Source organism: Gordonia aquimaris (assembly GCF_026262595.1).
GTDB classification, from domain to species: Bacteria; Actinomycetota; Actinomycetes; order Mycobacteriales; family Mycobacteriaceae; genus Gordonia; species Gordonia tangerina.
On record NZ_JAPKFM010000029.1, the window covers coordinates 1 to 57,671 of the forward strand.

At 67.3% G+C, this 57,671-nt stretch carries 51 protein-coding genes, 1 tRNA gene, 1 other RNA gene and 1 pseudogene; 31 read left to right on the forward strand and 23 right to left on the reverse strand.

The window, feature by feature from the left end; genetic code table 11:
• Positions 1-303: 303 nt before the first annotated feature.
• The 7 genes from OSB52_RS20990 (at position 304) to OSB52_RS21020 (ending at position 10,837) form a co-directional block, all read left to right on the forward strand.
• Positions 304-1,779 carry a CitMHS family transporter gene (locus tag OSB52_RS20990; RefSeq protein ID WP_266063405.1) on the forward strand — a complete coding sequence of 492 codons (1,476 nt, stop codon included), beginning with the start codon at positions 304-306 and terminating at the stop codon, positions 1,777-1,779.
• Between the two features lie 35 nt (positions 1,780-1,814).
• On the forward strand, positions 1,815-3,476 hold the full coding sequence (locus OSB52_RS20995) for an ATP-binding protein (protein WP_235721674.1): 1,662 nt from the start codon (positions 1,815-1,817) through the stop codon (positions 3,474-3,476).
• Positions 3,473-4,141: a response regulator gene (locus tag OSB52_RS21000; protein WP_235721675.1), complete on the forward strand. Its 669-nt coding sequence runs from the start codon at positions 3,473-3,475 to the stop codon at positions 4,139-4,141. The genes OSB52_RS20995 and OSB52_RS21000 overlap by 4 nt, the downstream gene beginning before the upstream one ends.
• A 94-nt stretch (positions 4,142-4,235) precedes the next feature.
• Entirely contained in the window at positions 4,236-6,626 is a 2,391-nt protein-coding gene (locus OSB52_RS21005; RefSeq protein ID WP_235721676.1) for a phosphoketolase family protein, read from the forward strand.
• A gap of 93 nt (positions 6,627-6,719) precedes the next feature.
• Entirely contained in the window at positions 6,720-8,552 is a 1,833-nt protein-coding gene (gene nhaA, locus OSB52_RS21010) for a Na+/H+ antiporter NhaA (protein ID WP_266063406.1), read from the forward strand.
• A gap of 228 nt (positions 8,553-8,780) precedes the next feature.
• Positions 8,781-10,082 carry a TrpB-like pyridoxal phosphate-dependent enzyme gene (locus tag OSB52_RS21015; protein ID WP_266063407.1) on the forward strand — a complete coding sequence of 434 codons (1,302 nt, stop codon included), beginning with the start codon at positions 8,781-8,783 and terminating at the stop codon, positions 10,080-10,082.
• Positions 10,083-10,108: 26 nt separating this feature from the next.
• Positions 10,109-10,837, forward strand: a complete 729-nt coding sequence (locus OSB52_RS21020; protein ID WP_266063408.1) for a DUF429 domain-containing protein — start codon at positions 10,109-10,111, stop codon at positions 10,835-10,837.
• 173 nt (positions 10,838-11,010) lie between these two features.
• Here the strand turns inward: OSB52_RS21020 and OSB52_RS21025 are convergent, their stop codons facing one another.
• The 4 genes from OSB52_RS21025 to OSB52_RS21040 form a co-directional block, all read right to left on the reverse strand.
• Entirely contained in the window at positions 11,011-11,583 is a 573-nt protein-coding gene (locus OSB52_RS21025) for a GNAT family N-acetyltransferase (protein WP_235721680.1), read from the reverse strand.
• 63 nt (positions 11,584-11,646) lie between these two features.
• Positions 11,647-12,606, reverse strand: a complete 960-nt coding sequence (locus OSB52_RS21030) for an NAD(P)-dependent alcohol dehydrogenase (protein ID WP_308203682.1) — start codon at positions 12,604-12,606, stop codon at positions 11,647-11,649.
• A 123-nt stretch (positions 12,607-12,729) separates the two neighbouring features.
• On the reverse strand, positions 12,730-13,554 hold the full coding sequence (locus OSB52_RS21035) for an alpha/beta fold hydrolase (RefSeq protein ID WP_235721682.1): 825 nt from the start codon (positions 13,552-13,554) through the stop codon (positions 12,730-12,732).
• A gap of 118 nt (positions 13,555-13,672) precedes the next feature.
• On the reverse strand, positions 13,673-14,659 hold the full coding sequence (locus tag OSB52_RS21040) for a GlxA family transcriptional regulator (protein ID WP_235721683.1): 987 nt from the start codon (positions 14,657-14,659) through the stop codon (positions 13,673-13,675).
• 62 nt (positions 14,660-14,721) lie between these two features.
• Between OSB52_RS21040 and OSB52_RS21045 the strand changes: the two genes are divergently transcribed.
• Entirely contained in the window at positions 14,722-14,943 is a 222-nt protein-coding gene (locus OSB52_RS21045; protein WP_235721684.1) for a hypothetical protein, read from the forward strand.
• 474 nt (positions 14,944-15,417) lie between these two features.
• Here OSB52_RS21045 and OSB52_RS21050 read toward each other — a convergent pair whose 3' ends face one another.
• From OSB52_RS21050 to OSB52_RS21065, 4 genes are all read right to left on the reverse strand, one after another.
• On the reverse strand, positions 15,418-16,809 hold the full coding sequence (locus tag OSB52_RS21050; RefSeq protein ID WP_235721685.1) for an acyl-CoA synthetase: 1,392 nt from the start codon (positions 16,807-16,809) through the stop codon (positions 15,418-15,420).
• 198 nt (positions 16,810-17,007) lie between these two features.
• Positions 17,008-17,847: an NmrA/HSCARG family protein gene (locus tag OSB52_RS21055; protein ID WP_235721686.1), complete on the reverse strand. Its 840-nt coding sequence runs from the start codon at positions 17,845-17,847 to the stop codon at positions 17,008-17,010.
• Between the two features lie 109 nt (positions 17,848-17,956).
• The gene (locus OSB52_RS21060; RefSeq protein WP_235721687.1) at positions 17,957-18,256 is read right to left on the reverse strand and encodes a CopG family ribbon-helix-helix protein; all 300 of its coding nucleotides are present in this window, start codon (positions 18,254-18,256) and stop codon (positions 17,957-17,959) included.
• A 13-nt stretch (positions 18,257-18,269) separates the two neighbouring features.
• Positions 18,270-18,566, reverse strand: a complete 297-nt coding sequence (locus tag OSB52_RS21065; RefSeq protein WP_235721688.1) for a hypothetical protein — start codon at positions 18,564-18,566, stop codon at positions 18,270-18,272.
• Between the two features lie 778 nt (positions 18,567-19,344).
• Between OSB52_RS21065 and OSB52_RS21070 the strand changes: the two genes are divergently transcribed.
• The gene (locus OSB52_RS21070; RefSeq protein WP_235721689.1) at positions 19,345-19,926 is read left to right on the forward strand and encodes a hypothetical protein; all 582 of its coding nucleotides are present in this window, start codon (positions 19,345-19,347) and stop codon (positions 19,924-19,926) included.
• 74 nt (positions 19,927-20,000) lie between these two features.
• On the opposite strand, the gene OSB52_RS21075 is transcribed toward OSB52_RS21070, so the two are convergent.
• Positions 20,001-20,089, reverse strand: a tRNA-Ser gene (locus tag OSB52_RS21075).
• A 106-nt stretch (positions 20,090-20,195) separates the two neighbouring features.
• Here OSB52_RS21075 and ffs point away from each other — a divergent pair.
• The 5 genes from ffs to OSB52_RS21100 all read left to right on the forward strand — a co-directional run bounded on the left by ffs (position 20,196) and on the right by OSB52_RS21100 (position 25,884).
• Positions 20,196-20,290: signal recognition particle sRNA small type (gene ffs / locus OSB52_RS21080), an RNA gene on the forward strand.
• 64 nt (positions 20,291-20,354) lie between these two features.
• Positions 20,355-21,632, forward strand: a complete 1,278-nt coding sequence (locus tag OSB52_RS21085; RefSeq protein WP_235721690.1) for an aspartate aminotransferase type Ic — start codon at positions 20,355-20,357, stop codon at positions 21,630-21,632.
• Between the two features lie 50 nt (positions 21,633-21,682).
• The gene (locus OSB52_RS21090) at positions 21,683-22,993 is read left to right on the forward strand and encodes a glycosyltransferase 87 family protein (RefSeq protein ID WP_266063410.1); all 1,311 of its coding nucleotides are present in this window, start codon (positions 21,683-21,685) and stop codon (positions 22,991-22,993) included.
• 11 nt (positions 22,994-23,004) lie between these two features.
• Positions 23,005-23,451: a hypothetical protein gene (locus tag OSB52_RS21095; RefSeq protein ID WP_235721692.1), complete on the forward strand. Its 447-nt coding sequence runs from the start codon at positions 23,005-23,007 to the stop codon at positions 23,449-23,451.
• 51 nt (positions 23,452-23,502) lie between these two features.
• Entirely contained in the window at positions 23,503-25,884 is a 2,382-nt protein-coding gene (locus OSB52_RS21100; RefSeq protein ID WP_266063411.1) for a DNA polymerase III subunit gamma and tau, read from the forward strand.
• A 58-nt stretch (positions 25,885-25,942) separates the two neighbouring features.
• Here the strand turns inward: OSB52_RS21100 and OSB52_RS21105 are convergent, their stop codons facing one another.
• Both OSB52_RS21105 and OSB52_RS21110 read right to left on the reverse strand, forming a co-directional pair.
• A complete protein-coding gene (locus OSB52_RS21105; RefSeq protein WP_235721694.1) occupies positions 25,943-27,268 on the reverse strand; it encodes a class I SAM-dependent methyltransferase in 1,326 nt (441 codons plus the stop codon).
• A complete protein-coding gene (locus tag OSB52_RS21110; RefSeq protein WP_266063435.1) occupies positions 27,265-28,656 on the reverse strand; it encodes an FAD-binding oxidoreductase in 1,392 nt (463 codons plus the stop codon). Before OSB52_RS21110 ends, OSB52_RS21105 begins: the two co-directional genes overlap by 4 nt.
• Before the next feature lie 79 nt (positions 28,657-28,735).
• Between OSB52_RS21110 and OSB52_RS21115 the strand changes: the two genes are divergently transcribed.
• The 8 genes from OSB52_RS21115 (at position 28,736) to OSB52_RS21150 (ending at position 34,662) form a co-directional block, all read left to right on the forward strand.
• On the forward strand, positions 28,736-29,173 hold the full coding sequence (locus OSB52_RS21115) for an SRPBCC family protein (protein ID WP_266063412.1): 438 nt from the start codon (positions 28,736-28,738) through the stop codon (positions 29,171-29,173).
• Between the two features lie 65 nt (positions 29,174-29,238).
• On the forward strand, positions 29,239-30,102 hold the full coding sequence (locus tag OSB52_RS21120) for a pseudouridine synthase (protein ID WP_266063413.1): 864 nt from the start codon (positions 29,239-29,241) through the stop codon (positions 30,100-30,102).
• A gap of 268 nt (positions 30,103-30,370) precedes the next feature.
• Positions 30,371-30,700 (forward strand): hypothetical protein, encoded by a 330-nt coding sequence (locus tag OSB52_RS21125; RefSeq protein ID WP_266063414.1) that lies wholly within the window; start codon positions 30,371-30,373, stop codon positions 30,698-30,700.
• 21 nt (positions 30,701-30,721) lie between these two features.
• The gene (locus OSB52_RS21130; RefSeq protein WP_235721698.1) at positions 30,722-31,093 is read left to right on the forward strand and encodes a YbaB/EbfC family nucleoid-associated protein; all 372 of its coding nucleotides are present in this window, start codon (positions 30,722-30,724) and stop codon (positions 31,091-31,093) included.
• Between the two features lie 6 nt (positions 31,094-31,099).
• Positions 31,100-31,711 carry a recombination mediator RecR gene (recR, locus tag OSB52_RS21135; protein ID WP_235721699.1) on the forward strand — a complete coding sequence of 204 codons (612 nt, stop codon included), beginning with the start codon at positions 31,100-31,102 and terminating at the stop codon, positions 31,709-31,711.
• 50 nt (positions 31,712-31,761) lie between these two features.
• Positions 31,762-33,366: an alpha/beta fold hydrolase gene (locus tag OSB52_RS21140; RefSeq protein WP_266063415.1), complete on the forward strand. Its 1,605-nt coding sequence runs from the start codon at positions 31,762-31,764 to the stop codon at positions 33,364-33,366.
• A complete protein-coding gene (locus OSB52_RS21145) occupies positions 33,366-33,908 on the forward strand; it encodes a uridine kinase family protein (RefSeq protein ID WP_235721701.1) in 543 nt (180 codons plus the stop codon). Before OSB52_RS21140 ends, OSB52_RS21145 begins: the two co-directional genes overlap by 1 nt.
• Positions 33,909-33,933: 25 nt before the next feature.
• Entirely contained in the window at positions 33,934-34,662 is a 729-nt protein-coding gene (locus tag OSB52_RS21150; RefSeq protein WP_266063416.1) for a uracil-DNA glycosylase, read from the forward strand.
• Positions 34,663-34,985: 323 nt separating this feature from the next.
• Here OSB52_RS21150 and OSB52_RS21155 read toward each other — a convergent pair whose 3' ends face one another.
• Entirely contained in the window at positions 34,986-35,708 is a 723-nt protein-coding gene (locus tag OSB52_RS21155; protein WP_266063417.1) for a type 1 glutamine amidotransferase, read from the reverse strand.
• Complete coding sequence (locus OSB52_RS21160) at positions 35,705-36,988, reverse strand: MurT ligase domain-containing protein (protein ID WP_266063418.1); 1,284 nt, start codon at positions 36,986-36,988, stop codon at positions 35,705-35,707. The genes OSB52_RS21155 and OSB52_RS21160 overlap by 4 nt, the downstream gene beginning before the upstream one ends.
• 64 nt (positions 36,989-37,052) lie before the next feature.
• Between OSB52_RS21160 and OSB52_RS21165 the strand changes: the two genes are divergently transcribed.
• The gene (locus OSB52_RS21165; RefSeq protein WP_235721705.1) at positions 37,053-38,111 is read left to right on the forward strand and encodes an alpha/beta hydrolase; all 1,059 of its coding nucleotides are present in this window, start codon (positions 37,053-37,055) and stop codon (positions 38,109-38,111) included.
• On the opposite strand, the pseudogene OSB52_RS21170 reads toward OSB52_RS21165, so the two are convergent.
• Positions 38,064-39,059 (reverse strand): annotated as a pseudogene (locus OSB52_RS21170) (EamA family transporter); the annotation flags it as partial. The gene OSB52_RS21165 and the pseudogene OSB52_RS21170 sit on opposite strands and share 48 nt — an antisense overlap.
• 87 nt (positions 39,060-39,146) lie before the next feature.
• The gene (locus tag OSB52_RS21175) at positions 39,147-40,166 is read right to left on the reverse strand and encodes an LLM class flavin-dependent oxidoreductase (RefSeq protein ID WP_266063419.1); all 1,020 of its coding nucleotides are present in this window, start codon (positions 40,164-40,166) and stop codon (positions 39,147-39,149) included.
• A gap of 162 nt (positions 40,167-40,328) precedes the next feature.
• Between OSB52_RS21175 and OSB52_RS21180 the strand changes: the two genes are divergently transcribed.
• The 3 genes from OSB52_RS21180 to OSB52_RS21190 all read left to right on the forward strand — a co-directional run bounded on the left by OSB52_RS21180 (position 40,329) and on the right by OSB52_RS21190 (position 43,250).
• Positions 40,329-41,216: a LysR family transcriptional regulator gene (locus OSB52_RS21180; RefSeq protein WP_266063420.1), complete on the forward strand. Its 888-nt coding sequence runs from the start codon at positions 40,329-40,331 to the stop codon at positions 41,214-41,216.
• A 214-nt stretch (positions 41,217-41,430) separates the two neighbouring features.
• Positions 41,431-42,486 (forward strand): 2,3-butanediol dehydrogenase, encoded by a 1,056-nt coding sequence (locus OSB52_RS21185; RefSeq protein WP_235721708.1) that lies wholly within the window; start codon positions 41,431-41,433, stop codon positions 42,484-42,486.
• Positions 42,483-43,250: an acetoin reductase gene (locus OSB52_RS21190; protein WP_266063421.1), complete on the forward strand. Its 768-nt coding sequence runs from the start codon at positions 42,483-42,485 to the stop codon at positions 43,248-43,250. Before OSB52_RS21185 ends, OSB52_RS21190 begins: the two co-directional genes overlap by 4 nt.
• Here the strand turns inward: OSB52_RS21190 and OSB52_RS21195 are convergent.
• Positions 43,211-43,837 (reverse strand): TetR/AcrR family transcriptional regulator, encoded by a 627-nt coding sequence (locus OSB52_RS21195; RefSeq protein WP_235721710.1) that lies wholly within the window; start codon positions 43,835-43,837, stop codon positions 43,211-43,213. The two genes, OSB52_RS21190 and OSB52_RS21195, sit on opposite strands and share 40 nt — an antisense overlap.
• 79 nt (positions 43,838-43,916) lie before the next feature.
• Here OSB52_RS21195 and OSB52_RS21200 point away from each other — a divergent pair, with 79 nt between their 5' ends.
• A complete protein-coding gene (locus OSB52_RS21200) occupies positions 43,917-44,774 on the forward strand; it encodes an oxygenase MpaB family protein (protein WP_266063422.1) in 858 nt (285 codons plus the stop codon).
• A gap of 66 nt (positions 44,775-44,840) precedes the next feature.
• Here OSB52_RS21200 and OSB52_RS21205 read toward each other — a convergent pair whose 3' ends face one another.
• Positions 44,841-44,996, reverse strand: a complete 156-nt coding sequence (locus OSB52_RS21205) for a DUF1059 domain-containing protein (protein WP_235721712.1) — start codon at positions 44,994-44,996, stop codon at positions 44,841-44,843.
• Positions 44,997-45,127: 131 nt separating this feature from the next.
• Positions 45,128-45,289, reverse strand: a complete 162-nt coding sequence (locus tag OSB52_RS21210; protein WP_235721713.1) for a hypothetical protein — start codon at positions 45,287-45,289, stop codon at positions 45,128-45,130.
• An 89-nt stretch (positions 45,290-45,378) separates the two neighbouring features.
• Here OSB52_RS21210 and OSB52_RS21215 point away from each other — a divergent pair, with 89 nt between their 5' ends.
• The gene (locus OSB52_RS21215) at positions 45,379-46,518 is read left to right on the forward strand and encodes an alpha/beta hydrolase family protein (protein ID WP_266063423.1); all 1,140 of its coding nucleotides are present in this window, start codon (positions 45,379-45,381) and stop codon (positions 46,516-46,518) included.
• 38 nt (positions 46,519-46,556) lie between these two features.
• Here the strand turns inward: OSB52_RS21215 and OSB52_RS21220 are convergent, their stop codons facing one another.
• The gene (locus tag OSB52_RS21220) at positions 46,557-46,937 is read right to left on the reverse strand and encodes an SHOCT domain-containing protein (RefSeq protein ID WP_235721715.1); all 381 of its coding nucleotides are present in this window, start codon (positions 46,935-46,937) and stop codon (positions 46,557-46,559) included.
• Positions 46,938-47,176: 239 nt separating this feature from the next.
• Between OSB52_RS21220 and OSB52_RS21225 the strand changes: the two genes are divergently transcribed.
• On the forward strand, positions 47,177-48,643 hold the full coding sequence (locus OSB52_RS21225) for a hypothetical protein (protein ID WP_235721716.1): 1,467 nt from the start codon (positions 47,177-47,179) through the stop codon (positions 48,641-48,643).
• Positions 48,644-49,040: 397 nt separating this feature from the next.
• A complete protein-coding gene (locus OSB52_RS25075) occupies positions 49,041-51,710 on the forward strand; it encodes a winged helix-turn-helix domain-containing protein (protein WP_266063424.1) in 2,670 nt (889 codons plus the stop codon).
• A 16-nt stretch (positions 51,711-51,726) separates the two neighbouring features.
• Here the strand turns inward: OSB52_RS25075 and OSB52_RS21235 are convergent, their stop codons facing one another.
• From OSB52_RS21235 to OSB52_RS21250, 4 genes are all read right to left on the reverse strand, one after another.
• A complete protein-coding gene (locus OSB52_RS21235) occupies positions 51,727-52,179 on the reverse strand; it encodes a DUF6325 family protein (RefSeq protein WP_266063425.1) in 453 nt (150 codons plus the stop codon).
• A 308-nt stretch (positions 52,180-52,487) separates the two neighbouring features.
• Positions 52,488-54,341: a 2-isopropylmalate synthase gene (gene leuA, locus OSB52_RS21240; RefSeq protein ID WP_266063426.1), complete on the reverse strand. Its 1,854-nt coding sequence runs from the start codon at positions 54,339-54,341 to the stop codon at positions 52,488-52,490.
• Between the two features lie 154 nt (positions 54,342-54,495).
• Positions 54,496-55,086 carry a nitroreductase family protein gene (locus OSB52_RS21245; RefSeq protein ID WP_266063427.1) on the reverse strand — a complete coding sequence of 197 codons (591 nt, stop codon included), beginning with the start codon at positions 55,084-55,086 and terminating at the stop codon, positions 54,496-54,498.
• A gap of 9 nt (positions 55,087-55,095) precedes the next feature.
• Entirely contained in the window at positions 55,096-56,673 is a 1,578-nt protein-coding gene (locus OSB52_RS21250) for an MFS transporter (protein WP_235721722.1), read from the reverse strand.
• 152 nt (positions 56,674-56,825) lie between these two features.
• On the opposite strand from OSB52_RS21250, the gene OSB52_RS21255 reads away from it, so the two are divergent.
• Positions 56,826-57,512, forward strand: coding sequence for a TetR/AcrR family transcriptional regulator (locus tag OSB52_RS21255; RefSeq protein WP_266063428.1), 687 nt, complete (start codon positions 56,826-56,828; stop codon positions 57,510-57,512).
• Positions 57,513-57,671: the final 159 nt, after the last annotated feature.

A 57,671-nucleotide genomic window follows, 5' to 3' on the forward strand; every position in this document is an offset into this window, starting at 1 on the left:
ACGCTACTCGACCAGCGGTTGGTTCGGTTGATCGAGGGTGTGGTGCGGGGGTCTCGATACGCGGCCTCGCCCGGGGGCTCGGTCGCTACTCGACCAGCGGTTGGTTCGGCTGATCGAGTAGGTGACGAGCGCAGCGAGGAGCCGTATCGAGATCACCTCGCGCCCATGCGTAAAACGCGCAAAAGACGAGTTATGCGCGCAAGCGTGACTGTGACCTGGATTACCCGCAGAGTGCTCTTGTAACGGCCGCGACCATGAGTCGCCAGACCACCCGGCCGTCCCCCACGCAGAAAGAGCTTGGCAATGTTGGTAGCACTCGGCCTCGGTATGGTGGCCACCTTCATGTTCCTGATCATCACCAAACGGGCGACCCCGGTGGTCGCGCTGATCCTGGTGCCGGTCGCGTTCGGTCTGTTCGCGGGCGCCGGCCTCGACATCAGTGACATGATCGTCGACGGCATCGAAGACCTCGCGCCCACCGCGGCGATGCTGTTCTTCGCGATCATCTTCTTCGGCATCATGATCGACGTCGGACTCTTCGACCCGATCATCCGATTCATCGTCCGCGCGGTGCGCAACGATCCGGCGCGCCTGGTGGTGGGTACCGCGGTGTTGGCGATGCTCATCTCCCTCGACGGCGACGGCTCCACCACCTTCATCGTCACCACCGCAGCACTGCTGCCGCTGTATCTGAAACTCGGTGTGAGTCCGGTGGTGTTGACGGTGGTCGCGGGCCTGGCCAACGGCACCATGAACATTCTCCCGTGGGGAGGGCCGACGGCACGGGCGGCGAGCGCGCTGGGCATCGACACCAATTCGGTGTTCCTGCCGATGGTTCCGGCACTCGCCGCCGGACTGATCGTGGTGTTGTTGTTCGCCTTCCATCTCGGTGTGCTGGAACGCCGTCGTATCGGGCAGATCGAGATCCGCGAGTCGGTGCTGGCGCCGCGCGACGAGGTGTTGGTAGCCGCCAGTGGCGGGTCGGGGACCGACGTGCCCCGCGGTGGCCGCGCCGGGCGAAGCGGTTCGGTCACCGGCGGTTCCGGCGACTACAGCGACTCCGAAGCCGTGACTCGCGACCTGCCCACCGCACCCGACGGCGCACCCGCCGACCCGGCGGCCTCCGCCTTCACCGGCATCCTCGATCCGAACCGGGACACGCTGCGCCCCAGACTCTTCTGGGTGAACGCCGGGCTCACCGTCGCACTGCTGGCGGTCCTCGGTCTGGACCTGGTGTCGATCCCGGTGTTGTTCATGATCGCCTCCGGTATCGCGCTGGCCGTCAACTTCCCCCATCTGAAGGATCAGCAGGCGGCCATCACCCGGCACTCGTCGAGCATCGTGTCGGTGGTGGCGATGGTGCTGGCCGCCGCGGTACTGACCGGCGTGTTCAGCGGAACCGGCATGGTCGAGGCCATCGCGCACTGGTTGGCCTCGGGTATCCCCGACTGGATGGGACCGCACATGGCCGTCGTCATCGGCGTGTTGTCGATCCCGTTGACCTTCCTGATGAGCAACGACGCCTTCTATTTCGGTGTGCTGCCGGTGCTGTCAGAGACCGCGACCCGCTACGGCATCGATCCCGCCGAGATGGCTCGTGCCTCGATCACCGGTCAGCCCTTCCACATGCAGAGTCCGCTCGTGCCGGCGATCCTGTTGCTGGTGGCCCTCGCCGGCGTCGGGCTGGCCGATCACCACAAGAAGGTGCTGTGGCGAGCCGCGGCGGTGTCGCTGGTGATGCTCGGCGTCGGCTGCCTGATCGGCGCGATCCCGTTCTGATCTGAGCCCACCTCACCGGCGAATAGGCTGGCCGCATGCGATTGCGAACGCAGGTACTGCTCCTGCAACTCGCCGTCATCGCGGTCAGCCTCGCCGTCGGTTTCGGGCTGGTGCTCTCCGGCGCCGACGACCGGGTCCGCGACGAGTACGCGCAACGAGCGCTCGCCATCGCCCAGTCGGTGGCCGCCGACTCGACCGTCATCGACGAGGTCGCCGTACGTCAGGGCGCCGTCCTCGACCCGGCACAGCTGGCGGCCGGTCCGCTGCAATCCGAGGCCAACGCGGTGCGGCAGCGCACCGGCGCGTTGTTCGTCGTCATCGGCAACGCCTCCGGCATCCGGCTGGCTCACCCCGACGACGACCAGCTCGCGCAACATGTCTCCACCGACCCGTCCAACGCCCTGGCCGGCAACGAGGAGGTGACCACGGACCGCGGGACCCTCGGTGGATCGGTGCGGGCCAAGGTGCCCATCGTCGACGACGGCCGAGTGGTCGGTTTTGTCAGCGTGGGCGTGTCCACCGAGCGGCTGGCCGCCGAGACCCGTCGCGACATCGCCGCCACCGCGATCATCGCGCTGGTCGCGCTCGGGGTGGGGGCGCTCGGATCGATCCTGCTCGCCCGGCGCTGGCGCCGGCTGACCCTCGGCTTGGAACCCGACGAGCTGACCGAGCTGGTGCGCGAGCAGGGCGCAGTGCTGCACTCCATCGCCGACGGCGTGCTCGCCGTCGACAGCAGCGGCGTCGTGCGCGTCGCCAACGACACCGCGCGACGACTGCTCGATCTGCCCGACCCGGTCGGAACCGATGTCGACGAGCTCTCGCTGAGTCCCCGGGTGCGGGGCGTGCTGGACCGGCCGACACCCGACCCGGTCGCCGCGACCATCGGGGACCGGGTGGTGCTGGTCAGCTCGCACACCGTCGAAGCCGACGGCCGCGACCTGGGAATGGTGCTGTCGGTGGTTGACCGCACCGACGTGGAGCACCTGACCCGCGAGGTGGATTCGATTCGTGCGATGAGCACGGTGTTGCGGGCGCATCGACACGAGACGGCGAATCGGATGCACGTCCTCGCCGGCTTGCTCCGGCACGGACACACGGCCGAAGCCATCGACTACCTCGAGGAGGTCAACGGCGTCGGCGGCCGAGGCGCGCGCCTGGCGGGCCTCGACAATGTGGGCGAGCCGCACCTCGAAGCATTCCTGGACGCCAAGGCCGCCCACGCGCGCGAACGGGCGACCACGCTCACCCTCGGTGACCAGACCTGGGTGCAGGGCAGCTTGCGCGATCCGGTTGTGGTGACCACCGTGTTGGGTAACCTCGTCGACAACGCGATCGATGCCTCCGCGCGCCCCGAGGCCGCCGGGCCGGCAGGCGATGCTCACGGCGCCGTCGAGGTGGAGGTGATCACCGACGGACACGACCTGATCATCAGTGTCGCCGATTCCGGTCCGGGTATTTCGTTCGACGACCCGGCCGAGATATTCGCCGAGGGCGTGACCACCAAGGCGGACGCGGCGGTACCCGGTGGGCGCGGCATGGGTCTCGCGCTGTCACGGCAGATCGCCCGACGCATCGGCGGCGACATCTGGGTCGCGGACCCCGGCGGCGACGATGGCGGCGCGGTGCTCGTCGCCCGCCTGCCCGCGGTGTTGGAGACCGCGCAGACGGCCGACCAGGACGGAGAGGGAGACCGATGACCGACGAGTTGGGTGTGCTCATCGTCGACGACGATTTCCGGGTCGCCGCGCTGCACGCGAGCATCGTCGAGGCGGTGCGCGGGTTCCGGGTGATCGACCGTGCGGGCAGCGTCGCCGCGGCGCGCTCCGCGTTGGCCAATCACGGCAGCGCCATCGACCTCGTGCTACTCGACGTCTACCTGCCGGACGGCTCCGGAATCGACCTCGTGGGCGAGTTGCCGTGCGACACCTTCATCGTTGGAGCCGAGACCGACGCGGGCGCGGTGCGGGCGGCGATGCGGGCCGGGGCACTGGCCTACCTGATCAAGCCGTTCGATGACACCGAACTCGCTCGTCGCCTCGCCGGATACGTCCAGTACCGGCGGGTGCTGGCCGCCGAGGTCGTCGATCAACACGCGGTCGACACCGCGTTGTCGGCGTTGCGCTTCGGCACCCGGGCCGCCGAACGCGCCGATGCCGCGTCCCCCACCGAGCATCGCATCCTGGAGTTGTTCGCCGATGCCGACGGCCCACTGTTCGCCGATCAGGTGTCCTCGGCGGTCGGGGTGTCACCGGCCACGGCGCGTCGACATCTCGCTCACCTCGTCACTGCCGGGCGGCTGAACATGGCGTTGCAGTACGGCAGCACCGGTCGGCCGCGCCAGGAATACCGGCTACCCGGGTAGCGGTGTGCGATCGGCCGTGCGCGGGGAGTCCGTCTGGCACGATGGAGACGGCAAGGGGAACGAGGCCACATCCGGTAGCACCGAAGGGGTCCTGATGACCGCTGCCCGCACCGCCGACCACACCGACGACGACGCCGACCTGTCCGCCGATCTGCGGTGGTGGGACGCGGCCAACTACCTCACCGCTGCGCAGATCTATTTGCAGGACAACGTGTTACTGCGCGAACCGCTGACCGTCGAGCACATCAAACCGCGACTGCTCGGGCACTGGGGTACCAGTCCGGGGTTGTCCGCGATCTACGTCGTGCTCAATCGGGTGATCCGCGAGACCGACACGGACTGGCTCTACATCACCGGACCGGGCCACGGCGGTCCGGCGCTGGTGGCCAACACCTACCTCGAGGGCACCTACACCGACATCTATCCGCACGTCACTCTCGACGAACGTGGCGTGCGCCGCCTGTGCCGCCAGTTCTCCACGCCCGGAGGCATTCCCAGCCATGTGAGCGTGCCGACACCCGGCAGTATCCATGAGGGTGGTGAACTCGGCTACGCCCTGGTGCACGCGGCCGGCGCCGCCTTCGACCATCCGGACCTGGTGGTGGCATGTGTCATCGGCGACGGCGAGGCCGAGACCGGTCCACTCGCGGGGTCATGGAAGCTCCCGGCCTTCCTCAACGCCGAACGCGACGGTGCGGTCCTGCCCATCCTGCATCTCAACGGCGCAAAGATCGCCGCCCCCACCGTGTTCGGCCGAAGCGACGACGCCGACATCGCCGACTTCCTCGGCGGCCAGGGCTGGGCGCCGGTATTCGTCGAGGGCGACGACCCACGCGCGGTGTTCGGCGACTTGAAAGCCGCCATAGATCACTCCCACCGTCTGATTCGCGAGATCCAGGTAGCCGCGCGGGACGACGGTCGCGCTGACGACATCCGATGGCCGGCCATCGTGTTGCGCACCCCCAAGGGGTGGACAGGACCGTCCGAAGTAGACGGACGTCGCATCGAGGGCACCCATTGGGCGCATCAGGTACCGCTGTCCGGGGTGCGCGACAACCCCGAACACCTGCGCCAACTGGAGAGCTGGCTGCGGTCTTATCGGCCCGAGGATCTCTTTGACGACACCGGTGCGGTGGTCGAGGACATCCGAGTTCTCGCGCCCGCCGGTGATCGTCGGCTCGGCGCGACGCCATACGCCAACGGCGGCCGCCTGCTGACCCCGCTGAAACTGCCGCCCATTGCGCGCTATGCCGTCGACGTCGACAAACCCGGTGCCACCATCCATCCCACCACCACCGTCCTCGGCGAATACATGCGCGACATCTACACGGAGAACACCACCCCGGACGGCGGCGGCACCTTCCGGCTGTTCTGCCCGGACGAGACCGCCAGCAACAAACTCGACGCCGTGTTCGACGTGACCGACCGCTGCTGGCAGCTGCCCACCACCGAGTTCGACGACGACCTCTCGTCGTCGGGGCGGGTGATGGAGGTGCTCAGCGAGCATCTGTGCCAGGGCTGGCTGGAGGGCTATCTGCTCACCGGCCGGCATGGGCTGTTCGCCACCTACGAGGCGTTCGCGATGATCAGTGCGTCGATGGTCATCCAGCACACCAAGTGGCTACAGCACGCGTCGCACCTGAGCTGGCGTGAACCGGTGGCGTCGCTGAACATCCTGTTGACGTCGACATGCTGGCGCAACGACCACAACGGGTTCTCCCATCAGGGGCCCGGCCTGATCGACGCGGTGATGCCACTGGCACCCGACGTGGTGCGGATCTGGTTGCCGCCGGACTCCAACTCGTTGCTGTCGATCGCCGAGCACTGTTTCCGAAGCCGCGACCACGTGAACCTGGTGGTTGTCGACAAACAGCCCCACCTGCAGTACCTGTCGATCGAGGAGGCCGGGGAGCAGGCGGCGGCCGGTGCGTCGATCTGGGACTGGGCCGGAACCGAAGGGGACAGCGGCGATGACCCCGACATCGTGCTCGCCGGCGCCGGTGACGTGCCCACCCAGGAGATCCTCGCGGCGGCGCAACTGCTGCGGGAATGGGTGCCCTACCTGCGGGTACGGGTCGTCAACGTGATGGATCTGATGGCCCTGTTGCCGCAGGCCGACCATCCCCACGGGATGACCGACGACGACTTCGCCGACCTGTTCACCGAGGACGGACACGTGGTGGTCGCCTTCCACGGTTACGCCCGCGCAGTCCATCAGCTGTTGCACGGCCGGCCCGACGCCGATCGATTCCACGTGCGTGGGTTCGCTGAGCAGGGCACCACCACCACACCGTTCGACATGGTGGTGCTCAACAAGATGAGCCGCTACCACCTCGTGCTCGAGGCGCTGCGCCGGGCGCGGCGCGTGCCCGAACGCAGCGAGGAGCTCGCCGAGCACTGCCGTGGCCAACTGGCGCGCCACCACGAATACGTCCGCGAGCACTTCGAGGACCTCCCGGAGATCCGGGACTGGACCTGGGCCTGAGCTCCCGTCGGGAATGCGCGACGTCCCGACGTTGTCGATGATGATCGGGTGTGACGCCGACTCGGCCGTCATCGGTGTGAAGGGAGTGGCGCGGTGGTGGTGGTGCGAACGCGGCGGTTGAGCGACTGGTTGCGGACCGAGACCGGCAGCGCCGCGCTGCTCGTCGCAGTCACGATCGCGGCGCTGATCTGGGCAAACCTGCCGTCGGACAGTTACGCCGAGCTGTGGCACACCGAGGTGGGCCTGAGCTTCGGGGCCCACGGCGTCGACATGTCATTGCAGCACTGGATCAACGACGGCCTGATGGTGCTGTTCTTCTTCGTCATCGGGCTCGAGGTGCGCCAGGAGTTCTCCGTCGGATCGTTGCGCGACCGCCGCCGGGCGATGGTGCCGTTGGTCGCCGGGGTGTCCGGTGTGGTGGTGCCGGCCGTGATCTACCTGCTGATCGCCGGACGCGATGCCGCCGACGGCTGGGGCGTGGTGGTCGGCACCGACACGGCGTTCCTGTTGGGTGCGCTGGCCATCCTGGGTCCGCGGCTGTCGAATCAGCTGCGAGTGTTTCTGCTGACGTTGACCGTCGTGGACGATTTCCTCGCGGTGTCGATCATCGGCGTGGTGTATTCCGACGACCTCGATGTGGTCGCGTTGTTGATCGCCGTCGCCGGTCTGGTCGGGTTGTGGTTGCTGTCGCGCACCACGGTCTGGCGTAGCGCGCCGTACGTGACGCTGGTGGTGGTGGTGTGGGCGGCGACGTTGGCCTCAGGTGTGCATCCGTCGCTGGCCGGGATGGCGGCCGGTCTGCTGGTGCCGGCGGCTGCGACGGAACGCGACCACGTCGAATCGGCGAAGGCGCTGTTCCGCGACTACTGGCAGTCACCAGAGGCCGGGGTGGCGCGTACCGCGCGCAGTGGGTTGGCCCGGTCGATCTCGGTCAACCAGCGACTGCACGACGTGCTGCGTGCCCCGGTCTCGTTGTTCGTGGTGCCGGTGTTCGCGCTGGCCAACGCGGGCATCGCGCTCGGCGGGGGAGTGCTCACCGACGCGCTGGCCTCGACCATCACCTGGGGCGTCGTCGCGGGATTGGTGCTCGGCAAGTTCCTCGGCATCTCGCTGGGCGCGTGGCTGGCGGTGCGCGCCGGACTCGGCCGGCTGCCCGAAGGCGTCGGACGGGGCAGTCTGTTGGGCGGCTCGGCGCTGGCCGGGATCGGATTCACCGTGTCCCTGCTGATCGTCGGGCTGGCGTTCACCGACACCACGCAGGCAGCGGAGGCCACCGTGGGTGTGCTGATCGCGATGGTTTGTGCGGCCGCGCTGGGCTGGCTGATCTTCACCCGGGCCCGCGTCAAATGGGGTGAGACGACCGCCGATCTGCCCATCACCCTCGAGCCGCCGGTGGATCCCGAGGTCGACCATGTCCGCGGACCGGTCGACGCCCCGCTCACCGTGGTCGAGTTCATGGATTTCGAATGTCCGTTCTGTGCGAAGACCACCGGCATGTGGAACGACGTACACGCGCACTTCGGCGACGAGGTCCGCTACATCGTGCGGCACCTGCCGATCTACGAGTATCACCCATACGCCTACCTCGCGGCACTCGCCGCAGAGGCCGCCGGCGAGCAGGGCAGGTTCTGGGAGATGCACGATCTGCTGTTCGCGAACCAAGCCGAACTGTCTTCCGAGCATCTGGTTGGCTATGCCGAGCAGCTCGACTTGGATGTGAGCCGGTTTGTGCTCGACCTCGAGAGCTCCGAACTCGCCGGGCGGATCAGCGATGATGAGCGCAGCGCAGAGGCGAGCGGTGCCCGTGGGACCCCGACCTTCTTCCTCAACGGACGGCGCCACCGCGGCCCGCACGACGCCCGCACCGTGATCGCGGCGTTGGAGGAGAATCGCGACGCACAGTCGGCGGCGCGGCGTCGGTCGTAGTCGGTGCCCCTCCTGCCTGCCCACAGGGGTGTCAGGGTCCGGGCTGGACGCCACGACCCGATCCACCGTGTCCGGCGGGATCACCGCTGAGCCTGCCCGGATGGATTATGCAGCCGAGGTCCCTGAGCGGTGATGCTCGCGGACACGCGGGCGGGTGTGCCGCGTCCGGACCGGGTTCGGGCTCGATGGCATACGACCCAGCTCACGCCGCCCGCTATGGTGACCTGCATGACGATGAACGTGGACGCCACCAACCCGGAACTGGTCACCGTTGGGGTGCCCACGCACTGGTACAACCTCGCGGCAGAACTCGGGACCCCGATCCCGCCGCATCTGCATCCGGGCACCAAGGAGCCGGTGGGCCCCGAGGACCTCGCTGCCCTGTTCCCGGCCGGGTTGATCGGGCAGGAGGTCTCGACCGAGCCCTACATCGAGATCCCCGAACCGGTGCGGGAGATCTATCGGATGTGGCGGCCGTCGCCGCTGATCCGGGCGCGGCGGTTCGAGGAGGCGCTCAACACCAAGGCGCACATCTACGTCAAGTACGAGGGCGTCAGCCCCGTAGGTAGTCACAAGACCAATTCGGCCGTCGCGCAGGCGTACTACAACAGTGTCGACGGCGTGCGGAAGCTCACCACCGAGACCGGCGCCGGGCAGTGGGGTAGTGCGCTCGCCTTCGCCGGCGCCCAGTTCGGCATCGACATCGAGGTGTGGCAGGTCCGCGCGTCCTATGACTCCAAGCCGTATCGCGGTCACCTCATCCGCACCTACGGGGGCACCTTGCATCCCTCGCCGTCGGATTTGACCGAGTCGGGTCGCGCGATGCTGGCGAAGGATCCGAACACCACCGGCAGCCTGGGCATGGCGGTCAGCGAGGCGGTCGAGGTGGCCGCCGCCGATCCGGACACCCGCTACGCGCTGGGCAGCGTGCTCAACCACGTGGTGCTACATCAGAGTGTCATCGGCGTGGAAGCAGTCGAGCAGCTCAACGCGGTCGAGGGCGGCGGCGCCGACGTCGTGTTCGGTTGTGCCGGTGGCGGTTCGAACTTGGCTGGACTCTCGTTCCCGTTCCTGCGGGAGAAGATCCACGGTCGGTCCAACCCGCGCATCGTCGCGGCTGAGCCCGCCGCGTGCCCGTCGATCACCCAAGGCGAGTACCGCTACGACCACGGCGACGTCGCCGGCCTGACCCCGCTGCTCAAGATGCACACCCTCGGTATGGATTTCGTACCGGACCCGATCCATGCCGGCGGACTGCGTTACCACGGCATGGCGCCTGCGCTCAGTCACACCGTGGAGCTCGGTCTGGTGGAGGGCGTGGCGATCAGCCAGCACGATGCGTTCAGTGCGGGTGTGCAGTTCGCGCGGTCGCAGGGCATCGTGCCTGCGCCGGAGTCGACGCATGCGATTGCCGCGTGCGCCGCCCACGTCGCCAATAGCGACAAGGAGGAGGTCGTGGTGATCGGGTTGTCGGGCCATGGTCAGCTCGACCTGCCGGCCTACGCGGAATTCCTCGACGGGAAGTTCTGACGCCCTCGTGTGACGGCCGGGAACCGATGCGCACCGTCGGAGTCGACCTCGCAGCGTCCCCGACGCGCACGGCGGTCGCGGTCATCGAGTGGGCCGACGGGACCGCGCGACTCGTAGAGCTGACGATGCCGGCCGACGATACGCGGATTCGCGAACTCGTCGCGGGCGCCGAACGCATCGGCATCGACGCGCCGTTCGGTTGGCCTGATTCGTTCGTCGATCTCGTTGTGGCACAACATCACGGCAATCTCTCCGCCGGACGTGGGCTCGACGACATCGATCGCAGGCGGCCGCTGGCCTATCGTCGGACCGACCGCGCCATCGCCGCAGCGAAGCTCGGCAACCCGCTGAGCGTCTCGGCCGACCAGATCGCTCATGTCGCCTTCCGCTGCGTCGGACTGCTGGCCGACCTGGGCATCGCCGACCGTGTCGACGGCTGGGCGGTGGAGGCGTATCCGGCTGCGGCGCTGAAACACTGGGGGTTGACGCATCGCGGATACAAAGGTGTCGCGCGTCGCGATGTACTCGCGGTGTCGTACGAGTCGCTGGTCGCGCGGGCCCCGTGGTTGGACCCGTGTGGTCACCGGGAGTTGCTCGGGGTCGATGACAACGCCTTCGATGCGGTGATCACCGCGCTGATCGCGCGGGCCGCGGCGCTGGGGCGTACTCGGCTCCCGGATGGCGCGGACCTCGAGGTGACGGCGCGGGAGGGATGGATTCACGTGCCGGAGTGCGCTTTGGGCGAGCTGGCGTGACGAGGTGGGTTCGGGTTGCCTGGTCTCGATACGCTTCCTCGGCTGGCGCCTCGGACGCTACTCGACCAGCAGTGGAGTGCGCTTCCTCGGCTGGTGCCTCGGACGCTACTCGACCAGCGATGGGTTGCGGCGAGCCGACCCGCGATGGGTTGCGGAGTTCTCGTTGGATGCGACTACCGGAGGTCGAGTCGCATCAGGACTCGCGGGAAGCGGTTGAGGACCGAATCGGTGTCTGCCGCCCACTCGAAACCGCCGTCCTCGAACAGCTTCCGCGTTCCCACATACGCCATCGTGAGATCCACCTTCGCCCCGCGGTTGTCCACCGGATAGCCCTCGACCGCCGGTGCGCCGTGGTCGCGGGCGAAGCCGACGGCCCCGGCCAACAGTGCGTGGGAGATGCCCTGTTTGCGATGGCCGGGCCGCACCCGGATGCACCACACCGACCACACGTCGAGATCGTCGACGTGGGGGATCTTGCGGTTGCCGGCGAAAGTGGTGTCGGCGCGTGGGGCGACCGCCACCCACCCGACCACGTCGTCGCCGTCATAGGCGAGCACACCCGGGGCAGGCTTTCGTCGACACAGCTTCCGCACGTACTCGCCGCGTTCCTCGCGCGCGAGCTCCTGGTTGAGCTTGTTCGGTATGCGGTAGCTCAGACACCAACACACGTTGGCGTCCGGGCGTTTGGGTCCGATGACCGCGCGGACATCGGCGAAACGGGTTGCCGGGCGGACCTCGATGGGCATGGGTCCACCATGGTCGGGTCGGGAGCGGAGCGCAAGGCCAGTTGCACAGGGTCGAAGGCGATCTCAGATCGACACCGCCAGTTTTCCGCGCACCTGCCCTTCGGTGAGGTAGTCCATCGCCTTCGCGGCCTCGGACAGCGTGAACGTCCGGTCCAGGGTGGGGCGCAGTGTGCCGGCCTCGACCATCGACCTCAGCACGGCCAGGTCGTCGGCGCTCTCCTTGGCGATGATGCCGACCAACCGGTGCTTGACGAACGGCGACAGCAGCATAGCGCCGAGCTGACGTTGGATGCCGCCCAACAGGTTTCCGCCGCCTTCGCCGCCGACGATGACGAGGGTGCCGCGCGAGGTCAGCAGGCGTCGCAGGGCCGAGACTTCTCGATTGCCCGCGATGTCGAGGATGACGTCGAATGGGCCGGCGGAAGCGTCGATGTCGTCGCGGGTGTAGTCGATCACCTGCGCAGCGCCCAACGACCGCACCCATTCGGATTTCGGACCGCTGGCCACGGCCACCACGTCGGCGCCGAACGCCGCGGCGATCTGCACGGCATACGAACCGACACCGCCGGATGCGCCGATCACCAGCACGCGATTCCCCGAGATCACCCGACCCGCGTCACGAACGGCCTGCAGCGCGGTCAGTCCCGACACCGGAAGTACCGCAGCCTCCTCGAAGGAGACGCCGGCGGGCTTGCGACCTAGGCGCTTGACCGGCACCACCGCGTACTCGGCCATCGACCCGCCCGCCGTACCGATCACCTCGTCGCCCACCGACCAGGCGTCCACGTCCGGGCCGACCTCGGCGACGACTCCGGCCAGGTCACGGCCGGGCACCGGCCACCGGGGGCGTCGCAGGCCGAGACCGAGGCGTGCGACGTAGGGCGTGCCCGTCATGAGGTGCCAGGTGCCGCGGTCGAGGCCGGCGGCATGCACCCGCACCAGGACCTCGTCCCGTTTCGGTACGGGTCGATCGACCTCACCCAGGCGCAGACAGTCGCTGGTGCCGTATTCGTGCTGGGTCATGGCCCTCATCGTCGCTCCAAGCTTACGCTGTAAGTCGATGGGTCAACGGTACGGCGTGCGCGCTGAAAGGGTCAAGGGCTGGCAACGGGACGACGCGAAGGTGGGCCCGGTCCGAGGTCTGCATCAGCTGCGGAAGAACTCCAAAAGGTCGGCGTTGATGGTGTCCGCCTCCGTCGTCGGCATTCCGTGCGGGAATCCCGGATAGGTCTTCAGTGTGGCGTTCGGCAAGAACTCCGCGGATCGCACCCCGGCGTCCTGGTAGGGCACGACCTGATCGTCCTCCCCGTGCAACACCAGCACCGGGATCTCGATCTTCTCGAGATCCGGGGTGAAATCGGTCTGCGAGAACGCCACCACCCCGTCGTAGTGCGCTTTCGCACCGCCCATCATGCCCTGGCGCCACCAGTTGGCGATGACGCCCTGTGACGGCTGCGCACCCTCGCGGTTGTATCCGTAGAACGGTCCGGCGGCGAACTCCCAGAAGAAGTCGGCACGACGCTGCGCGACCTGCTGCTGGATATCGTCGAACACTTCCTTCGGCAGTCCGTCGGGGTTGCTGTCGGTCTTGACCATGATCGGGGGCACCGCGCTGATCAGCACCGCTTTGGCGGCGCGGTCGACGCCGTGCCGGGCCAGATAACGTGCGATCTCGCCACCGCCGGTGGAATGTCCGACGTGAATCGCGTCGCGCAGGTCCAGGTGCTCGACGACGGCACGCATGTCGTCGGCGTAGTGGTCCATGTCGTGGCCGTCGGCGACCTGGGTGGAGCGACCGTGCCCTCGACGGTCATGGGCGACGACCCGATACCCGTGCTCGACGAAGAACATCATCTGTGCATCCCAGTCGTCCGACGACAACGGCCAGCCGTGACTGAACACGACGGGCTGTCCGGAACCCCAGTCCTTGTAGAAGATCTCGACGCCGTCCGAGGTGGTGACCGTGGGCATGGCAGTGCTCCTTCGCGAGAGGTAGTGGTCTTTTGACCAGCGCATTCAATGTGCGCCCGCTACGTCCTCCGCGGTCCCACTCGCTGCGCCACAAACACCCCCATTTGCGACATCCGGATCACCCGGCGACTGCCCGGGTGGATGAGAAGCGTCGCTGGTACTTGCGTGGGGACACCCCGATGCGGGCGACGAAGGCGCGTCGCATGACCTCGGCGCTGCCGTAGCCGGCGGCGTGCGCTGCTGCGCTCACGGTGAACCCGGCGTGCAGTTTGTCGCGGGCGACCGCGAAGCGGGCGTCGGCGATGTAGCCGGCCGGGGTGGTGCCCAACTCCTCGCGAAAGAGTCGGGTCAGTTGTCGCGCGCTGACATTGACGTGTCGGGCGAGACTCGCGACCGTGTGCGGGACATGCAGGTTCGCGTGGATGTGGTCGGTGGCGCGACGTACCAGACCGGTGCGCGGAGCGGGGCCGGCAAGTGACGCGGAGAACTGCGATTGTCCGCCACCTCGTTGCATGTAGACCAGTAGGCCCTGCGCAGTCCGCCGAGCGACCTCGGCACCGTGATCCGCCTCGACGAGGGCCAGACTCAGGTCGATTCCGGCGACCACACCCGCCGAACTGTAGAGGTCACCGTCGCGGACGTAGATCGCGTCGCGGTCCACCCGCACCGCGGGGAAGCGGTGTGCGAGGTCGGCGGTGAACTTCCAGTGCGTCGTCGCCGACCGGCCGTCCAGTAGCCCGGCCTGGGCGAGCACAACCGAACCGGTGCACACCGACGCGAGGCGGCGAGTGCGTCCGGCGAGGTCGGAGACCGCGGCGATCAATTCCGGCGTCACGAACAACGGCGGCGCGATCTCGCTGCCCGCGATCATCACGGTGTCGAACCTTCCCGACCCTGTCACCGCGGCAGTGCTGACGCGCACGCCGATCGACGTCGTCACGTCACCACCCGCCGGAGACATGACGACGACCTCGTAGTCACCACCGAACTGGTTGGCCTCCACGAACACCTCTGCGGGTCCGGAGAAGTCGAGCATCTTCACGCCGTCGAAGACGACGATCCCGATTCGGCGGTGGGTGCGCGTGCGGGGGAGGACACTCTCCATGAGGCGAATCTATGTCCTCGGTGACGTGAATGCCGTGATGAACGGGATCGTTAGGTGAGCCCGTGAGTGTCAGCACAGTCACGGATCGCGACGTGACGGTCGTTGAGGTGGCGCCACGCGACGGCTTGCAGAACGAGTCGTTGTCGTTGTCGACCGACGAGAAGCTCGAGCTGGTGCGTCACGCGGTCGGTTTCGGTGTGCGCAACGTCGAGGTCATGAGCTTCGCGCTCCCGAAGAAGTGCCGGCGATGGCCGACGCGGAGGATGTGGTCGGCGGATCCGTAACGCCGACGGCGTCACCTACGGCGCGCTGATCCTCAACGAACGCGGACTCGACCTAGCCCTCGTCGCCGAGGTCAATGCGGTCGTCTACTGCACCGACACCTTCAGCAGTCGCACCCGTGGGCTCGACACCGACCTGTGCGCGCGGCTGGTGACTGGCTCGAAACCAGGTTCGGTAGGCGACTGCCGTCCTAGGTCTTGCGCGCGGGCGGGTTCCCCGTGCCGTCGGCGTCGAGCCGACCAGATCCCCTCTGATCTCGCTGGAGGAGTTGGCGATACCTGGGGGACGAGTGATCCACCGCCGGCGTTCCACGCTGAAAACCGCCCATCCCGAAAAGCGCCCCAGACATGCACCCGCTCCAGGCGACTCATCGACATAATGCCGACGGCCGCCTTGGGCGAGGGTGTTTTTCTGGGGCACTTTTGTGGAACGGGCGGGATCGGCGGCGGAAGCGGTCGGGGGCGATGGCGCTTGTGTCAGTCGAGGAGTTTCTTCTGCACCTTGCCCATGGCGTTGCGCGGCAGCCCGTCGACGAACCGGATCTCGCGGGGCCGCTTGTGATTGGAGAGTTCGGTGGTGACGTGGTCGATCAGTTCGCTGTCGGGAACCCGGGAGCCGACCACATAGGCGACGATCCGCTGGCCCAGGTCGTCGTCGGGCACGCCGATCACCGCGACCTCGTCGACGGCCGGATGTCCGAGCAGGACGGTCTCGATCTCGCCGGCGCCGATCCGGTAGCCGCCCGACTTGATCAGGTCGGTGGCCCGGCGGCCGACGATGCGGTGCATCCCGTCCGGGTCGATGACGGCGACGTCGCCGGTGGCGAAAAACCCGTCATCGAGCCAGGATTCGGCACTCTTCTCCGGCTGATTGAGGTACCCCGACGACATCATCGGCCCGCGCACGTGCAGGTCGCCGACGGTTTCGCCGTCATGCGGAAGGTCGTTGTCGCCCTCTCGGATTCGGGTGTCGACCCCGGCCAGTGGCAACCCGACCCAGCCGGGGCGGCGTTCTCCGTCGGCGCGGGTACTGACGGTGATCATCGTCTCGGTCATGCCGTAGCGTTCGACGATCTCGTGGCCGGTCAACGACCGGATGCTCTCGAACACCGGCACCGGCAGCGGGGCGCTGCCCGACACGAGCAGACGGGCCGACGAAAGGTGTTGTGCCGCCGACTCGTCATTGGCCACACGGGTCCACACGGTGGGCACACCGAAGAACATCGTGGCGCCGTCGTCGATGGCCGCCGCGTACTTCTCCGGAGCCGGCTTCGCCGTGTGGATCAGCCGCCCGCCGCGACGCAGCGGCCCCAGCACGCCGAGGATCAGACCGTGCACGTGAAATAGTGGAAGCCCATGTGCCAGCGCATCATCGGAGGTCCACCGCCAGGCGTCGGCGAGTGCGTCGAGTCCGGCGGCGATGGCCCGCCGCGAGATCGGCACACCCTTGGGCAGGCCGGTGGTGCCAGAGGTGTACAGGATCAGGGCCGTCGACGACTCGGGTGGCTCGGGGTGGCGATGCCATGAACGCGCATAGCGGCGGACCGGGATCACCGGCAGCGTCGGGTCGTCGGGGGCTGCACCGAGCCAGGCCTGCGCACCGGAATCGGTGAGGATGTGGTCGAGCTCGCGTGCCCCGGAATCCGGCGGAACCGGGACCGCGGCGACCCCGGCGATGAGACAGCCGACGATCGCGAGAATCGTGTCCGGTGTCGGCCGGGCCAGGACGGCAAGGGTGTGCGCGCCGCCGATGCGTTCGGCCACCGCGGTGGCTGCTCCGACAAGATCTTCGCGGGACAGTCGGTCGTCGCCCACCACGATCGCATCGGACAGATCGGCAGCGGCGGGAGTCAGCGTCGGAAACAGCACGCTGCCAGTTTCCCAGACGACGGTTTCCCAGACGACGATTGGCCGACGGCGACGACGGCCTGATACGGTGATGGCACGTTCACGCGATGCTGTAACTCGCTTGTTGAACCAGAGGCCGGGTGATTACAGAAGCCCCCGGTCTTGTCCAAACTTCCAGTTTCGGGCCCGCGCACTGTGGTGTGTCGGGCCCGAACTGTGTCATGTCCCGAACTGGATCGCCGCCCACTCGGCGAACGACTGCCACCCGACGGCCGGGAAGCGGTGATGGAGCGCCGGGATGTCTACCTGGTAACCCTCCCGGCTCAGGAAACCGAACATCGCGCTCATGTCGGGCGACGAGATCCGTTCCGGATCATACGATTCCGCGTTCACCTCGCGTGTCAACACCGACGACAGTGCGGCGGCCATCTGATCGGGGGTCAGCGAATCGGAGGCGATGTCGATGCGTTCGTCGACGTGGCTCGTCGGGTCGCGAAACAGCTCGACGACGAACCTACCGAGATCCCGGCGGGAGAGCTGCTGCAACGGTGTGTCCGCGGGCATCGCGATGGGCAGGATGCCGGCGGCGGTCACCGCGTCGACGCTGCCGAGCAGGTTGTCGTAGAAGTACGTCGGACCCACGATCGTGTACGGGATACCGCTGTCGCCGAGGGCCTGCTCGACGCGGTATTTGCTCTCGAAGTGCGGCACGCCGGTGCCGCGGTCGGCGCTGGCCACCGAGGAAAAGACGAGGTAAGGCACGCCGGCGAGGCGGGCGGCGTCGAGGATCGCGGTGCCCTGGGTGATCTCCGCATCAACCCCTGTCTCGAACGGCGTGGTCAGCGCGAAGACGCCGGTGGCCCCGACGAACGCGTCCACGAGGCCGTCGCCGCTGACCATGTCGCCGGTCACCAACTCGATGCCGCGGGTGCTGAGCTCCTGCGCGCGTTTGGACTCGAGATCACGCACCACGGCCCGCACCGGTAGGTCCGCCTCGAGAAGTTCGGCTGCCACCGCACCACCCTGACCGCCGGTGGCGCCGAGCACTACGTAGGTCATGAGTTCACGCTACCCGGGCCCGTCGGGGCCGAAACGGTATCAGCGTGGCTGTCCGCTGGCGAACCAGATGAACACTGACGTGTTCGCCAGCCGGGACTGTCGTCGCCTGCTACGACGCGGCGCGGTGACGGTCGACGTACTCTGCGACCGCCCGACGAATGATTTCGGCGGGTTTGACGTGCTCGGCGTCAGCCAGCTGGACCATCGCTTCCCGCAGATCCTCGGGTAGGCGGACGGAGGTTGTTGGGGTTTTACCCTTGGACGCGGTGCCCTTCGGTGGCCGGCCGTGGCGGAGAACGGCCAGGTCTGCGACTTCGACGTCCCCGACTACCTCCTCCGCCGTGGGCGCGTTCATGGCGTAGTCGTCGGCCATCGCGGCGTAGTCATCGTCAGTCAGCTTGCGGCCCATGGATTCTCTCCTCTCACGATCGCTGTGTTCCGTAACTCGGAACGACAAGATGTTCGATGCCGAGGTTGGTGACCAGGCTCTTGCGCAGCATCATCGCGTGGAATGCGACAGCGATCACCGGGTCGACGATATCGACGATGACCTCGATGAACGGGCCGCGCTCGACAGCCGGTCCAATGTGGAGGACCGGGCGAGTTCCCACGCGACGGGCGGTCAAGACGACACGTAGTGCCGGGTATTCAACCACGGCGCGGATCTCATCATCGGCGATCCCGTGCTGCCGGGCGCTGGGCGTGATCTCGATCCGCACATCAGAAGTGTACTGCACTTTCTATGTAGTGCAATACACTTTTTAGATCAACTGTCAGCATCGGGGTCGCCGAGACCTTCGCGGGCCGAAACGTCACCGCCGGCAGATCGCGGGAATTCACACGCGATCTGCCGGCGGTGATACCCGAAAGTGTTCCCTTCCGGTGCGGCAAGTCGTTGACCTGACGTTTTCGGCGGAGGATGGGGGATTCGAACCCCTGAAAGTGGAGATACGTTGTGATGCGTTTGGGTGCAGAAATAGCGTTTGACCATCACGTTTTAGATCGCCGGACGACATCTAGGTACACCTACATGCGGCCAGATGCATCGGCGGCGATGCATCGTTCGATCAACCAAGCCGGGGCCTCGAGTGGCCGCGCGTCGGCGGCCGGGGACCTCGACAGGCAGGGACCGCGACGGCCAGGGACTCGACGGGCCGGGCACCGCGACGCCGAGATCTCGACGGCCAGTCACCACGACGAGGTGTCTAGGAGGTGGCGGGGCCCGCGGCGAGGCGGCGCGGAAGGCGATCTCTGACCTACCTGCGATAAGGCTGCATGACCTGAGACATACTCACGCAAGTCTGCTCCTGTCGCTCGGTGTACCTGTCGAGGTCGTATCGGGGCGACTTGGGCGCGTCCGAAACAATTACGTTGGACGTTTACTCGCATGTACTGCCCGGTCAAGGTCGAGCGGCGTCTGAGTTGCTCGCTTACGCTGTCAGGTCGGCCGGGGCTGCTGGCGCAGTCGTGGTCCGCAATGAGGTGGAATAGTCGCCAATGGAACCGACAGCTATTGCCGCGACCGCTGCTGTGGTATCTGCCGCCGCTGCATGGGGAGCGCTGGCTAGCAGCGCGCATCGCGCGAAGAAGGATTGGCAACGCGACACCACACTGCGTTCGGCTGTCCACGTGTTGCAGCTATGTCAGCGCCGACACAATCGTGAGCACGAGTTGTTTGACGACAAGGAACTCACGGTCGATGAGGTTGACGTTGCCTACTCGGAACTACACGCGATTACGGACGAAGTCGAAAGGGAGTTGATCTCCGTGAGGCTGATCGCCGATCGAAATGTCGTGGACGCCATGGACGCGGTGTACAACCTGATGATTGAGCTCGATTTTCATGTGACCGATTTTCGCCGTGACCTGTGGCGGCTGTCGAAGCCGTCCCCGCTTGCGCCGATCGAAGAGACGCCGCGACGGCCGTACGTGGGTGCGATGTTCTGCCTGAGTTCGCTCCTCAATGGAACCACTGTGGACCGGCGTCTCAGCGATGCCGTGGACGTGTATGTCACTTCCTGGTGGCAACGCATGGATCGGCGGGCGCGTGCGTGGCAAGCGAAACTTCTGTTGGGCTGATGCACAAATCGATGTATGGAGATCGAAAAACCGCCCGCTACTGGCGTTAATGCAGGTAGCAGGCGGTTCTTCCGTGGCGGAGGATAGGGGATTCGAACCCCTGAGGGCTATTAACCCAACCCGCGTTCCAGGCGAGCGCCATAGGCCACTAGGCGAATCCTCCACGGGGGATGATAGCGGCCAAGGGGGGTGCAACCCAAAATCGGCCGGGCAGCGACGTCGTCGGTGACCGGTTTGTCTGGCGAGGGGTCCCTCCCGCTACACTGGTCGGCGGATCCCGCGCGGCGTGCATCCTGTGAACTCCCCCAGGGCCGGAAGGCAGCAAGGGTCAACGGGCTCTCTCGGGTGCGCGGGGTCCCCATAGAAATCTCGAGACGAGCACCTGAGGCGCCGCCCACCGATGCCGGTGTCACGGAGAGGTCCCCGCGTTGAATTACCACTCGATGAGTGCCGACCAACTTCGCGAAACCCAATCCGACCTGCGAAAGCTCTACGACGCGCTGTGCGCGGCAGGTCTTTCGCTCGACCTCACCCGCGGCAAGCCGGCGCCCGAGCAGCTCGATTTGTCCAACGGGTTGCTGGCGCTGCCCGGTGACGAATACCGCGACGCCGCCGGCACCGACACCCGTAACTACGGCGGCATCGTCGGGCTGCCCGAGATCCGGCAGATCTTCGGCGAGCTGTTCGCCGTCGATCCCGACAACCTGATGGCGCTCGGCAACGCGAGCCTCGAGGTGATGCACGACCTCACCGTGTTCTCGCTACTGCGCGGAACGGTGGACTCGGACCGGCCGTGGAAGGACCAGAAGGTCAAATTCCTGTGTCCGGTCCCCGGATACGACCGGCACTTCGCGATCACCGAGACCTACGGCATCGAGATGGTCCCGGTGCCGATGCTGCCCGACGGCCCCGACGTCGACGCGTGCGCGGCGCTGACCGCCGACGACCCGTCCATCAAGGGCATGTGGGCAGTGCCCACCTACTCCAACCCGACGGGCGTCACGTTCAGCGAGGAGGTCACCCGCCGGCTCCTGGAGATGCCCGCCGCCGACGACTTCCGCATCTACTGGGACAACGCCTACGCGGTGCACACCCTGGTCGAGGCGCCTCCGACGCCGCTGCCGATTTTGGAGATGGCGGCGGCCGCCGGACACCCGAACCGCGTGTTCGTGCTCGGCTCGACGTCGAAGATCACCTTCGCCGGTGCCGGCGTCTCCTTCTTCGGTGCATCCACCGAGAACCTCGACTGGTTCAAGAAACACCTGGCGATCAAGACGATCGGCCCGGACAAGGTCAACCAGCTGCGGCACATCAGGTTCTTCGGCGACGCCGACGGCGTGCGCGCGCACATGGCCAAGCACCGCGAGATCCTGGCACCCAAGTTCCGGATGGTGCTCGACATCCTCGACGATCGGCTCGCCGACTCGAAGGTCGCGGCATGGTCGGAGCCCGAGGGCGGCTACTTCGTCAACCTCGACGTCATCGACGGCACCGCGCGGCGGGTGATCGAACTCGCCAAGCAGGCCGGGATCGCGCTGACCGCGGCGGGCTCGGCGTTCCCGTACAAGCAGGACCCGAACGACCGCAACATCCGGCTTGCGCCGACGTTCCCGACCACCGACGACCTGGCCAAGGCCATGGACGGCGTGGCCACCTGCGTGCTGCTCGCCGCCACCGAGTCATTGCTCGCCTCCAGCGATTCCTGACCCCACGAATCCCCCGACTGGACCGCAATGTTCTCGAAAACCCGCGAGGAGTGAAGCGACACCGGCCGGCATTGATCGCCGTCGGCTCCGTGCTCATCGGCCTTCTCGCCCTGTGGTTGCAGGACGTGATCGTCCCCTACACCACCCCTTTCTGGGGCTTGTTCGACAACCAGCTCGACCTCGACGTGTACCTGTCCGGCGCACGCACGGTGCTCGACGGCGAGAGTCTGTATGACGCCAAACTGCTCGGACAGATGGACTACACGTACGCGCCGATCTCGATCCTGCTGTTCACCCCGTTCACCTGGATCTCGTTCGAGGCTGCGCGGATCGTGTGGTCGGCCGGCATCGTCGTCGCGCTGTACCTGGTGATCATGCTCAGCTTCAAGAGCCTCGGCCGAACGGCGACGTGGCCGTTGCGGGTGATCGCGCTGTCGCTGGTCGCGGTGGCGTTGCTGTTGGAGCCGGTACGCACCACCGTCTGGTACGGGCAGATCAACGTCTTCCTGATGTTGCTTATCGTCGCCGACCTCACCCGGGGCGAAGGGGCGCGGTTGCGCGGGGTGGGCACTGGTATCGCCGCAGGCATCAAGCTGACCCCGCTGATCTTTGTGCTGTACCTGGCGGTGTTGCGCCAGTGGCGGTCGATGGCCGGGGTGATGATCGGCTTCTTCGGCACGATGATCGTCGGGTTCGCCGTGCTGCCCCGCGAATCGTGGGTGTACTGGACGGGCACGATGTTCGACTCCGACCGGGTCGGTGCACCGCAGACCGTCGGTAACCAGTCGATCCGCGGGTGGCTGGCCAATTTGTTGCACTCCGACGACCCGAACATCCTGCTCTGGGGGTTTCTGGCGGCGGGGGCGCTCGCGTTGGGCATGTACGCCGCGACGCTCGCGCACCGGCACGGGCAGGAGTTGCTCGCCGTGACGGTGGTGGGGATGACCGCGTGCGCGATCTCCCCGATGTCGTGGGGCCACCACTGGGTGTGGTTCGTCCCGCTCGCGGTGATCGGGCTGCATTTGTTGGCCACTCCCGGCCGCGGCGTCGTGGTGTACGCGCTGACGGCCGCCGGGCTGATCTCGATGCTGTTGATCGCCTTCTCCTGGCGCACCTACCTGGCCCATCCAATCTGGTTCGTCAACCGCACGGTGCCCGACGCCTATCTGATCGGGCTGTTCTTCAAACACGGGATCGACTGGCTGGAGTGGTTCACGGTCTACCCCTACAACGCGATCTTCCTGGGGACGGTGATCGCGACCATCGTTGTCTTACGGTCCGGCGACGACTCGGCGACAACGGTGGCGACGGCACCGTCGGAGACGCCACAATCCGTGCAAGGGCCACTGGCGGGGGAGTGAGGAGACCGCGCATGGGACGCCGAGCATGGGTGGTCGCGTGCACGACGTCCGCAGTCGCGGCCGGGTTGATCGCGGGGACGGCGCATGCGCAGGCCGGCGTGCGGACCCAGCCGATCGGGCAACACTGCTGGGGGCCGAGCCCACACATCCTCGACATCCCGTTCTATGGCGGTGCGAGTGTCCGGACCGACGCCCGCCGGCCCGGGGTGTTCGCTGTGTGGGGCCACAGTGCGTCGCTGAGCTCCTACCCGGTTGACACCTGGGTCACCATCACCCACTTACCCACGGGACATACGGAAACCTTCCATCGCCGCTGGTCGGCGCGCCTCGCCGATCGCCCCGGCTATCGCATCGACAACCTGCACGCCAGCGGGCCGCTGACGATCCGGATCCGGTCGGTGACCCACGGGCCGGTCCCGCTACCGGCGCTGACGTGCAGTGGTTCGGCGGTCGCCTGAGCCTGTGGGGGAGCGCGCCCGGGTGTCGGACTGCGCCGGTACTCTCGTCACGTGGCTCTGTATCGCACCTATCGCCCGGCTTCCTTCGCCGACGTCGTGGGCCAGGAGCACGTCACCGATCCGTTGAGTCGTGCGCTCGACGGGGGACGTATCAACCATGCCTACCTCTTCTCCGGCCCGCGCGGGTGCGGTAAGACGTCGTCGGCGCGCATCCTCGCCCGCTCGCTCAACTGCGTGCACGGACCCACGTCGACACCGTGCGGGGAGTGCGATTCCTGTGTGGCGTTGGCCCCAGGTGGCCCCGGCAATCTGGATGTGATCGAGCTCGACGCCGCCAGTCACGGCGGCGTCGACGACACGCGCGAGCTCCGGGATCGCGCCTTCTACGCGCCCTCGGAGTCGCGGTATCGCGTGTTCATCGTCGACGAGGCGCACATGGTCACCAACGCGGGATTCAACGCGTTGCTCAAGATCGTCGAAGAACCGCCGGAACATCTGATCTTCGTGTTCGCGACCACCGAACCGGAGAAGGTGCTCCCCACCATCCGGTCGCGCACACACCACTATCCGTTCCGGCTGCTCGCACCGCCGGTGATGCGCAACCTGCTGGAAAAGATCTGTGCCAGTGAGAATGTGGTGGTCGCCCAGGATGTGTATCCGCTCGTCATCCGCGCTGGTGGCGGCTCACCGCGTGACTCGCTGAGCATCCTCGACCAGTTGCTCGCCGGCGCGGGTGACGAAGGTGTGACCTACGAGCGGGCGCTGGCTCTGCTGGGTGTCACCGACATCGCGCTGATCGACGAGGCCATCGACGCGCTCGCCGACGCGAATGGTGCGGCGTTGTTCGGCACGGTGGAGAAGGTTGTCGACGCCGGCCACGACCCGCGTCGATTCGCCGTCGACCTGCTCGAACGGTTGCGTGATCTGATTCTGCTGCAAGCTGTTCCGGATGCGGCCGAGCGCGGACTGGTCGAGGCGCCCGGTGACCAACTCGCCCGGATGCAGCGTCAGATCGAGGTACTCGGCCCGGCATCGCTGACCCGGTTCGCCGAGACGGCGCATGCCGCGCTCGGGGAGATGCGAGGTACGACGTCGCCACGTCTGCTGCTCGAGGTCATGTGTGCGCGGATGCTGCTGCCCGCCGCGTCCAGCGCGGACACGGCACTGCTGCAGCGCCTCGAACGTCTGGAATCGGGGGTGGTAGCGACGGGTGGCAGTGCCACGCCGACAACCCCTTCCGGCGGAACGTCGGCGTCGGCCGCGCCGACCGATGCCGAGTCGGCGCCCAAGTATGTGCGGCCCTCGCAGCGTAAGGCCGCCGAGGAGGCAGCGGCAGCGCGCGCCGCGCATGAGGACACCTCGCCAGCAGCTTCGGCCACCGATGATCCGCCTGCGCTGACGCCCGAGACGCTGGTTGCCGACGATTCGCCACCGGCGGCAGAACCCGCGCCGACTGAACCCGTGAGGGCGGAGCCGTCGGCCGCCACGCAGACCCCGGAACCGGTGGATCCGTTGTCCCCGGAACCGGTTGCGCCGCAGGTGCAGAGCCCGCTGTCGGGCGCGCCGGACGTGTCCGTGCCGACCGCGCCCGATACGGCGCGCGCCGAACCGACACCACCAGCGCCGGAATCGACGTCGGCGACCCCGACGCCGCCCGCGCGCCCGGTTCCCACTCCGCCCAACCCGACATCCCCGCGTCCGCCGGCACGGACTGCGACGCAGTCGGAGGCGCGGCCGCAGGCGACGTCATCGGCCGACGACGACATTCCATTGCCCGACGAACCGACCGACGACGACATGGCCCCGCCACCGGACTTCGACGAGCCGGTACCTGCGGCCGCCGACGAGCCTGCGCAAGAGCAGGATTCTGGGTTGACCGTCGCCGATGTCGAGGCCCGCTGGTCGGATATCCGGGCCGCCGCCCGCGGTATCACGCCGGTGCTGGAGGTGATGCTGTCGGGTGCGTCGATCGCCGGTGTGGACGGCACCACCGTGGTGTTCGGCCACGCCACCGAGATGCTCGTCGGGCGGCTGAGCAACGAACACGCGGGCAACCTGCGGGCGGCCGTGCAGCAGGTGTTCGGGCCGTCGGCCGACGCGCGATGTGTGCACTCGACCGGACAACCGGCCGCTCAGGCCGCGGTGCAGCGCGGCCGGGCCGACCGGTCGGCGGCACAGGCCGCGCCGAAACGACCGACCTATTCACGGCCGAGTCGTGGGCGAGATCAGACGGCATCGCCGGCCGCAACCCCGGAGCCGGCACCAGAGCCCGAGGAGCCTGAGCCGCCACGGGCGGATGAGGAACTGACCGACGCCGAACGTGACGAGATGGTCGCTGACGCCCGCACCGGTTCGCCGGAACGGCGCCTCGACCCCGACCAGGTCGCGCTGGAACTGCTCAAGTCCGAACTCGGTGCGCGGCCGTTGGAATGACCACGGATCCGTAGTACGAACCGGCGAAAAAAACGCGGTTCGTACTACGAAGTCGAGGTCAGGCGTCCCACCAGGGGCGCAGTGGAAGATCGTTGCCGCCCTTGTCGTCGAGTTTGGTGGCCAGGACATGGTGCAGTTGGACGATGTCGCGTTCGAAGCCGATGCGGCAACCGGCCATATACAGACCCCATAGGCGCGCGGTGCCCTCGCCGACCTCCTCGACAGCCTCATCCCAGTGCTCGACGAGGTTGCGGTTCCAGTCACGCAGCGTCATGGCGTAGTGGTCGCGGAAGTTCTCCTCGTGCACCACTTCCATGCCGCCGATGTCCTGCAGCTTGGAGATGATCTTGCCCGAGCCGGTCAGCTCGCCGTCGGGGAACACGTAGCGATCGATGAACGACCCTGCGCGGCCGCGTTTGTGGTTGTCGGGCCGTGTGATGCAGTGGTTGAGCAGCATGCCGCCGACACGCAGACGGTCCCGGATGAACGAGAAGTACGCCGGGTAGTTCGCGACACCGATGTGCTCGGTCAGCCCGATCGACGAGACTGCGTCGAAGCCGGTCTCCGTGACGTCGCGATAGTCGCTGTGGCGCACCTCGGCGAACTCGGTGAGACCTTCGTCGACGATGGCCTTCTGCGCCCATTCGGCCTGTTCGGCCGACAGCGTCGCACCGATCACATGTACCCCGCGGCGTGCGGCGTAACGGACCATTCCGCCCCAGCCGCAACCGATGTCGAGCAGCCGGTCACCCGGCTTGAGACGCAGCTTGTCGAAGATCAGCCGATACTTGTTCTCCTGCGCGGTCTCCAGGGTCGCTTCGAGCTCCGGGTACACCGCGCAGGTGTAGGTCATCGAGGGTCCGAGTACCCACTCGTAGAAGGTGTTCGACACATCGTAGTGATAGTGGATGACCTCGGCGTCGCGGGTTCGGCTGTGCCGCAGGCCCTCGGTGAACCGCCGCCACCGGGGCAGTGCTTCCTGCGGCGGCGGAGCGATCGGCTTGAAGTGTTCGATACCCAGCGACCGCGCGACGTGCGCCAGGGTCAACGGGGACGGACGCACGAAATTGAGGTCCGAGGCCAACGCGCGCAACGCGCCGTACGGATCGCCCGGGTGGGCGCCGGTGAGTTCGAGGTCGCCGGAGATGTAGGCGCGGGCGAGTCCGAGGTCACCGGGCGCGGTGACCAGATATGTGGTGCCGCGCGATGTGGCGAGGTGCAGGCCGAATTCGGCATCTTCCGGGCCCGCCGAGCTGCCGTCGTAGGCGGTGATCCGGACGGTGAGCCTACCGCCCATCAGGGCCTCGAAGATCTGCGCCAATGTCATCTTGCCCGCCGCGGGCGCCGCGCCGTTGTGCAGCGAACTGTCCTTGAATGTGGTCATTGTCGTTTCACCGCTTTCGCATACAGGTCGAGCAGACGGCCCTGCGGGTCGTACCGCTTCTTGAGTAACCGATAGTTCTCACCGCCATAGAGCTCATCGAACTCGTCCGGCGCATAGAAGGACTCCGAATACAGCGATTTGTGACCATCGAGATCGGCCACCGTGCGTTCGATCAACTTGTTGGTGTGCCCCGGGTCGCCCGGGGTCACCGGTACCGCAGACCAGAAGCCGGCGTTGACGTAGGTACGTCGCGGCTCGAGGGGATACAGCGGCCACGGTCGGGTGGCATCGCTGTTGGGAAGGGCGGGCTCACGCAACCTCAACGGGCACAACCAGATCGGCTCGATTGGCACGTTCTGCAGAAACCATTCGAGGTAGGCGGTGGTGTTCTCGATCGGCACCTCGATGTCCTGAACCACACGCTCGCTGGGCGGCTCGCCCTTGCGGGCGTTGAGCTTGTCACCGATGTTGTAGCGGTGGTCGAGGGCGATCAACTTCCAGTAGAAGCTGCTGCGCAACAACTTCTTCGGCCAGAGACGGCGGATGCGCGGGTTCTGCGCACCGAAGGCGCGCGAGCACCAGAACCAGTCGGTGTCCCAGCGCCACAGGTAGTCGTGGATGGTCATCCGGTCGCGGGTCACGCCGCTCGGGTGCTGGATGGACCGATAGAAGATGTTCATTCCGGTGTAGTCGCTAACCGGCCCGGGTTCATCGGTTTGGCGGCCGAGAGTCAGATAGCTTTCCTCGGCGGTGAACACGACCCCGTCGAGGTAATCGACCCGCTCGCCGTCGTAGGAGCCGTCGACGACGACCTGCGCCATCGTCTCCTGGAGGTCGGTGAGTCGACCGAAACGGACATGTCGCAGCGCCACATACGGCGCAACCTCTTCCAGTTCGATCCGAAGCCGGACCGAGTAACCGAGCGTGCCATAGGAATTGGGGAACCCGAAGAACAGATCGGCATGCTCGTTGGTGGGGGTGGCGGTGATGATCTCGCCTCCGCCGGTGAGGATGTCGATCTCGAGGACCGATTCGTGCGGCAATCCGTTGCGGAACGAGGTGCTCTCGATGCCCAACCCGGTGACCGCGCCGCCCAGGGTGATGGTCTTGAGTTGTGGCACCACCTTGGGGGCCAAGCCGTACGGCAGGGTCGCGGCGACCAGATTCTCGTAGGTGCACATGCCCGCGACGTCGGCGGTCTTGGCGGCCTTGTCCACCGAGATCACGCGGTCCAGACCCGACACGTCCAGCCCGGGGTGCGGATTCTCGGCGCGTTTGCGAAACAGGTTCGACGTCTTCTTCGCCAGGCGCACTGTGGCGCCCGGCGGAATCGCGCGATAGCTCGTCAGAAGGGTCGCAACACCCTCGTCGAATGCCTGCGCCCCCATCTCCAACCGGTCCGAGCTCACTTGGATAGCCTAGGACGTGAGTTTGCCCCCCGCCAATCAGTTCGAAGGAGAACACGCCGTGGGTCAGGTTTCCGCAACGCAAACGCTCGACATCGCCGCCGCCCCCGATGTGGTGATGGCCGCGCTGGCCGACTACAACGAAGTGCGCCCGGCAATCCTGCCCACGAACTACCGCGACTATCAGGTGCTCAGCGGTGGGAACGGCGACGGCACCGTGGTGCATTGGATTCTGCAGGCCACCGAGAAGCGCCAGCGCGACGTGAAGGCGACCGTGAATGTGGTGCCGGACACGGTGACCGAGAACGACGAGAACTCGTCGATGGTGACGACCTACGTGGTGGCGAAGTCGGGATCCGGGAGCCGTGTCACCACCACCACGACGTGGACCGGCGCCGGCGGCATCGGCGGCTTCTTCGAGAAGACGTTCGCGCCGAAGGGGCTGAACAAGATCCAGGCCGAGCTGCTCGGCAATCTCAAGAAGCGTCTCGAGAGCTGACCCGCCGCCGCCGACGACGACCCGTTCCGCCGCTGTCGGCGCGGGACGGGGTCGACGCGACCCGGGTGGTGCTACGGCTCGGCCCGGCTCACACAGTCGCCGACTGTCTGCTGGCGACGCCGTCGCTTGGTGGTCTGACCATCGATGATCTGGCTGATCGGGCGGCGCGTGGTGAGATCGTCGACGCCGACGGCCGCCGCGTCGGCCTAGACGATCCGGCCCGGATGAACACCTCGGTGTACCTGTACCGGGATCTGCCCGACGAGACCTCGATCCCGTTCGACCTGCCGATCCTGTACCGCGACGACGCCATCGTCGTCGTCGACAAACCGCACTTCCTGGCCACCATGCCGCGCGGACGTCACGTGACGCAGACCGCGCTGGTTCGGCTGCGGCGCGAGCTCGGCTCGGACCTGGTGTCTCCTGCGCATCGGCTCGACCGGCTGACCGCCGGGGTGTTGCTGTTCACGCTGCGACCCGACGTGCGGTCGGCCTACCAGGCGTTATTCGCCGAACGTCGCGCCGACAAGGAGTACCGGGCGTTGGCGCCGGTCCGAGCCGACCTCATCGATCCGGTGACCATCAGCAACCGGATCGAGAAGACCGCGGGTGATCTGCGGGCGCGGGTTGTCGACGGTGAGGCCAACGCGTCGAGCACCATCGCTCTGCTCGACCAGACCGTGTCGGGCGGGATCTATCGTCTGCAGCCACACACCGGCCGGACCCACCAACTGCGAATGCACATGGCACAGCTCGGCGTCGGGATCGTCGGCGACCCCCTATATCCCGATATCCGTCCCGACCTGGCGGAACTGCCGGACCATGGAGACTTCACGCAACCGTTGCGGCTCGTCGCGCACTCGCTGGGCTTCGACGACCCGCTGACGGGGGAGCGTCGGGAGTTCGTGTCGGGGCGGTCGGTTGCCTGAGTGCGGTGGGCACTGTTCGCCGATCGAGTGACTGAGGCGGGGGCGCCTTGTCGGTGGTCGAGTAGCCGAGGCGGGGGCGCCTTGTCGGTGGTCGAGTAGCCGAGGAGCCTGCGACGAGGTGTATCGAGACCACGTCACCTGATCTCGATACGGTCTCGCCTGGCGGCTCGACCTACTCGATCAGCGAGATGTTGGCACCTACTCGACCAGCATCAAGGGCGCCCAGTCGACGGGAAACGGCGCCCAGTCGACGCGATAGCCTGAGCACATGGCCATCCAGGCGACCTACGAGCGCCACCCCGACCTCGGGTGCGAGGCCGTGGTGTTCATCGACGACGAGTCGATGGCGTGTTTCCAGATCCAGCGCGACCTGACCGGCGGGCCGCGGTCCGACGAGTACTGCGTGACGACCGGGGCCAGCGCGCCTGTCTACGGCGGCATCACCCAGTGGCGACGCGTCGACGACAGGTTCGAGTTCGCGCTGACCCGTCAGGCCGGCCGTCTCTTCGGTGACGAGGTGATCTCGTTCGTCGTCACTCCCGGCGACGGCGCGACGCTGGACGAACTCGCCGAGCACGTCGATCGGTTGCTGCGCTGAGACGGCGATACAGTTGAAGGCGTGACTCAACCTTTCGACCCCAGCGCACTCTTCGGCGGCGGTGAAGGCGGCGACAACCCGATGGCCGGCCTGCTCGCCCAGGCCCAGCAGATGCAGGAACAGCTCCTGTCCGCACAGAACGAGATCGCCGCGGCCGAGGTCACCGGATCGGCCGGCAACGGCCTGGTGACGGTCACCGGCAACGGCACCGGCGAGGTCACCGCGGTGAGTATCGACCCCAAGGTCGTCGACGCCGACGATGTGGAGACGTTGCAGGATCTCGTGCTCGGCGCGCTCGCCGACCTGTCGACAAAGCGTGAAGCCCTCGCGCAGGAGAAGATGGGACCGCTCGCCGGAGGCCTCGGCGGCGGCATTCCCGGCCTTGGCCAGTAGGCCGCCATGTACGAGGGACCGATCCAGGATCTGATCGACGAGCTGGCCAAACAGCCGGGTTTGGGACCCAAGGGTGCCCAGCGCATCGCTTTCCACCTGCTATCGGTGGAGAACAAGGAGATCGATCGCCTGATCGCGGCTCTCGCCCGGGTTCGCGATGACGTCACCTACTGCGCCGAATGTGGCAACGTCTCGGCCGACACGTTGTGCCGGATCTGTTCGGACGCCCGCCGCGACGCCACCAAGATCTGTGTCGTCGAGGAGCCCAAGGACGTGCACGCCATCGAACGGACCAAGGAGTTCGATGGCCGCTACCACGTACTCGGCGGTGCGCTCGACCCGCTGTCGGGCATTGGTCCCGACCAGCTGCGCATCCGTGAACTCCTCAAACGCCTCGCCACCCAGGAAGACGGAAACGACGTCACCGAGATCATCGTCGCCACCGATCCCAACACCGAGGGCGAGGCAACCGCGACGTACCTGCTGCGGATGCTCAAGGACTTCCCCGGACTGTCGGTGACCCGGTTGGCGTCGGGACTGCCGATGGGTGGTGACCTCGAGTTCGCCGACGAACTGACGCTGGGGCGGGCGTTGTCGGGCCGACGGGTGCTGGCCTAGGCGGACCGGCCGGGCTCTGCGGCGAGTGCAAGTCTGCTACAGATAGACCCGTGACCAGCCGGGGAAGCGTTCAGATCGGGCGCCTGTCTGCCATCGCTGTCGCGCTCGCAGTGGCGGTGGGTTCGATCGTGCTGCCGTCCGCCGATGCGGCACCCGCGCAGGAGTTGCGGTGGGGCCCGTGCCCCGCGATCCACGACGCATCCCCGGCGGCACGGTGTGCGACGGTGCAGGTGCCGCTCGACCACGCGATGCCGAGCGGTCCGACGATCGACATCATGATCAGCCGGCTCCCGGCGCGCGATCCGGGCCGTCGTCGTGGCGTGCTCATCGGCAACCCGGGCGGGCCCGGTTCCGACGCCATCGGGATGTTCTCCCGGCTCCCGGTGCCCGATGAGATGCGCGACGAGTGGGACCTGGTTGGCGTACAGCCACGCGGATTGCTCTCGTCGACGCCGCTGATGTGCACGCCGGTCTCCGACTCGCAGCGGCTGGCCTTGCTCACCGAGGGCGGGGCACTGCATCGCCGCCGCTGTGCGGCGTCGGCGCCCGCCTACCTACGCACCATCACCACCGAGAACACGGCCCGCGACATCGAGGTCGTGCGCCGCGTGCTCGGCGTATCGAAGGTGAGCCTGTACGGCATCTCCTATGGCACGCTGCTGATGTCGACGTACGCCACGCTGTTCGGGCAGCGCACCGACCGGCTGGTGCTCGACTCCGCGGTCAACCCGGCACTGGTCTGGAACGGGATTCCGGGTTCGCAGACGCAGGCGTTCAAGAGTCGGATGAACGAGATGTTGGTGTGGATCGCGAAGCACGACAACATCTATCACCTCGGGCGCACGCCGCTGGCGGTGTATCGGCAGTGGAGTGCGAAGATTGTCGCCGAGTCCGGCGTGCCACCGTCGCTCGCCGCGCCTCCGGCACAGGTCGGTGACGTTCCCACCGGATTGCGTGCGGTGGCGCAGCAGTATCTCGCCGGGGTGAACCTCACCGCCGAAGCCCGTGCGCGCGTGGAGAATCTCATTGCGACACTGACTGTTCCGGGTATGCAGTCGAATTCGTTGCTGCTCAGCATCACTCGCATCGCCGCCCCGGACCGCAACAAATGGCCGTTCGTGGCGATGCGGATCAACGGCCGCGCCCAACCGAAGGCCGAACCCGACCCGGAGGTCGTTGCCATCCTGACGAGTCTGCAGGACCTTCAGTCGGTGATCATGTGCAACGAGAACCAGATGCCGGCGCAGCCGCATCAGGTCCCCGCGTCGGTGTTCCTCAACGGTGTGGTGGCAGACGTCTTCGACGGGCCGGGTCTCTATTACCAGTCGGGGATGGCCTGTGCGGGTGCACCTGCTGTGACTACGCCGGTGGCGGTGACCAACAACCATCTCGCCGTGCAGCCACTGCAGCTGCAGGCGCGAGACGACCCGCAAACGCCCTACCGCGAGTCGTTGGCGATGCACCGGCTGATGGGCAGCCATCTGATCACCGTTGGTGGCGGCGACCACGCGCAGCTGGGGCGATCGCATCCACCGCTCGATCGTGCGATCGTCGAGTACCTGCGCACTGGTACGACCACGGTGACCGAGGTCCCGGAACCGCCGATCACCGCGTCGCTGACCACGCCGCCGACCACCGGGATCGGGAGACTGTGATGATGTCGGACGTCGTCCGCGGACTCGACGATCTCGCGGCGGAAATGGACTCGGGCATCGTGGCCATCGACGGCCCGTCCGGATCGGGGAAGTCGACGGTGGCCGACGCGCTGGTGGCGCGCCTGCGTCAGCGCGGCACCGGAGTGCAGCTGATCCGCACCGACGACTTCGCCACCTGGGACAATCCCGTCGCCTGGTGGCCTGAGTTGGAAACCGACCTCCTGCAGGCGTTCATCCGGCGACACGATTACCACTATCGGCCGCGGGTGTGGCGGGACGGCGTGGCCAAGCCTGGGCGGCTGGTGTGGTTGCGGTGGGAACCGCTGCTCATCATCGAGGGGGTGTCGTCGGCGCGTCGGCGCATCGCCCCGCGTCTGACCCACTCCCTGTGGCTCGACGGTGGATCTGCGGCGGAACGGCTCGAACGGGCGGTCGCACGCGATGGTGAAGAGTCACGGCCCTTGTTGCAGCGGTGGCAGCAGTTCGAGCGGGGCTGGTTCGCCGTCGACGGAACCCGGCAGCGGTCTCGTGTGCTTGACTGATCGACCGCCGGCGTTAGGGTGAGCCATGGCCGGCTATTCGACGATGGCGGGGCTCGACGCCGACGTCGTCGAGTGCCGTGCCTGTCCGCGTCTGGTCGAGTGGCGTGAGCAGGTCGCGAGGGACAAACGGGCCGCGTTCGCCGACCAGACCTATTGGGGCCGGCCGGTGCCTGGTTTCGGGCCCGCCGATGCACGCGTGGTGATCCTGGGTTTGGCGCCGGCAGCCCACGGGGGTAATCGGACCGGCCGGATGTTCACCGGTGATCAGAGCGGTGACGTGCTGTTCCGGGCGCTGTACGACGTGGGCTTGGCGAGTCAGCCGACCGCGGTGTCCGTCGACGACGGCATGCAGCTGTACGGGGTGCGGATGACCGCACCGGTGCATTGCGCGCCGCCGCAGAACAAACCGACCGTCGCCGAACGGGACCGATGCGCGACGTGGCTCGACGCGGAACTCGCGTTGCTGGAGCCCACCCTGCGTTCGGTGGTGGTGCTCGGTGCGTTCGGGTGGCAGGCGGGTCTGCGGGCGTTCGCCGACCTGGGCTGGAGCGTCGACCGACCGAAACCCAAGTTCGGCCACGGCGCCCGAACGACCATCCGCCGCGGCGAGGCCGAGCTGACCATCTTCGGCAGTTACCACGTGAGTCAGCACAACACTTTCACCGGCCGGCTCACCCCGGCGATGTTGGCCGATGTACTGACCGCGGCCGCTGAACACGCCGGGCTGTCACCGAAGCGGCCGCGTCGTGACTGACGAGTAGTCTGCGATGGGCGGTGACAACGAGGTCAGCCGCAGATCGGGGGTCGACTCATGAAGAAGGTGCTCGCCCGATGGTTGGGCCGTCACCCGGACTCCCGCTGCCGCTGCGGCCACGCCCGTGACGCGCACACCCACTATCGGTCCGGTACCGACTGCGCCAAGTGCGGTCCGACGGTGTGCGCGCGGTTTCGGCCTGACCGATCGGTGCGGTGAGTCGTCGCCGGTGGGTGCCGCGCACGGAATAGTGGTGGCCGCAGGCTCCGGGTCTCCTCAGCTCAGCAAGCGGTAATGAACGGGCTTTCCTGGCGAAGGTGAACTCAGCCGCGCCGCCCGACGGCGAGCCGTTCCTTGCGGAGCCGCTCGACCTCGGGAAGGTCCAGCGGCGCCAGCGAATCGGTACCGAGGGCACGCGCCAGCAGATGGTCGGCGAGTTCGGGGTTACGCGCGAGCGCCGGACCGTGCATGTAGGTGCCGATCACCGATCCTTGCACCACACCCTCGGTGCCGTCGCCAACGCCGTTGCCGACCCCGTGCCGCACGCGGGCCAACGGCCGCGCGTCGTCGCCGAGAGTGCTTCCGCCGCGGTGGTTCTCGAAGCCACTCAGTGGTGCGGTCAACCCGTCGACAACCGGATCGGTGACGAGTTCGCCAATGCTGCGGCTCTCCTGCGGCGAGGTGGTGAGGTCGAATAGCGAGATCCCGTCGACGCGTTCACCCGCAGACGTCTCGTACCAGTGGCCCAGCACCTGGATCGCCGCGCAGATCGCCAAGACCGGCCGGCCCGCGTCCGCGGCACGCTGCAACCCGGGAAAACGGGTGAGGTGGCGGGTGGCCAGACGCTGCGCGTAGTCCTCGGCGCCACCCAGGGTGTAGACGTCCAGCGAGTCGGGTACCTCGTCATCGAGGGTGATCTGGATGATCTCGGCATCGATTCCGCGCATGCGCGCGCGCTGCCGGAGCACGAGCGCGTTGCCGCCATCTCCGTAGGTACCCATCACATCGGGCAGGACGAGGCCGATCCGCAATGTGGATTCGCTCATGACCCCGCCCCCTTCAGGTCGGCGCCGCGGGCGCGCTCGGCGCGCTCCAGGGCGGTGCCGAGATCGCGGAACGCAGTGTAGTTGGCGAGTACCTCCACTCGGCCCGGCGGACAGGAGGCGATCGCCTTCATCGGATCGGGAACGGTGGTGTGCTCGGCGCCCGCGTAGAGCAGCCGGACGGACAGGTCGGCCGCACGCTCGCCGGCGGCGACCACCTGCATCGTCTCGAACGCCTCGAACCGCACATCCCACAGCCAGGAGAGGTCCTCACCGTCGGGGACCTGCCCGTTGACCGCGATCACCAGACCATCGGCGTCCTGGTCGATCATCGACAACGCTTCCTGCCAGCCCGCCGGATTCTTGGCCAGCAGCGTGCGCACCGAGTGGTTGCCGACCTGATGAATGCCGTAGCGCCCGGCGACCTCCCCGACCGTGCCCACCGCCGCGACCGCCTTCGCCGGGTCGGCGCCCATCGCCACCGCTGCGGCCACCGCCTGGGCAGCGTTGCCCCGGTTCGCGCGACCGGGCACCGACAGCGTCATCGGGGCGGTGAATCCGCCGGGGCCATAGAGGTTCTCGTCGTCGAACCACCAGTCGGGGGTGGGGCGGCGGAAGTTCTCGTCACCGCTCGAGCGCCAGTCGTCGCCCGATCTGATGATGGGTTCGCCGGTGCGCGGGCAGCTCACCGAGTCACCCACCCAGCCGGCGCCCGCGGCCACCCACACGACATCGGTGGCGTCGAACGCGGCCGAGGTGACCAGCACATCGTCGCAGTTGGCGACGATCGTCATCGCCGGATGTCGGGAGATGCCTTCGCGAAGTCGGCGTTCGATCATGTTGATCTCGCCGACCCGGTCGAGTTGATCGCGCGACAGGTTCAGCAGCACCAACACCTCCGGGTCGACAGCATCGCTGACACCCGGCACATGCAACTCGTCGACCTCGAGAGCGCAGATCGTCGCGGGACGATGCAGCGTGAGGGTGGCGATGATGCCGGCGTCCATGTTGGCGCCGTCGGCCTGGGTGGCCACGTCGCCGAGTTCGGACAGGGCCGCCGCCGTCATCCGCGTCGTCGTCGACTTACCGTTCGTGCCGGTCACCAGCGCAGAGCGCTTGCCGGCGGCCAGGCGGCTCATGATGTTCGGATCGATCTTCGCGGCGACCAGACCACCGATCATCGACCCCTTACCGCGACCTGCGGTTCGCGACGCCCAGCGGGCCGCCGACGCGGCTGCCAGCGCCAGGTTGGTGCGCATCGGGACTCTGGTGCGGTCGGACATGGCACGAGTCTGACACAAGCGCCCGTCGACAGGTCGCCCGTGCGGCGCCGGTACGCTCACGGACGTGAGTCAGGCCACAGCGATGTCTCCGTCCCTGCCCACCCGGGTCCGGCGTGCGCTGATGCGCTCCGCCGGACGCATCCCACCGGTGGTGTTGCGCTTCGCCGGCCAGTGGGGCCGGGTCAACGCCGACGGTGACCGGTTGTCGCCGGAGATGGCGTTGACCGGACTGATCGCCGACAAGGTGCCGGCTTTCGAGATCGCCGGCAAACCGGTGTCGCAGGCGCGCGCGGATCTGACCGCCAACGCGGCGACGTTGGCGGAGGATCTGCCGGCGATGGCGGTCGAAGAGGACTTGCTCATCGACGGACCCGGTGGACCGATACCGGCCACGCGGTACCGCGCCCGGGTGCGTTCGGCCGGCATTCTCGTCTTCTTCCACGGTGGCGGGTTCGTGGTGGGTGATCGGGTCAGCCACGACAACCTGGTACGTCGGCTGGCGTTGTCGACCGGCGCCGACATCCTGTCCGTCGACTACCGGCTGGCCCCGGAGCATCCGTTCCCGGCTGCCGTCGACGACGCGGTCGCCGCGTGGCGCTTCGCGGTCGAAAAGGCGCCGCAATGGGGTGTGGCGACCGAGCGCATCGCGGTGGGCGGCGACAGCGCCGGCGGAAACCTGGCTGCGGTGGTGGCACAGCAGGTCCGCGACGACGCGATCACCCCCTGCCTGCAGATGCTCATCTACCCGGTGGTCGACGTGACGACGAAACGGGCGTCGCGCCGCGAGTTCGCTGAAGGCCTGTATCTCACCGACGAACACATGGACTGGTTCACCGACCACTATGTGCCCGACGCGACCCAGCGCTCCGATCCGCGCGTCTCACCGCTGCTGGCCGACGATCTCAGCGGACTCGCGCCTGCGTATGTGATCGTCGCCGGATTCGATCCGCTGCGCGACGAGGGCATCGCCTATGCCGATCGTCTCAAGCAGGCGGGTGTCCCGGTGACCCTCGACCGCGCCGGCAACCTGATCCACGCCTTCGCCAACATGACGCTGATCAGCCCGGACGCGCGTGCCGCCGTCGAGCGCATCGGCGCCGCGCTCGCGTACGCGTTTCGCTGACCCGGTATCGGCCGGGGGCTTGGGTCGCGACCTCGGAGCGGCCAGCACGCCGACCGCGCATCCGACGATCACCGTGATCGCGCCGATCAGCTCGACGGCGCTCGGACGCTCACCCAGCAATGCCCACGCCGCGGTGATGCCGACGATCGGCACCAACAACGACAGCGGCGCGACGCTGCTGGCGGGGTGGCGCGACATCAGGTACACCCACAGCCCGGACCCGACCACGGTGCCCAGCAGCACCGTGTAGGCGAGTCCGGCCAGCGCGAGCAGACCGCTGCGCGAGTCGAGAGTGGTCAGCGACTCGACACCGGCGCGGGGTCCGTCGAACACCAGACTCATCGCGGCGAACGGGATCGGTGGGACCACCGACATCCACAGGGTCATGCGCAGCGCGTTGTCGAGGCGGGCGTCGGGGGCCGGCCGCGTGGGCGGATGCTGCGCGGCGAGCCTGCTGCCGATGTTGCCGAACGCCCAGCCGAGGCCACCGAGCACCGTGAGCACCATCGGGACCAGCGCACCCAGCCCGAGCGGGCTGCCGGTGGCGCGGTCGATCCCGATGACCGCCATGCCGAGCACCGCCACCACGATGCCCACCACCTGGAGCAGGGCCATGCGCTCGCGCAGGAACAGCACTCCGAGCAGCACGGTGAACGGAGCCGACGTCTGCAGCACCAGCGACGCGAGTCCGGTTGGCATCCCCAGATGCATCGCCAGGAACAGGAAGGCGAACTGGACGAAGCCGAATCCGGTGGCGTACAGCAGAAACCACCGCAGGCGCACGTGCGGGAAGGTGACGAACGCGATGACCGGGACGGCCATCACCGCGAAGCGCAGCGCTGCGCAGAAAAACGGCGGGAAGTGGTCGAGGCTGAGGCGGATCGCAATGAAGTTCAGTCCCCACAGCGCCACCACTGCAAGCCCGAGGAGCCGGTCGCGATTGGTCATGACGACCATCGTGGAGACGAATTCGATCAAGGACAATCGAATTGTTGTGCACTGATGATGTAGTTTCTCTACATTGTCAGTGCATTGTCACCGCCAGCCGAGCGCCGGCGCCACGTGCGTCAGGATCGACTCGAGGACGTGTGCGTTGTAGTCCACGCCGAGTTGATTGGGAACGGTCAGTAGAAGGGTGTCCGCGGCGGCGATGGCCTCGTCCTCGCGCAACTGCTCGATCAGCTTGTCCGGTTCGTCGGCGTAACTGCGGCCGAAGCGGGCGACGGCGTTGTCGATCACGCCCACCTGATCGTCCTCGGAGCCACCGCGACCGAAGTAGGCACGGTCGAGGTCGTCGACGATCGCGAAGATGCTGCGGCTCACCGACACCCGCGGTTCACGAGAGTGGCCGGCGTCGGTCCACGCCTTCCGATATCGCTCGATCTGCTCGGCCTGTAGCTGGTGGAACGGTACGCCGGTGTCCTCAGTGAGTAGCGTCGAGCTCATCAGGTTCATACCCTGCTGCGCAGTCCATTCCGCGGTTGCGCGGGAGCCCGCACCCCACCAGATGCGTTCGCGCAGCCCGGGGGACTGGGGTTCGATGGGTAGCAGTCCCGGTGGGTTCGGGAACATCGGCCGCGGATTCGGTTGGGCGAAGCCATCTCCCGAGATGACCTTGAGGAAGACGTCGGTGTGCTGACGCGCCATGTCGGCGTCGGTGGACCCTTCGGGGGGCGCATAGCCGAAGTACTTGTATCCCTCGATCACCTGCTCGGGCGATCCGCGGCTGATGCCGAGTTGCAGTCGTCCGCCGGAGATAAGGTCGGCGGCTCCGGCGTCCTCGGCCATGTACAGCGGGTTCTCGTAGCGCATGTCGATCACTCCGGTGCCGATCTCGATGCGGTCGGTCTTTGCGCCGATCGCCGACAGCAACGGGAACGGTGAGGCGAGCTGACGCGCGAAATGATGCACGCGGAAGTACGCGCCGTCGGCGCCGAGTTCTTCGGCCGCCACCGCCAGGTCGATGGACTGCAGCAATGTGTCGGACCCGGACCGCACCTGCGAACCGTGCGCATCCGACCAATGTCCGAAGGACAGGAACCCGATGTTCTTCATACGCCTCCAAACGGTACTCCGGTCCGCTTCATTCCCGGCGCCTGGTGAAGGGGTTCTCCGCCCCGCATTCGCCAGAGTCTCCACTCACTCGCGGCGGGGTGTGCTGGTACCCGGGGATGAATGTGCGCGGCCGACGTGAGTCGGCACAGTACGTTGAGGTGCGTGGATGTGAAGCGGCTGCGATTACTGCGCGAGTTCGCCGACCGCGGCTCGATCGGAGCGGTGGCTGACGCCATGCACATGACGCCGTCGGCGGTGTCACAGCAGTTGAAGGTTCTCACGAAGGAGGCCGGCGTCGACCTGCTGGCCCAGGATGGACGCCGCATCCGGCTGACCGACGCCGGCCGCGCGCTGGTGCTGCGCGCCGATGAGGTGATCGCGGCAGTCGAACGGGCGCAGGAGGAGATGGAGGGCTACCGGTCGGGCGCCGCGACGGTGCGCCTGGCGATGTTCCCGTCGGGTGCTGCGCTGCTGTTGCCCGGGGTGTTGGACCGAGTCGCCGGCTCGGGTGTCGAGGTGATCGCCGCCGAGCTCGATGTGGGCTACCCCGATGCCGCCCCGGCGCTGGCGGACTTCGACATCGTCGTCACCCACCGGGATGAACGCACGGCACCGGTGCGGGCTCCGCGGGTCGAGGTGACCGAATTGATGCGTGAGCCCGTCGACGTGGTGGTCGCCGCGGGTTCTGAGTTCGCCGACCGCGACGACATCGAGGTCGACGACCTGGCCGACTGCGACTGGATCAGCGTGGAGGGCGGTTTCCCCGTCGACGATGTGCTGCTGTCGATTTCGGCGGTGACCGGGGTGGCGCCGCGGGTGACCCAGCGGATGCTGGACTTCGGCACCATCCAGTCCATCGTGGCCGCCGACCACGGCATCGCCCTGATCCCGCGGTTCGCGGTGCGCCATCCCGGGGTGAAGCGACTGACGCTCAAGGGAGTTCGCGCGGCCCGTGTCTATGAGGCCTTGACTCGGCCGGGGATGCGACGGGCGGTGACCGACGTCGTCGATCATCTGGTGGCGTCGGCGGAGGCCGCCGGACAGCGGTGAGCCGAGCGTTCTGCCCGGCGCAGTCGCGTGATGTCGCAGTTTGCGTCGGCGCTCCTCATGCCGGAGCGAGTCGGCGCGTGGATCACACCGGTGACTGCAGGGGCGGAGGGTTGCGCGTGGGTAGATGCAACGCACTGCAACCCTGGCAAGTTGTGCGCTGAGTCACATAGTCATGAACGCATCGGAATCAGCCGAGAAACAGGAGTCAGAACTGATGCGAGCAGCTGTCTATTACGGCGCGAACAAGGTGGAGATCGCCGACGTACCCGAACCTTCGCCCGGCGCGGGTGAGGTCAAGGTGCAGGTCGGCTTCAACGGGATCTGCGGCACAGATCTGCATGAGTACTTCGCCGGACCGATCTTCATCCCCACCGAGCCGCACCCGCTCACCGGAGCACAGTTGCCGCTGGTGCTCGGTCACGAGTTCTCGGGCACCGTCACCGAGGTCGGCGACGGCGTCACCGGCGTTCATGCCGGTGATCGGGTCGCCATCGAACCGATCTACCGTTGCGGGCACTGCGGCCCGTGCCGAGTCGGCAACTACAACATCTGTCAGCACATCGGCTTTCACGGCCTGATGTCCGACGGTGGAATGGCCGAGTACACAGTGGTCCCGGCGAACATGATTCATCAACTGCCGGAGAACGTCTCACTCGAGCTGGGCGCGCTCGTCGAACCGATGTCGGTGGCATACCACGCGGCGACGCTGGGGCAGCCACAGGCCGACGACACCGCGATGGTGTTCGGTGCCGGGCCGATTGGGATCGGACTGTGGTTCGCCCTGCGTGGCAAGGGGCTGGAGAACGTGTATGTGGTGGAGCCGTCGGCGACGCGACGCGCCGCCATCGAGGCGTTGGGCGCGACGACACTCGACCCGACTTCGCTCGACGTCGCGGAGTTCGTCGCCGACACCACCGACGGTCGGGGTGCCGACGCCATCTTCGACGCGGCCGGGGTGGAACCGGCCGTCAACACGGCACTCGACTGCATCGGTGCCCGACAGCCGCTGGTCAGCGTCGCCATCTACGAGAAACCGCTGACCACAACACTTCAGCGGCTCGTGATGAACGAGTCCCGCATTCAGGGTTCGCTCTGCTACACCTCGGCGGACTTCGACGCCGTCATCGATCTCATGTCGCAGGGTCGGTACGACACGACAGGGTGGGTGGACACGATAGGTCTCGATCGCGTGGTGGACGACGGCTTCGACGCGCTGCATGCCGGAGCGAAGATGAAGGTGCTCGTGGACCCGGCGGAGGTGGCGGCATGAGCGTCGTACTCATCACCGGCGGTGGGCAGGGCATCGGCCGTGGCATCGCGCTGCGGTTGGCTGCCGACGGACACGACATCGCGCTCGTCGACGTCAACGAGGCCGGTATCGGCTCGGTAGTAGACGAGGTCCGCGGACTCGGCGGCAAGGCCACCGCGTTCGTCGCCGACGTCAGCGACCGGGAACAGGTGTTCGCCGCCGTGGATCACGCTCAGGAGGCGTTCGGCGGGTTCGACGTCATGATCAACAACGCCGGCATCGCCCAGGTCGCGCCGATCGACGACGTGCGGCCCGACGAGCTAGAGCGCATCTGGTCGGTCAACGTGAACGGCGTGCTGTGGGGAATCCAAGCCGCAGCAGCGCGATTCACCGCAAACGGCACGCGGGGAAAGATCATCAACGCCTCCTCCATCGCCGGCCACGACGGGTTCCCCATGCTCGGTGTCTACAGCGCTACCAAGTTCGCGGTGCGTGCCCTGACGCAAGCCGCTGCAAAGGAATACGCGGCGCAAGGTATCACTGTCAACGCCTACTGTCCGGGGGTGGTCGGTACCGATATGTGGGTGACCATCGACAAACGTTTTGCCGAGCTGACCGGGGCAGCTGAGGGGGAGACCTACGAGAAGTTCGTCGGCGGTATCGCGTTGGGGCGCGCGCAGACGCCCGAAGATGTGGCTGCGTTTGTCTCGTACCTCGCTGGACCGGATTCGAACTACATGACCGGTCAGGCCGTGCTGATTGACGGAGGGCTGGTCTTCCGCTGAGTCGTCGTCTCGGCGATACGTCCGGCCTGGCGCAGGGCCTGCTCGATGAAGGTCTGAAAAGCCCACTCGAGTGTCTCCCGAGATCGGAGGGTGCCGTTCTCGTAGCCGACCAGAAGATACATCGCCGCAGTGGCGTAATGATCGGCGTCGGCTCGGTTTCCGACCACCTCGAGATAGGTGTCGGAGATGAACCGGCGTCGTTCGTCGTCGGCGTCGTCCTGCACGGCGCGCACGTCGGGGTCGTGTTCGGCCCACACCCGGATCGCCGCCTCGGTGTCATGGGGCAATCGCATCGCGATGTCGGTCAGGAACTGCAGGCGGGCAACCGGGTCGGTCACCGTGCGGGCCTCGGCGATCGGACGCCGACTCTCCTTCTCGCGCCAATGGTGGATGAGCGCTGAGGTGTAGGCGGGCCAGTTCGAGAACGCGTGATAGAACGAACCCGTGGTGGCGCCGACGACTTCACACACGGTCGCCAACTTCAACCCCGCGTGTCCCTGATCTGCCAAAACACGCAGGCCCGCGTCCAGATACCGGACTCGTGCCGAGTGTGACGGCGTACTGGTCTTCTTCGCTGTGGAGCTCACATCGACAGTGTAGATGTGATGGGTTGCACAAAACCATAAGTGCACTTACGCTATCTCCCATCCAGATGAGGAGACAGCTGTGAGCACAACGAACCGCAACACCGGACTGGACCCGGAGACCCGGTATGTGGAGATCTACCGGAACCTGTCGACCTACGAATTCCCATGGGATATCAACCAGTCACTGAGTTTCGCGCTGTTCCGCACCTACGCTGTCCCGAGCATCGGTAACCTGCTCGATCGCACAGGCGCGTTCACCCGGCAGACCCAGAAGCGCTATGACGACACCGCGATCCTGCTCGAGGTTCCCCTCGTCGAAGGTTTCGACAGTGCATCCGGCAAGGCCGCCATCCGTCGCATCAACCAGATGCACAAGATGTACGACATCTCCAACGACGACATGCGCTACGTGCTGTCGACGTTCGTGGTGGTCCCGGTGCGGTGGCTGGCGCGGTTCGGGTGGCGTGAACTTCAGGCGAATGAGCGCGTCGCGATGGTCCGCTACTACCAGGATCTCGGCCGGCACATGGCGATCAAGGACATCCCGGACACCTACGACGAGTTCGAGACCCTGATGGACGCCTATGAGGACGAGCATTTCGCCTTCGACGACGGGGCGCGTCGCGTCGCGGACTCGACCATGGACCTGATGGCCTCGTTCTATCCGTCGATCGCCGCACGGGCCGTCAACATCCTCAGCCGGTCGCTCATGGACGAACCATTGATCACGGCGTTCCGGTATCCCGAACCCGGCCCGGTGGCACGCGCGCTGTCGGTCGGTGCGCTCAAGGCGCGTGCCCGGGCTCTCCGGTACTTCCCGGCACGGCGCAAGCCGGCGCTGGTGCAGAACATGCCACGAATCCGCTCCTACCCCAACGGATACGACATCGAGAAGATGGGCACCTTCGCACCGGGCTGCCCGGTGCATGTCGAGTAGGTGAGTGCAACGTCCGGGGCCTGACGGACGCGGATCTCGGCCACGCCACACGTGCCGGGCGTCGACTCAATACGCCATGAACAAGATCTCGTCGCGGCTGTAGTCGTGTCCCGGGTGATTCTCCTTGAGGTGCTCGCGCACCTTCACCACCAGCTCGTCCTCGTCGGCGCCCTTGATCGCCTCGCCGCACGGACAGGTCAGACGCGTCTTCGGTCGGTTCATTTCGATCCTCACCTCGTTCGGCCGATGCCAGGTGTTCTCGTCACATGGTGTGTTCCGCAACTTGCGTGAGCGTACCTGTGGCGAGCGTCTCACATAGACGGCTGGTGCCGATAGGGACCGTGCGGGCCGATTCAGCGGTGTGGGACCACGTCCGGGGGTTGGCGCGGGACCCGAACGGGTGCGGGGTGCGCGTCGGCGCGGGAGACGATTCCGATCAGAGCGCCCACCGCGCCGGTGGTCACGGTCGCCACCGCCACCAGGGCCAGCGCGGAAGCCATCGCTAGAGTGTTCATGACATCCATTGTCCGAACGAAGGAGTCCCGTGGCACCTCAGCAGACGCTGACGGTTGGGACTCTCACATCCGGCCGCGGTGTGTGACATATGCGCAGATCGCGCACGATCCTGTTCGTGCTGCTCGGTGTCGTGGCGATGATGGGGTCTGTCATCGTCGGCGCGCCCACCTCCGCACAGTCGGTTGCCGGTCAACCGGGGCGTGCGATCGCGTTGACCCAGTTGGGGGAGTGGGGCGGACTGGATCGGGTGCTGCGGTTGTCGTATCTGACGAAGGATGCGCGCGGCGCTGTGGTACCGGCGAGCGGCATCGTCGCGCTGCCCGACGGTGCCCGACCTCGCGGGGGATGGCCCATCATCTCGTGGGCGCACGGCACCTCCGGGCTCGGTGAGAGCTGTGGCCTGGCCGATTCCGGCGATCTCATCCGATCGACGGCGCCGGTCGTCGGCGCCCTCACCGGGGCGGGATATGCCGTGGTGGCGACCGACTACGTCGGGCTCGGTCCGAATTCGCTCGGCCCGCACGCCTACTTGCACACACGCTCGGAGGCCACCGCGGTCATCGACATCGTCAGAGCCGCACGCACGGTGATCATCGGGCTCTCGGAGACCTGGGCCGCTGCCGGGTCGTCGCAAGGTGGCCACGCGGCGCTCGCCGCCGGCCACTACGCACACGACTATGCGCCTGAGCTCGACTTCCGCGGCACGGCTGCGCTGGCCCCGGCGTCGAACTTCGAGGATGTCATCCCGCTGATGCGGCCCGGGATCCCCGCCCTGCCGCGGGCGATGTCGGGGCCGCTGGCAGCGGTCCTGGCCGGGATGTCGGCCAACCAGCACGATGTCGACGTGTCGACGTACCTCTCGGACTTCGGCAGGCGGGTCGTAGCCGAGGTGGGCCGATCGTGTGGTCCGCAATGGGAGTCGATCCTCGACGGCACCCGGCCCGATGCGTTGCTGTCGAAGTCGCTCGGCGACGACACCTTTCGTGACGCGCTCCGCAGGTACATGGAGGTGCCCGTGCGCGAGCAGGGCGGTCCGATCCTGATCGTGCACGGCCTGCGCGATTTCACCGTGCCGATTCCGATGACCTATGCGCTGCTGCGTGCGTTCCGCAAGGCGGGGACCGACTACGAGTTGAAGACGATCAACAGCGATCACACCGACCTGCGGGCCGACGGTGGGATGGACGACGTCCTCGACTTCCTGGACCGGGTGATCCCCGCCGACTGAACCCTCGCCGGCTGATCCCCGACGGTGGCGCGGTCAGCTCAGCTCAGCGCCTTGGCTTTCAGCGCCTCGAACTCCTGCTGATCAATGGTGCCGGCATCCAGAAGTGCTTTCGCGTCGGCGATCTGGTCGGCTGAAGACTTGCCGGCCACCGACCGGATGTAGGCGTCGGACTGCTGCTGCATCTGGCTCTGGGTCTCGGCGGCGCGCTGGGACATACCGGGACCGCGCGCGATCAGGTAGACCAGCGCGGTGAGCCAGGGGATGAAGATCAAGAACACCATCCACACGGCTTTCCACCAGCCCGACAGGGCCCGATCGCGGAACAGGTCGCTGATGATCCAGAACAGCATCATCAGGTACGCCACGAAGATGAAGATCACCACGGTGTACCAGATGAAGTCCCAGAACGAGTCCCACATGTCGTCACTCCTTGAACGTGGCGGCATGGCGATGCCGCAGACGGATCGTCAGGTCAGAATGCCTGCTGCGAGCCCACGGCGGATCACCTGGAATGGGTGACTTCCGGGTCGTCGTCGCGTACTCACCCGGCACGGAGGATGTGGTCGGTGTCCATCTCGTGGGAAGGTCGGAGCATTGACCGGCGGGTTCGATCTCGCCATGCGAGGATTCGCGGGCATCGACAGAGCGGAGACACGACGTGAGTGAGCCGACCGGAGGGCATCCCGAACCGGACGCGGGTGCCGATCGTCCGGAAGACGCCGGTGCGCAACACCCCGCGGGGACCGCTGCGGAGCGCCTAGTCGACGAGAAAGAGGGCCCAGTCGACGGAAAAGAGGGCCCACTCGACCCCGACGAGCGGGCCGAACTCCAACGCCTGCGGGCGCAGGTCGCCGAACTGCGCGCCACCCCGGCACCGCAACGTCGGATGTTCTGGCGACGTTTCACCGCGGTGGTACTCGTGGTGCTGTGTGCCCTGCTGACGTTGCTGTCGGTGACGACGCGCTACGTGCGTGGCGAACTCCTCGACACCGACCACTATCTGACGACGGTGGCGCCGCTGGCATCAGATCCGGCCGTGCAGGGCCAGGTCACCGACGCGATCACCGCCGCGATCGACGAGCAGGTCGACATCCGGCAGATCACCGAGGACGCGCTGCAGCAACTCGTGGATCTGACTCCGGCCGAGCGTCCCCGCATCGACCAGACCGTCGTCGGTCTGGCTCCGGTGCTGGCCAACCAGGCCGAGTCGTTCATCGAGCAGACCGTGAGCCGATTCGTGCAGTCCGACCAGTTCGAACAACTGTGGGTGACGGCCAACCGTGCCGCACACCAGTCGGTGGTGGCGGTGCTCACCGGCGACACCGAGCGCGGTGCGGTCGAGGTCGATCCCAACGGCGCCATCAGCATCGAGCTCGGCCCGATCATCGAACAGGTCAAACAGATCCTTTCCGACCGCGGATTCGCTTTCGCGAACAACATCCCTCAGGTCGACAAGAGCTTCGTGGTGTTCGAGTCCCCGCAGCTGGCGAACGCGCAACGGTGGGTGAACGCGCTGGACAAGGTCGCCGATGTGCTGCCGTGGCTGGCCCTCGCCGCCGCCATCGGCGCCATCGCGGTCATCGGAGCGGGACGGCGATTGCGGATGACCGCGGTGGTCGCGGTCTCGATCGTGGTGGCGATGCTGTTGTTGGCCATCGGACTGCTCATCGGTCGTGCCGTGTACATGAGCGAGATCCCGGCCGACGTACTCGCTCCCGATGCCGCGCGGGTGATCTTCGATACCGTCGTCAATCCGTTGCGGTTGGCCTTGCGGGCGGTCGCAGTCGCCGCGCTGGTGGTGGCGCTTGTGGTGTTCTTCGCCGGCGGCTCCCGATCGGCGCAGGCGATCCGGCGTGGATTCACCGGCGGGATCGGAGCTCTCGACGCGCGGCGCAAGCAGCGTGCACCGAATGCTGTGGAGCAAGCCCTTTATCAGGCCCGTATCCCGGTGCGGATCGCCGTGGTGGTCGGTGCCGCGCTCATCCTGATGTTCTGGTCCTACCCGACCGGACTCGTGGTGATCTGGACTGTCGTGATCACCTGCCTGGCGCTGGCGGCTCTCGAGATCGCGATGCGGCCTGCGCGCCGCGAGGTGGCGGCCGAGGCCGCCACCCCTGGTCCCTGATCAGCGAGCGCGCCTGCGAGTTCGCGTCACGAAGGGCCACCCTCACACCGCGCGCAGCACCGCAACGAGCCTCAGGAGCCGTCGTTTCCGCTGCGTCCGTCGCGCGTCTTGCGCCGCGCCACGCCTCTGGCGACCAGCGACGCCGAATCCGGGGGAGCGGGTGACCGGACGACGGGGTGTCCGATCACAGCGCGCCGGCTGAGCCGACCGTGGCGCATCGGCATCTCCGATCGCCTCCCTCGTGTGGTGACTTTCTCTCGATGATGCCAGGCCACAGCCGCCGGGGAGGTCACCCGGACCGGATGATTGCTCGCCCTCTCGCCCTCTCACCGGCTTGCCGATATCATCTTCGCGGGTCCCCGAGGTCGTGTCGGGGGTGACACGGAGTGGGTACCGAGTGGACGCACCTAGCGGTCGACTGGCGCCGGGATTGCGGCTGCGCACCGCACGGCCGGCGCTGCCTCCTGCCTACGTACATCGGCACCGGATCGACCAGACGCTCAGTGCCTGTGGCCCCGGCGATATCGCGGTCGTCGAGGCCGGTGCCGGTTACGGAAAGTCACTCGCCGTCGCATCGTGGTTGCAGCACCGCGTGGCCGACGGTCCGGTCGCGTGGCTCGCGGTCGGTGAGCCCCACGGCATGCGTGCCCTGTGGAGCGACATCCTCGGGTCGCTCACTGCGGGCGGTGCGTCAACCGGGTCGGGTGCGTTGCTCGACATCGCGCCCGGGCCGGCGTTCGCCGAGCCCGAGGTGGACATGATCGTCGACGGACTCGCGTCGTCGCCCACCCCGGTGACCCTGGTGCTCGACGATGTGCACCGAATCGATGCGCCCGACGTCATGGACTCGATCCGGCACCTGGTCGCGCGGCAACCCGAGCGGCTGCGGCTGGTACTGATCACGCGCGCGGCCGCGGACCTGCGGTTGCAGCGAGTACGGCTCGAGGGGCGGCTGATCGAGGTCGGCATGCGCGATCTGCAATTCACCCGAGACGACGTCGTCGATCTCGGCCGGATGGTGGGCAGCGAGTTCGACGCCACCGAGGTGGATACGCTCCTCGAACGGACTCAGGGATGGGCGACCGGTTTGCGTCTGGCGGTGCTCAGCGCCCGCGACGACCTCGGACACGTCACGTCGGATCGGCTCACCGGCCGCAATGATCTCGTGGCCGCCTACCTGCTGGAAGAGGTCCTCGAGGATCTCGCGCCGACCGACCGTCGATTCCTGCTGGCCACGTCTGTCGGGGAGAGCATCACACCGTCGTTGGCGCGGGCACTGACCGGGCGCGCGGACAGCCGTCGAGTCCTCGACGATCTGGTCGCGCGCAACGTGCTGACCGTCCGACTGGCCGATCGGCCGGACTGGTACGCCTATCATCCGCTTTTCCGGGAATTGCTCATCGATCGGCTGGGCGCCGAGAATCCCGACGCGCCTGCCGATCTGCATCGCCGCGCGGCGAACTGGTGTGTTCGCAACGACGACCCGATCGCGGCGATCGACCACTTCGCCCGCGCTGGGGCCTGGCACGAGGTGACCACTGTGCTCGGCGATGTCGCCGGGCCGCTGGTGTTGTCGCCGCAGGCATCTGAGCTCGCCGGTGCGCTCGAGTCGGCGGCCCGCGAGGCGGCCCGACGTCCGACTGCCGACACGCTCCTGGCCGCCGCGGTCCTCTGCTATCACCGCGGCGACTTCGGCGAGATGTCGCGCAATGCCGAGGACGCCGCCGAACTCCTGGACGCCGAGCCCGCCCGAGCGACGCCGGGGTCACGGATTCTGATCGCGCTGACCCGGATGGTGACAGCGCGCAGTTCTCGTCTGCCCGAGCTGATCGATCGCTGCGACGAGGTCCTGGACCTGGTGGCGTCGGCGTCCCGGGTCGAGATCCCGGCGGCCCGGGCATACACACTCATGGCGCGTAACAACCGGGGGATCGGTCTGTTCCATCGAGGTGAGGTCGACGCGGCCGCAACGGAACTCGTCGGGAGTGCGGCGACGGCCGAGGATCTCGGGTTGGGCCTCACCGCGCTGGCTGCCGAGACCTACCTGGCCCTGATCGACGTGACGCGGGGAGAACTGGGGGTCGTCGCCGATCGCATCGCGGCGATGACCGCGTTGGTCGAGCGGCGAGGGTGGACACGGCAGCCGCAGGCGGTGGCGCTGTACGCGGCGCAGGCCCTGCTGGATCTCGAACGGCATGATCTCGACGCAGCCGATCGGGCGGTGTCGATGGCGCGGCGTGCCGTGGGGCCGGGCACCGATACCGCGGCGTTGCTGATCGGTGAGGCCGTCGCGGTGGGTGTCGCGGTGACACGGGCCGACGTGTACGCGGCGCGCGCACAATGCCGTCGCCTGGAAATCGCGCGGCGATCGACCTCCGGGCTGCCCCTGTTGGTGCGCAGCTGGTACGACGCGGCGATCGCGGAGACCCGAATCCTGATGGGGGAGGCCGAATCCGTGATCACGTCGCTGACGCGGCCGGACGCGTCAGCGACCTACGAAGGGGCGCTGACCCGCGTCGTATTGGCGAAGGCGCAGCTGGCTGCGGGCCGCCCGGCAGTGGCGATCGACGTGCTGGGCACCGCCGACGGATTCGCGCCGCATCGGCTGCAGGCGGTCGAGGCGGAGATCCTGACAGCTGTGGCGTGGGCGCGACTTCACCGAGACGTGGCTGCCCTGCAGCACCTGACGGCGGCAGTACGGCTGGCCGCGCCGGTGCGTCAGATCCGGCCGTTCGTGGCCGGTGGTGCGCCGGTGGCGGCGTTGCTCACCCGATTGGAGCACGTGACCGCCGAGGATACGGAGTTCGTCCGCGACCTGCTCGGCGTCTGCGGGCGAGTCGGCACACCGGACTCGACAGTCGTTGTGCCGCCGGTGGAGTCGTTGACCGACCGAGAGCTGATGGTGTTGCAGTACCTTCCGACGATGTACAAGGCGGCCGAGATCGCGGCGGACCTGTTCGTCTCCGTGAACACGGTGAAAACCCATCAGCAGTCGATCTATCGCAAGCTCGGGGTGTCCTCACGCCGAGACGCGGTCGATCGGGCGCGGGAGCGACATCTGATCTGAGCGGCCAGGCCACGTCTCAGCCGTTGTCGTCGTCACCACGCAGGGTTGCGGCGATCGCCTGCGTCGGAATTCGTCCTTGTGCCACCAGCTTCGCCCCGGACTCGCGGGCTGCGGCGCTGAAGGATGCCGCCGTCAGGTATTCCCACACGATGACCGCCGCACACCGGCCGGGCGCGATCGCGCCGGCCAGGTTCTCCACATCCTCAACGGCGAGTATCTCCACAAGTGAGACGTCCAGACCACGCAGTCCTGCGTCGGCCAACTCTTCGAACTCGGTGACCGTGACATGGCCGGTGCTGTCCCGCCCGACGATGAGCAGTTCGAGGATTCGCAGCGTGCGATCCGCGACCGATCGCGCGATGTGATCGATCATCTTGTTGGTCAGAGTCGTTGTTCCGTGCGGGAGTTCGACGACCAGATAATCGATCGGACCCAGGTCGTGTGAATCGGTTCCGGGCGGGGTGGTCATACGCTCCTCCTCGCCGGCGACGGGCGGCCCTCGGTGCGATGGGCTCACCGAGATGACCTGGTCTCGATTGTGTTCGACGATCCGCGCGCGCGTCGTCATCCGGAACGGGTGATTGCCTGCAGAGCGCGCCCGAGCACGAGAATGGGCCGGAACTCCTCGGCGGGGATCGCCCGCTTCACATGGGTTCCGGCCCAGTCTCTGCCACGATGCGCGCGGAGGTCGTCCGGGCATCGCGAGTCATCGTGCGGCGTCGGGGACGCACGCGGGGTGATCTGTCCGGACTGCGCCGGCCAGATCGTGTCGGCGGATCAGGGAGCCCAGGTCCGCGGCGCGGTCTCGGTGTCGGCGCCGCGGTCGGGACCGGCCACCCGGTAGGCGCGGTTGACCGCCGACACCACCGCGCGCAGGCTCGCCGTGGTGATCGACGATGCGACGCCGACACCCCACACGGTCTCGCCGTTGACCTCGGTCTCCACGTAGGCGGCCGCGCTTGCATCGCCGCCGGAGGTCAGCGCGTGCTCGCTGTAGTCGAGCACCCGAACCTCGTAACCGACGGTGGACAGTGCGTCGACGAAGGCTGCGAGCGGGCCGTTGCCGCTGCCGCTGATCTCCCGCTCGACGCCGTCGACCTTGACCACGGCAGTGATGTAGTCCTCGCCGCCATCGACCTCGGCGGCATCGACCTTCTGGCGCATCCGCTCCAGCGGGCGGATCGGGTTCAGGTATTCCTCGGCGAAGACGTCCCACATCTCCTTCGGGTTGACCTCACCGCCCTCGCCGTCGGTGATCTTCTGGATCTCCTTGCTGAACTCGATCTGCAGCCGGCGCGGCAGGTTCATGCCGTGGTCGGCCTTCATGATGTAGGCGACACCGCCCTTGCCGGACTGGCTGTTGACGCGGATGACCGCCTCGTAGGTGCGGCCGACGTCCTTCGGGTCGATGGGCAGATACGGCACCTGCCACAGGATGTCGTCCATATCCTGGTCGGCGTCGTCGGCGTCGTACTTCATCTGGTCGAGGCCCTTGTTGATCGCATCCTGGTGACTGCCGGAGAAGGCGGTGTACACCAGGTCGCCGCCGTAGGGGTGGCGTTCGGGCACGTTGAGTTGGTTGCAGTACTCGACGGTGCGCCGGATCTCGTCGATGTCGGAGAAGGTGATCTGCGGATCGACGCCCCGGCTGAACAGGTTCATGCCCAGGGTGACCAGGCAGACGTTGCCGGTGCGCTCACCGTTGCCGAACAGGCAGCCCTCGATGCGGTCGGCGCCGGCCTGGTAGCCGAGTTCGGCTGCGGCGACGGCGGTTCCGCGGTCGTTGTGCGGGTGCAGACTCAGGATGATCGAGTCGCGGCGCGCCAGGTTGCGGTGCATCCACTCGATGGAGTCGGCGTACACGTTCGGGGTGGCCATCTCGACGGTCGCCGGCAGGTTGAGGATCATCGGGTTCTCCGGCGTGGGGGCGATGATCTCGGTGACGGCGTCACACACCTCCTTGGCATAGCTCAGCTCGGTGCCCGTGTAGGACTCCGGCGAGTACTCGTAACGCCATTGGGTGTCGGGGTACTTCTGCTGCTCCTCGAGAACCTTGTGGGCGGCGTCGGTGGCGATCTTGGTGATCGCGTCCTTGTCGGCGCGGAACACCACTCGGCGCTGCAGCACCGAGGTGGAGTTGTAGAAGTGCACGATGGCCTTGTTGGCGCCGCGGCACGCGTCGAAGGTCCGCTCGATCAGTTCCGGTCGGCACTGGGTCAGCACCTGAATGGTCACGTCGTCGGGGATGGCGCCGTCCTCGATGATCTCGCGGACGAAGTCGTAGTCGGTCTGGCTCGCCGACGGGAAGCCGACCTCGATCTCCTTGTAGCCCATGCGGACCAGCAACTCGAACATCCGACGCTTGCGGGCCGGGCTCATCGGGTCGATCAGGGCCTGGTTGCCGTCGCGCAGGTCGACCGCACACCACAGCGGGGCGGTGGTGATGGTCTGGTCGGGCCAGGTGCGGTCGGGTACCGACACGTTCTCGACCTCGTCGGCGAACTGGCGGTAGCGGTGTACCGGCATCGCCGAACTGCGCTGGGTGTTCCAGACCGGCTGGTCTGCGGGAATCGGTCCGGCGGGCTCGACGATGCGGCTCGTGCCGGAGGTGAAGCTATCTGCTGCTGCCATGATGGGTCATTCTCCGTGAATCAGATCGGGGGAGGAAGACCGGCGCGTGAAAGGGCCCCGCGACGGAGGGCCGGTCGAATCAGACCCCGCCGCGGCAACCGAGAAGGAGTGCACGCTGCATGTGCTGGACTGTACTCCCCGCCACGGTCGCGGATCAAATGCCCTCTGGCCAAGGTCGGTCATTTGCCGAATACGGGCTGCCCCAGGTGTCGGCGAAGGCCACTTCATCCAGGGGCAGGCGCGTGCGTGGACGTGCGTCGCGTTCGCGGATGTCGGGCGCCACGGCCTCGGGGTCGGCGATCTGGCCGATACCGAGCAGCACGAGCGGACGTCTCTCGTCGGGAATGGCGAACCTGGCCCGGGCCGCGTCGGAATCGAATCCGGCCATCGGGTGGCCGTTGAAACCGGTTGCTTGCGCCTGCAGGATCATCTGCGACACAGCCAAACCCACGTCGACGGCAGCATAGGTGCGTGCCTTCTCATCGTCGGGTTCGGCGGCCGTGCACACCAGCACCAGGGCCGCCGACGCGGGCGCCCACCCCGCGTTGCCGCGGGTGAGGATCTCGGTGAGCCCGGTGAACGTGGCGTCGCCGCGCACGCCGACCATGAACCGCACCGGCTGCACGCGTCCCCACGTGGGTGCCCAGCGTCCGGCCTCGAGGATCGAGGTGAGGTCGTCGGCGGAGATGGTGGCGTCGGGGTCGTAGCCGCGCGCGCTGCGCCGACCGGCGATGAGTTCGTGCACGCCGCCAGGTTACGGGCGCACGGCGTCCACGTCGGCGACCTCGGTGTCGTGCGCTGCGGTGCGTGACGTCGGGTCGTCGGTCCGCGACGCGGTGCGGGTGCGCATGACCACGGTCAGGACCACTGCGAGCACCCCGAGCGCGATCACACTCGCCAGTGACGCCGCGTGCATCCCATCGACAAAGGCAACGCGGGCGGCGTCGGCGAGTTCGGTTCCGCCGGTGCCCATCTCGGTGGCCCGGTGCAGCGTGTCGCCGAGGGTGTCGCCGAAGCTCCAGCCGTCGGAGCGTTCCCGGAACACCAACGTCGCCAGCGATCCGAGCAGGGCAAGTCCCATCGCGGTGCCGAGTTCGAAACTCGTCTCGGAGATGCCGGACGCGGCACCGGAGCGTTCCACCGGCACCGACCCCACGACGACATCGGACACCAGACTGAACACGATGCCGTACCCGATGCCGGCGATCGACGTGAACAGCAGATACACCCACAGGGGGCTGGACAGCGACAATGCCACCAGTCCGAGGTTGCCGAGCGCGGCGAACAGCACCGCCCCGACGAAGGCGGTACGCAGGCCGAACGCCGCAACCACCCGGGACGCGCCGATGGAGAACACGGCCACGGCGACTGCCATCGGCAGACCGGCCAGCGCCGCGGTCAGGACGTCGAAACCGCGGACCGACTGCAGGTACACACCGGTCAGATACGACATCCCGCCCAGCGCCATCATGCCGACCAGTGCCACCGAGACGGCCGCACTGAACTGCGGGTTGCGAAACAGGGCGAGGTCCAGCAGGGGGGCGGGCGCGCGGCGCTGATGGGCCAGGAAGGCGACCAACATCGTCACGCCGAACAGTCCGATCGCGACCACTCCGCCGTCGGTGCCCTCGGCGGCCATCGTTTTGACCGCGTACACCAGCGGCAGGATGCCCAGCAACGACAGGACCACGCCCACCACGTCGAAGCGGGCCACCACCGGCGCCCGGTATTCCGGGACGAGACGCGGGGCGGCGACGAACAGCACCGCCAGCACCGGCACGTTGATCAGGAAGACCACACCCCACCAGAAGTGATGCAGCAACACGCCGCCGACCACCGGTCCGATCGCGCTGCCGCCGGCAAAGGCGGCGGTCCACACGCCGATCGCCTTCGCACGGTCGCGGGCGTCGGGGAACATGTTCGCGATCAGCGACAGGCTCGACGGCATCAGGGTGGCACCGCCGACACCCATCAACGCCCGCGCCGCGATCAGTACCGCCGCGTTCGGCGCGAACGCGGCGACCACCGAGGCCACGCCGAACATGCCCGCGCCGATCAGCAGCACACGCCGCCGACCGATGCGATCGCCGACGTTGCCCATGGTGATGAGCAGGCCCGCGATCAGGAAGCCGTAGATGTCGAGGATCCACAGCTGCTGCGCGGCGGTCGGCGCCAGGGCGTCGGTGATGGCGGGGATCGCGAGGTAGAGGACGGAGAAGTCCATCGACACCAACAGGACCGGGAGGGTGAGCACCGCCAGGCCCCACCACATACGTCGATCGGTGCCGGACGGGTTCCGGTGCCGATCGGACGAGGGGGTGAGGACGGACATGACAACGCTCCTTGGATCTGCTGGGACGGCGACGACGACCCGGTCGCGTACGCCGTACGCAATGACGGTACGCCATGTGGGTACGCTGTACGCAAATCATTTATTCCCGCAGATGATGACGCCTGCGTGGGTGATGCGGAAAGGAGCGGTCGGTGGCATCAGCGGACAAGGGGGCCGCGAGCCTGAAACTGACGCTGGAGGCGATCGTGGACGCCGCGATCGCGGTGGCCGATCGCGACGGGATCGGGGCGTTGTCGATGCGGCGGATCGCCGATGACCTGGGTGTCGGGGCGATGTCGCTGTACCGCCACGTCGACGACAAGGATGCGTTGCTGCAGGAGATGTCGGAGGAGATCGGTCGCCGGTTTCCCTATCCGGTTGCCGACCCCGGGCCGTGGGGCTGGCGCGACCGCGTCCGGGTGGTGGTCGACATCGACTGGGAGTTGTACCGGCGCCACCCCTGGGTGGTGCTCGCCTACTCCTCGCCGCGGCACAGTTTCGGCGACGAATCGCTGCGCTGCCTGGACTGGTTCGCCGCGGGTTTCCTCGACCTCGGTGTCGACCTCGTCGAGGCCACCGGCATGGCGCTGACGGTATGGAGTCACGTGCACGGCGTCGCGCTGGTGGCGGTGAGCGACGACCTGTTGCGGGCGGAGAAACCGTCCGAGGGGCCCGACGGTCTGGCCGATCTCATCGCCGGGCAGCCAAAGGCGCTGGCTCCGCACCTGTCCTCGCTGGGCGCCAACCCGGTGTCGGCGCGGTTGGTCGATCCCCGAGCCCGCCTCGAGGACGGCATCGCCTACCTGTGTGCCGGGTTCGCCGCCCGCGGCGAGGGCTGAGACGCGCCGGCGAAGCCAATACTTCCGAAAAATGCGCCCCAGAAATGCGCCCACCACAGCGGCGCCATCGGCATAGTGTCAACCGCGCAGCTGGCGAGGGCGCTTTGCTGGGGTGCATTTCGGGTAGCGTCGGGCGCGGGGTGTTGTCTCTCAAAGACC

Excerpts from the sequence above, each read along its gene's own strand:
- OSB52_RS21125 (WP_266063414.1), top strand. The coding sequence starts at position 30,371 with ATGGCCATCCAGGCGACCTACGAGCGCCACCCCGACCTCGGGTGCGAG.
- leuA (WP_266063426.1), bottom strand. The coding sequence starts at position 54,341 with ATGGCAGCAGCAGATAGCTTCACCTCCGGCACGAGCCGCATCGTCGAG.
- OSB52_RS21220 (WP_235721715.1), bottom strand. The coding sequence starts at position 46,937 with ATGTGGGACTCGTTCTGGGACTTCATCTGGTACACCGTGGTGATCTTC.
- OSB52_RS21205 (WP_235721712.1), bottom strand. The coding sequence starts at position 44,996 with ATGAACCGACCGAAGACGCGTCTGACCTGTCCGTGCGGCGAGGCGATC.
- OSB52_RS21145 (WP_235721701.1), top strand. The coding sequence starts at position 33,366 with ATGATGTCGGACGTCGTCCGCGGACTCGACGATCTCGCGGCGGAAATG.
- OSB52_RS21095 (WP_235721692.1), top strand. The coding sequence starts at position 23,005 with ATGGGACGCCGAGCATGGGTGGTCGCGTGCACGACGTCCGCAGTCGCG.
- OSB52_RS21250 (WP_235721722.1), bottom strand. The coding sequence starts at position 56,673 with ATGTCCGTCCTCACCCCCTCGTCCGATCGGCACCGGAACCCGTCCGGC.
- OSB52_RS21190 (WP_266063421.1), top strand. The coding sequence starts at position 42,483 with ATGAGCGTCGTACTCATCACCGGCGGTGGGCAGGGCATCGGCCGTGGC.
- OSB52_RS21210 (WP_235721713.1), bottom strand. The coding sequence starts at position 45,289 with ATGAACACTCTAGCGATGGCTTCCGCGCTGGCCCTGGTGGCGGTGGCG.
- OSB52_RS21005 (WP_235721676.1), top strand. The coding sequence starts at position 4,236 with ATGACCGCTGCCCGCACCGCCGACCACACCGACGACGACGCCGACCTG.
- OSB52_RS21025 (WP_235721680.1), bottom strand. The coding sequence starts at position 11,583 with ATGCCCATCGAGGTCCGCCCGGCAACCCGTTTCGCCGATGTCCGCGCG.
- OSB52_RS21035 (WP_235721682.1), bottom strand. The coding sequence starts at position 13,554 with ATGCCCACGGTCACCACCTCGGACGGCGTCGAGATCTTCTACAAGGAC.
- OSB52_RS21215 (WP_266063423.1), top strand. The coding sequence starts at position 45,379 with ATGCGCAGATCGCGCACGATCCTGTTCGTGCTGCTCGGTGTCGTGGCG.
- OSB52_RS21105 (WP_235721694.1), bottom strand. The coding sequence starts at position 27,268 with ATGACCACATTCAAGGACAGTTCGCTGCACAACGGCGCGGCGCCCGCG.
- OSB52_RS21015 (WP_266063407.1), top strand. The coding sequence starts at position 8,781 with ATGACGATGAACGTGGACGCCACCAACCCGGAACTGGTCACCGTTGGG.
- OSB52_RS21070 (WP_235721689.1), top strand. The coding sequence starts at position 19,345 with ATGGAACCGACAGCTATTGCCGCGACCGCTGCTGTGGTATCTGCCGCC.
- OSB52_RS21055 (WP_235721686.1), bottom strand. The coding sequence starts at position 17,847 with ATGACCTACGTAGTGCTCGGCGCCACCGGCGGTCAGGGTGGTGCGGTG.
- OSB52_RS21030 (WP_308203682.1), bottom strand. The coding sequence starts at position 12,606 with ATGACCCAGCACGAATACGGCACCAGCGACTGTCTGCGCCTGGGTGAG.
- recR (WP_235721699.1), top strand. The coding sequence starts at position 31,100 with ATGTACGAGGGACCGATCCAGGATCTGATCGACGAGCTGGCCAAACAG.
- OSB52_RS20995 (WP_235721674.1), top strand. The coding sequence starts at position 1,815 with ATGCGATTGCGAACGCAGGTACTGCTCCTGCAACTCGCCGTCATCGCG.
- OSB52_RS21020 (WP_266063408.1), top strand. The coding sequence starts at position 10,109 with ATGCGCACCGTCGGAGTCGACCTCGCAGCGTCCCCGACGCGCACGGCG.
- OSB52_RS21160 (WP_266063418.1), bottom strand. The coding sequence starts at position 36,988 with ATGTCCGACCGCACCAGAGTCCCGATGCGCACCAACCTGGCGCTGGCA.
- OSB52_RS21060 (WP_235721687.1), bottom strand. The coding sequence starts at position 18,256 with ATGGGCCGCAAGCTGACTGACGATGACTACGCCGCGATGGCCGACGAC.
- OSB52_RS20990 (WP_266063405.1), top strand. The coding sequence starts at position 304 with ATGTTGGTAGCACTCGGCCTCGGTATGGTGGCCACCTTCATGTTCCTG.
- OSB52_RS21175 (WP_266063419.1), bottom strand. The coding sequence starts at position 40,166 with ATGAAGAACATCGGGTTCCTGTCCTTCGGACATTGGTCGGATGCGCAC.
- OSB52_RS21155 (WP_266063417.1), bottom strand. The coding sequence starts at position 35,708 with ATGAGCGAATCCACATTGCGGATCGGCCTCGTCCTGCCCGATGTGATG.
- OSB52_RS21235 (WP_266063425.1), bottom strand. The coding sequence starts at position 52,179 with ATGACCACCCCGCCCGGAACCGATTCACACGACCTGGGTCCGATCGAT.
- OSB52_RS21150 (WP_266063416.1), top strand. The coding sequence starts at position 33,934 with ATGGCCGGCTATTCGACGATGGCGGGGCTCGACGCCGACGTCGTCGAG.
- OSB52_RS21110 (WP_266063435.1), bottom strand. The coding sequence starts at position 28,656 with ATGGGGGCGCAGGCATTCGACGAGGGTGTTGCGACCCTTCTGACGAGC.
- OSB52_RS21040 (WP_235721683.1), bottom strand. The coding sequence starts at position 14,659 with ATGGAGAGTGTCCTCCCCCGCACGCGCACCCACCGCCGAATCGGGATC.
- OSB52_RS21185 (WP_235721708.1), top strand. The coding sequence starts at position 41,431 with ATGCGAGCAGCTGTCTATTACGGCGCGAACAAGGTGGAGATCGCCGAC.
- OSB52_RS21000 (WP_235721675.1), top strand. The coding sequence starts at position 3,473 with ATGACCGACGAGTTGGGTGTGCTCATCGTCGACGACGATTTCCGGGTC.